The organism is Roseomonas sp. KE0001, assembly GCF_016107285.1.
Classification (GTDB): domain Bacteria; phylum Pseudomonadota; class Alphaproteobacteria; order Acetobacterales; family Acetobacteraceae; genus Pseudoroseomonas.
In genome coordinates this window covers 1-56,809 of record NZ_RCVQ01000009.1, presented here as the reverse complement: position 1 = coordinate 56,809, position 56,809 = coordinate 1, and the positions used below count along the sequence as shown (strand labels likewise).

The following is a 56,809-nucleotide window of genomic DNA, read 5'->3' as shown; positions in this document are numbered from 1 at the left end:
GGCTGGGAGAGGTCAGGTGCTGTCACGTGAGCGCGTCGCCGACCTGGACACGCCGGTCGGGGCCTATCTTAAGCTGGTGCAGGGTCAGGCCCCCGCCTTCCTGTTCGAGAGCGTCGAGGGCGGCGCGGCGCGAGGCCGCTACTCGGCGATCGGCCTGGCACCGGACCTGATCTGGCGCTGCCGCGACGGCAAGGCCGAGATCAACCGGCATGCCCTCTCCGCGCCGCATGCCTTCCAGCCGGACGACAGGACGGTCCTGGACAGTCTGGAGGACGCCATCGGACAGGCGCGGCTGCCGCTGCCGCCGGCGCTGCCGGCCATCGCGGCCGGGCTCTATGGCTATCTGGGCTATGACATGGTCCGGCACATGGAGGCCCTGCCGGCCCTCAAGCCGGATGTCCTCGGCATTCCCGATGCGGTGATGATGCGCCCCACCCTCACCGTGGTGTTCGATCACGTGCGGGACACGATGACGCTGTGCACGCCGGTCTATCCCGGGCAGGACCCGCGCGATGCGTGGAACACGGCCATGGCCCGGCTCGACGAGGCCGAGGCCGCCCTGGACCGCCCCCTGCCGCGCCCCGCCCCCGCCGCCCGCCTGCCGGCGCTGCCGGAACCGGCCAGCAATTTCAGCCGCGAGGATTTCCTGGCCGTCGTGGAGCGGGCCAAGGAGTATATCCGCGCCGGCGACGTCTTTCAGGTCGTTCCCAGCCAGCGCTTCTCGGTGCCCTTCGGCCTGCCGCCCTTTGCGCTCTATCGGGCGCTCCGGCGCATCAACCCGGCGCCCTTCCTTTTCTTCTTCGATTTTGGCGGCTACGCCGCGGTCGGCGCCAGCCCCGAGATCCTGGTCCGGCTGCGGGATGGGGAGGTCACCGTCCGCCCCCTGGCGGGCACCCGGCCGCGCGGCGCCACGCCGGAGCAGGACAGGGCCCTGGAGGCCGAACTGCTGGCGGACGAGAAGGAGCGGGCCGAGCATCTGATGCTGCTCGATCTCGGCCGCAACGATGTGGGCCGGGTGGCGCGCATCGGCTCCGTCCGCGTCACGCAGAGCTTCACCATCGAGCGCTACAGCCAGGTCATGCATATCGCCAGCGAGGTCCGCGGCAACGCGCGTCCTGGCGTCGGCCCCCTGCAGGCGCTGGCGGCGGGCTTCCCCGCCGGCACCCTTTCCGGGGCGCCCAAGGTCCGCGCCATGGAGATCATCGAGGAGCTGGAGCCCTCGCGCCGTGGCCTTTATGCCGGCGGGGTTGGCTATTTCAGCGCCGGCGGCGGCATGGACACCTGCATCGCCCTCCGTACCGCCCTGGTGAAGGACGGGGTCATGCATGTCCAGGCGGGTTGCGGGGTGGTGGCGGATTCCGATCCGGTCGCGGAGTTCGAGGAAACCCACGCCAAGGCACGCGGCCTGTTCCGTGCCGCCGAGGAAGCCGTCCGATTTGCTGCGGATCGGCGCTAGCAATGTTCGGCAGATCCTTGTTCTTCAAGCAAAATCGATGGCCATAGCCGGGGCGAACAGCGCGCCCCGGCCATCTTTTCCGCGCGCGGGGCGCGCATTTGTCGCGGATTGTCTGAGGCGACCACCCCTTCGAGGTGGCGCCCGGACCGGAGAACGGGTCGCGAAGCCATGATCCTCCTGATCGATAACTACGACAGCTTCACCTTCAATCTCTATCACTTCCTGGGCGATCTTGGCGCCGAGGTCGAGGTTCGCCGGAACGATGCCGTGACGGTGCAGGAGGCGATGGCCCTGCGGCCGGAGGCCATCCTCCTCTCGCCCGGCCCCTGTACGCCCAACGAGGCGGGCCTCTGCCTGCCGCTGATCGACGCCGCCGCCGCGGCCCGGCTTCCGCTCCTGGGTGTCTGCCTCGGGCACCAGGCCATCGGCCAGGCCTTCGGCGGCATCGTGGAACGCGCCCCGGCTCCCGTCCACGGCAAGGTCTGGCCGATGCACCACCGGGGCACGGATGTCTTCGCCGGCCTGCCCGATCCCTTCCCCGCGACGCGCTACCACTCCCTGATCGTGCGCCGCGAGGGGCTGCCCGCCGCGCTCGAGGTCACCGCCTGGACCGAGGACGGGCTCATCATGGGCCTCGCTCATCGTGACCTGCCGATCTGGGGCGTGCAGTTCCACCCCGAGAGCATCGCCAGCGCACACGGGCATGACCTATTGCGGAACTTCATCGACATGGCCGGCATCCGCCTGCCGCCCCGGCACCAGGCCGCGTGATGGCGCAGTCCCTCAAGCCCGTCCTGGCCCGGCTGGCGCTGGGTGAGCGTCTCGCCGAGAGCGAGGCGGAGCAGGCCTTCGGCATCATCATGGAGGGCGAGGCCACGCCCGCGCAGATCGCCGCCCTGCTGATGGCGATGAGGGTCCGCGGTGAGACCGTCGCCGAGATGACCGGTGCGGTGCGCGCCATGCGGGCCCGCATGATCGCCGTCGAGGCCCCCGCGAATGCCATCGATCTGGTGGGAACGGGCGGTGACGGCGCGGGCACGCTGAACATCTCAACCGCCGCCGCCATGGTGGTCGCGGCCTGTGGCGTCCCGGTGGCCAAGCACGGCAACCGCGCCCTCTCCTCGCGCTCCGGTGCCTCCGATGCCTTGTCGGCGCTGGGGATCAATCTCGATGCCCCGCTCGCCGCCCTGCCCGCCATCCTGCGCGAGGCCGGCATGGTGTTCCTGATGGCGCCCCGTCATCATGCGGCCCTGCGCCACGCCGCAGGCCCGCGAATGGAGCTCGGCACCCGCACGATCTTCAATCTGCTGGGCCCCCTCACGAGCCCGGCGCGGGTGAAGCGCCAGATGACCGGCGCCTTCGCGCCGCAGTGGTTGCGCCCCATGGCGGAAACCCTGCTGCGGACCGGCAGCGAGCGGGCCTGGCTGGTCCATGGCCAGGGGCTGGACGAGCTGACCCTCTCGGGGCCCAGCCAGGTGGTGGAGCTGGAGGACGGACGCATCCGCGAGTTCACCCTCGCGCCCGCCGATGCGGGACTCCCGGAAGCGCCGGTGGAGGCCCTGAAAGGCGGCGACCCGGCCGAGAACGCCGTGGCGCTGGAAGAGCTGCTGCGGGGTGCCACGGGCGCCTATCGGGACTGCGTGTTGCTGAATGCCGCGGCGGCGCTCATCGTCGCCGGTGTCGAGACCGATCTGCGGGAGGCCGCGGCCCGGGCCGGCCGGGCGGTCGACGACGGATCGGCCCTGCAGGTGCTGGAACGCCTGCGCCGGGCGACGGCCTTGCCTGAAACCCGGCCGGACTGAGGGGCCTTCCCCGTGACGCTGTCCATCCTGCCTCCTGGCCTGCCTCCCGGCCTGCCACATCCGCCTTCGAGGAAAGCCCCATGAACACCGAGGCCCTGCCCGACACCCTGCTGCGCATCCTCTCCGACAAGACGTCGGAGATCCGCGAGCGGGCGGCCAGCACGCCGCTTTCCGAACTGGAGGGGCGCGTGCGTGACGTGGGCAAGCCGCGCGACTTCACGGGCGCGCTGTTCGCGGCGGTCGCGGAGGGGCGCATCGGCCTGATCGCCGAGATCAAGAAGGCCTCGCCCTCCGGCGGCCTGATCCGCGATCCCTTCGATCCGGTCGGCCTGGCCAGGGCCTACGAGTCCGCCGGGGCGGCCTGCCTGTCGGTACTGACCGATGGCCCCCACTTCCAGGGCAGCCCGGCCGATCTGGTCATGGCGCGCGGGGCCTGCGGACTGCCGGTGCTGCGCAAGGACTTCATGATCGACCCCTATCAGGTGTTCGAAGCACGGGCGATGGGCGCGGACTGCATCCTGCTGATCCTGGCCGCCCTGTCCGACGAACAGGCCAGAGAGCTGGAGGACGCCGCGCGCAGCCTGGACATGGCGGTTCTCGCCGAGGTGCACGACCGCTACGAGCTGGAACGGGCGCTCGGCCTCCGCACCCAGCTGATCGGCGTGAACAACCGGAATCTGCGGAGCCTGAAGACCGATCTGGCGACGGCGGAGGAGCTGGTTCCGCTGATCCCGCCCGATCGCATCCCGGTCGCCGAGAGCGGACTGCGCGACGCAGCCGATGTCCGCCGCATGGCGGCGGCGGGCGCCCGCTGCATTCTGGTGGGCGAGCATCTGCTGCGCCAGGCGGATGTCGCCGCGGCCGCCCGCGCCATGGTCCAGGCCTGATGCCGCCCCCGCCCGCCCTGACCCATTTCGACCCGGAGGGCCGGGCCGTCATGGTCGATGTCTCGGCCAAGTCCGACACCGTGCGGATCGCGCTCGCGCGCGGCTGCGTCCGGATGGCCGCCGAGACCCTGGCCGCCATCGGCGCGGGACGGATGAGCAAGGGCGACGTGCTGGGCGTGGCCCGTCTGGCCGGGATCATGGCCGCCAAGCGGACGGCCGACCTGATCCCCCTCTGCCACCCGCTGGCCCTGTCATCGGTGCGGATGGACTTGCGGCCCGAGGGGGAGACGAGCCTGCTGATCGAGGCGGAGGTCAAGACCACCGGCCCGACGGGCGTGGAGATGGAGGCGCTGACGGCGGTGAGCGTCGCGGCCCTTACGGTCTATGACATGTGCAAGGCGATCGACCGGGGCATGACCATCGAGGGCATCGGCCTGATGCGAAAGGAAGGCGGCCGGTCGGGACGCTGGGAGGCCGCGCCGTGATCTCGGTCGAGGAGGCGCGGGGCCGCATCCTGGCCGGCCTGCGGCCGACCGGCGCGGAAACGGTGGCGCTGGCCGAGGGCTGGGGGCGCGTGCTGGCGGCGGCGGTCGTCGCCCGGCTGACCCAGCCGCCGGCCGATGTCTCCGCCATGGACGGCTATGCCCTGCGCTCCGAGGATGCGCGGGAAGGCGGCATGCTGCGGGTGATCGGCGCGGCGCCAGCCGGGCATCCCTATCAGGGCAGGATCGGACCCGGCGAGGCGATCCGCATCTTCACCGGCGGTCTGCTGCCCCCCGGCGCCGATACCATCCTGTTGCAGGAGGATGCGGAGGTCCTGGACGGCCAGGTGCGGATGCGCGAAGCGCCCCGGAAGGGCCGGTGGATTCGCGAGGCGGGGCTGGATTTCCGCACCGGCGATGTCCTCCTGACGCCCGGCCGTCGCCTTTCCGCGCGGGATATCGGACTCGCGGCGGCATCGAATCACGCCTGGCTCACGGTGCATCGGGCACCGCGCATCGCCATCCTGGCGACGGGAGACGAGATCGTGCTGCCGGGCGAGCCGGTGCCGGCGGGTGGGATTGTCTCATCCAATGCCCATGCCCTCGCCGCGCTGGTCCGCGCCGGCGGTGGAGCACCGTTGATCCTGCCCATCGCCGGGGATGATCGCGAGGCCATCGGCCGGGCGGCTGTCGATGCCGCCAGGGTTTGCGACATCCTGGTCACCACCGGGGGCGCCAGCGTCGGCGAGCATGACCTGATCCAGCCCGCCCTGGAGCCCCATGGCTTCCGCCTCGACTTCTGGAAGATCGCCATGCGGCCGGGCAAGCCACTCATCTGGGGCCATCTGGCGGGCACGCCGCTGCTGGGGCTTCCGGGAAATCCGGTCTCGGCCATTGTCTGCGCGCTGCTGTTCCTGTGGCCGGCGACGATGGTCCTGTCCGGCCTGCCGGCGGCCGCCCCTCCCTTCCGGATGGCCATGCTGGCGGACGATCTTCCCGCGAATGACCGGCGCGAGGACTATATGCGCGCGGATCTGTCCCGCGACGGGGAAGGCCGGTTGATCGCGCAGGCGGCATCGCGGCAGGACAGTTCCATGCTGCGAACCCTCTCCGCTTCCGGCGGCCTGCTGCGGCGCCCGCCGCATACGCCGGCCCTGCAAGCCGGCGCGATGGTCGAGGTGCTGGTGCTGGACGAGTTCGGGATCTGAGCCGGGCAACTGCGCGGATCCTTCAGAAATTCAGCCAAGCCTCGGATTTCAGGGCATTTGCCCGTTGACCGCGAATGCGGAACTTTCGTAGAACATCGTGGACGGTCGCGCTTTGTTCGCTGCCGCCCCTCTGGTTCCGGGAGCCGCCCTATGCTGACGCGCAAGCAGCACGAGTTGCTGATGTTCATCGACCGGCATCTCCGGGACACCGGCTTCTCTCCCTCCTTCGAGGAGATGAAGGAGGCCCTCAAGCTGCGCTCCAAGTCGGGGATCCACCGCCTGATCACGGCCCTGGAGGAACGTGGCTTCCTGCGGCGGCGCGCCCACCGCGCGCGTGCCCTTGAGGTCATTCGCCTTCCCGAGAGCGCGATGGCCGGACCGCGCATGGCGGCCGAACCCGCTGCGGCGCGGGCGGAGGCGCCGCGCCCGGCCTTCTCGCCCCCGGCCTTCTCACCCAATGTCATCCGCGGCAATTTCGCCTCCAATCTGCCCGGCGTCCCGCGCGCCTCCGACGCGGCCGCGGTGCACCTGCCGCTCTATGGCCGCATCGCCGCCGGCCAGCCGATCGAGGCCCTGCGCGACCAGGGGACCAGTGTCGAGGTGCCCACCGCCCTGCTCGGGAACGGCGAGCACTATGCTCTGGAGGTCGCCGGTGATTCGATGGAGGGGGCCGGCATCCTGGATGGCGACACGGTCGTCATCCGCCGTGACGAGACGGCCGATAGCGGATCCATCGTGGTGGCCCTGGTCGACGACGCCGAGGTGACGTTGAAGCGCCTCCGGCGCAAGGGCAACTCGATCGCGCTCGAAGCCGCCAATCCGCGCTACGAGACACGTATCTTCGGACCCGACCGGGTCAAGGTCCAGGGGCGCCTGATCGGTCTGCTTCGGCGCTACTGACGCCCAGGGGCTTGTTCTCCTGGCGCCGTTCCCAGGCCGGGCGAGGCGGCCTGGGAACCCAGGGGCGGTCGCCGCGCCATTCACGGTCCGAGAGGATGCGCGCTCCACCAGGCTCCAGCCAGATGGCGTGCGATCCGTCGCGCCAGACGCTGAAGCGGTCGACGACCGGAAGGCCCTCGCAGCGGCCCCGGATGGGCTCGGGGGAGATCAGTACGGCCGCCTCCTGGCCGCAAGCCGGAGCGGCTGTCACCGGCGGCGCCGTCTCGCCACGGCGGGTCCGGGCCGGCTTCAGCAGCAACGCCGCCCTGCTTCCTTCCCGCGGCTGAAACCGGCAGATCAGGCCGGCGCATGGCAGGAGCGCGTCATCACCGGCGGTTTTGTCGGAATAGGGCTCGGCTTCGTCTTCTCCCCAGCCCCGAAGCCAGCTGTCACGGATGAAATTCGACGCCCCGCTGGCACGGTGCAGGACGACGGCTCCATCGGTACGAAAGGCGATGAGGCGGGCATCGGCGGAAACCAGCACGTCCGGCGGCGCGGTCCAGAAGGAAGCGCACAGGCCGGTGGCGATCAGCGGAAGGCCAAGGCAGCGCCAGCGGCTCCGCCACAGGCACAACCAGATCATGCCGAAACTCGTCAGGGCCAGGGCCCAGGCCGGCATGGGGCGGGCCAGGAGAGCCGCGCCCGGCCAGCTGGCGACCGTGCGCGCGACCCACAGCACGACCTCCACGCCCCATCCCATCACCGCCAGCGGCCAGCTTTCGAGATGCAGCGGCATCAGCGCGGCCGCGGCCAGGGCGGCGGGCATGATGAGAAAGGAGGTCACCGGCACGGCGAGCATGTTGGCGACGACGCCATAGAACTGGATGCGGCCGAAATGGAACAGGCCGAAGGGCAGCGTGGCCAGCGTCGCCAGAACCGAGGTCAGCACCGAGCCCATGAGAATCAGAAGGGGTCGTCGCCACCATTCGGCGCTGCGTCGCCAGCGGGTCATCCAGCCGGCCGTCGCTTCCGCACCCGCGACCAGGGCCATGACCGCGGCGAAGCTCATCTGGAAGGAGGGGCCCAGCACGGCCGCCGGCTGGATCAGCATCACCGCCACGGCCCCGAGCGCCAGGGCCCGCATGGAGAAGACGCGGCGGCCCAGCAGGACGGCCAGCGTCATCAGGGCCGCCGAGGCGAAGCTGCGCTGCATCGGAACCTGGAACCCCGTCAGGGCCAGATAGCCCAGGCCCAGCAGGAGGGCGGCCGGCGCCGCCAGCAGCCTGCCGTCATGGCGCAGCGCGAGCCAGGGCCAGAACGCGATGGCACAGCGGGCCACGCCGAATCCCAGCCCCATCACGATGGCGATGTGCAGGCCCGACACCGACAGCAGATGGGCCAGACCGGAGTCCCGCATCGCCGCCATGGCATCCGGTGCGATGGCGCTCTGTCCTCCCGTGATCAGGGCCGCCGCGATGGCGCCCACGGACCCCGGCAAGGCGGTGACCACCCGCTGCTCCATGCTGGCCCGCAGGGTGGCGAAGACCGGTGCCCGATCCGCCTCCTGCAGCCGCTCCGCCGACCCGATGGCGAAGCCCGAGCCGCCAAGGCCCGAGAAGTAGGCGTCGCGCTGGAAGTCCCAGGCCCCCGGATAGGCGGGGGCGGAAGGGGCGCGCAGCAGGGCCCGCACCCGCAGCCGGTCCCCTGGGGAGGGGTGGAGGGGATCGTCCTTCCGCAGCCGCAGGCGGATGTCGCGCGGCAGGGTCCCTGGCCCTTCATCCAGCATCACGCCGGAGAGGGTGACACGAAGTCCTTGCGGCAGGGTCTGCACGGTCTCGACACTGCCCGTGACGATGACCGCCTTGCCGGGGAGCGTGAGGGGCGCCGGAAGCGCGCTGGCGTGCCAGGCCGCGACGGCATAGCCCGTGGTGATCATGAGACCCAGGGCGGCGGGCCATGCCCAGGCCGGATGCCGCCGGAGAGCAAGCAGGAGAAGCGCCACAAGGGGCGGCAGCAGGAGAACGGCCCGCGCGGGCTCCGTGGACCGCGCGAAATAGCCGACGATACCGGCCCCCATGCCCACCGGCAGCCAGAGGGGGAAGGCGCGCCACTCCTGCTGAAGGATGACGGCGAGCATGTTCATCCCGCGCGCGAGCAGGCCTGGCCGGAGCCGATCGGAGTCCGGGCCGGGCAGGATTTCAGGATTAAGATCTAGGGCCATTCTTCAACCATGGCGCGCACTCTACAGCGGAAGGCGGCGGTGCTAGAAGGACGGCCTGAAGGAATTGACCGAGCCATGACCGTACGCACCCGTTTCGCCCCTTCCCCGACCGGGTATCTGCACATCGGGGGAGCCCGCACCGCTCTCTTCAACTTCCTCTTTGCCCGCCATCACGGCGGCCAGTACCTCCTGCGCATCGAGGACACGGATCGTCAGCGCTCCACCCCGGAAGCCGTCCGGCAGATCCTGGAGAGCCTGGACTGGCTGGGCCTGCAGCCCGACGAGCCTCCCGTGATGCAGACCGCGCGGGAAGCCCGGCATGCCGAGGTGGCCCGCATGCTGCTGGCGGCTGGCAAGGCCTATCAGTGCTTCTGCACCCCGGAGGAGCTGGCGCAGATGCGGGAGAAGGCCGCCGCCGAGGGCCGCCCGCCTCGCTATGATGGCCGCTGGCGCGACCGCGACCCGGCCGAGGCGCCGGCCGGCGTCCGGCCCGTCATTCGCGTCAAGGCGCCGCGCGAGGGCGAGACGGTGATCCAGGACCTGGTCCAGGGCGAGGTCCGGGTGCAGAACGGCGAGCTGGATGACATGATCATCCTGCGCTCCGATGGAACGCCGACCTATCTGCACGCCGTCGTCGTCGACGACCATGACATGGACATCACCCATGTCATCCGGGGTGACGACCACCTGACCAATACCTTCCGCCAGGTCATGGTCTATGACGCCATGGGCTGGCGCCGGCCGCACTTCGCCCATATTCCGCTGATCCATGGCGCCGATGGCGCCAAGCTGTCCAAGCGGCATGGCGCCGTAGGGGCGCTGGAGTTCCGGGATCAGGGCTTCCTGCCGGAGGCGGTCTGCAACTACCTGCTGCGCCTGGGATGGGGCCATGGCGACGAGGAGTTCGTGCCCCGGGAACGGGCCATCGCGCTCTTCGACCTGAAGGATGTCGGCCGCGCCCCGAGCCGGATGGACTATGCCAAGCTGACGCATCTGAACGCCCAGTATCTGCGGCAGATGGACGCCGGGGCCGTGGCCGGCAAGGTGCTGGAGATCCTCGCGCACCGGCCCTCGATCAGCTTCGGCACCGAAGGCGCCGAGCGCGTCCGCCTGCTGATGCCCGATATCCTCCCGCGCGCCCGCACCCTGGTCGAGGCGGCCGACATGGCGGCCTTCGCCGTCGCCAGCCAGCCGCTGACGATGGAAGCCAAGGCCGCGGCATTGCTGACCGACGAGGCGAAGGCGCGGCTGAAGGATCTCGCGATCTTCCTCACCGATGCGCCCTGGGAACGCGCCGACCTGGACAAGTGGCTGCGGGACTATGCCGAGGTGAAGGGCCTCAAGCTCGGCGCCGTGGCGCAGCCGCTGCGCGCGGCGCTGACCGGCAGCACGCAGTCTCCGCCCATCGACGCGGTGCTCCTCGCGCTGGGCCGCGCGGAATCCGTCTCCCGCATGCTGGCGGCGGCGGGCGACGAGGGCTGAGACGGCACAGGGATACCGGATCTTAAGCCGGGGCGATCCATCCTGCGGGCATGTCCGTGAACGAGATGCCCCGCAGGCTCATCGCCTACCAGACAGGCCCCGCCCTCCCGGGCCTGCGCCCCGCCTCCGCCCGGCGGGGCTGGATGGACGAGACCCCGAATGGCTTCGCCTACCGCTGCCTGCCCATGACCGTGGCCAATGCCCATGGCTGGGAGGTCATCGGCGACACGGCCTTCGAGGCGTGGTGGAATGGCGGAAGCCGCAAGACCGACATCGTCATTCGCCCGCTGGGCGGTGGCGCCATCCGGCCGATGAGCCATTTCGGTTCGGGCATCCTCACCTTTCCCATCGATGCCCTGCTGCGCACGGAGCCTGGGATCGGCCTCTGGGTGTCGGGGCCTCCGAACAGCCCGAAGGATGGCATCATGCCATTGTCGGGGCTGGTCGAGACCGACTGGGCACCGATGACCTTCACCATGAACTGGCGTTTCACCCGGCCTGACCATGTCATCCGCTTCGAGGCCGGTGAGGCGATCTGCTTCTTCTTCCCGCTCGATCGTGGGCTGATCGGCCGGCACCAGCCGCAAAGCCGCCCCATCACCGAGGACGCCGCGCTGGAGGCGGCTCATCGAGGATGGCGGCAGGGCCGCCGCGCCTTCAACGAGGCGCTTCACGAGGAAGGCAGCCCCGAGCGGGCGAAGGGTTGGCAGAAGGATTATCATCGTGCGCCGGGCATTGCCGACCACATGACCAAGCCTCGGGTACTGCCCTTCCCGCCCCTTCCCTAGAGTGTCAGGCCGGCAATGTCACCAGGGCGGTGATGCCGCCCGTGGCGCGGTTGCTGAGCACCACGTCGCCGCCGTGGGCGCGGAGGATATTGCGCGCGATGGGCAGGCCGAGGCCTGTGCCACCGGTCTCCCGGTTCCGGCTCACCTCCAGCCGGCGGAACGGCTGGAACACCGCCTCCAGCGATTCGGGCGGAATGCCGGGCCCCTCGTCCTCGACGCGGAGATGGAGGGTTCCGGTCTCACTTGGCGCCTCAAGCCGGATGCAAGCCGTCGCTCCGTAGTTCAGCGCATTTCCGACAAGATTGGCGAGAGCGCGCTTGAGGGCGATCGGCCGGCCGCGGATCCGCAGGCGCTCGGGCCCTTCGTAGCGGATGGCCTCGGGCGGCAGTTCCGGCCTGGCATCGGCGGCCTCGTCGAGCACGGTGCGGCAGAGCGCCGCGAGATCGAGCGGCACCGAGGGCTCGGCCGTGGCCTCGTCCCTCGCGAAGGCCAGGGTTTCGTTGACCATGGATTCCATCTCGTCCAGGTCGGCCAGCATCTTCCGGCGCTGCTCGTCATCCTCCAGGAACTCCGCCCGCAGCCGGAGCCGGGTGATCGGGGTCCGCAGATCATGCCCCATGGCGGCCAGCATCTGGGTCCGGTCGCTGACGAAGCGGCGGATCCGCTCGGCCATGGTGTTGAAGGCGCGCGCCGCGGTGGCCACCTCCAGCGGCCCCTCCTCCGGGAGGGGCGGCGCGTTCACGTCGCGGCCGAGGGCCTCGGCGGCCCGCGCCAGCGCCGAGACAGGGCGGGTCAGGCGGCGCGTGGCGATCAGAATCAGGGCCAGAGCGGCGCCAGTCATCAGGAAGAAGGCGACCAGGAAGGTTTGCGAATGCCAGGGCCGGGGCGGCGGAACGGCCATGCGAAGATTGAGCCAGGGCCCGTCCGGCAGTTGCAGGGAGAGCAGAAGGCTGCCGGGCCGGCTGCCCCCCGCCACCTTCACATCCACGGGGCGGGTGACACGGGCGGCGCCGATGATGAACTGCGGCTGGAACAGTTCCAGGGAGGCGGCCGAAGGGCGGGGCATCCCCAGCCGAACGGCCGGCATGGCCGAAAGCTCGACCTGAAGGCCCACGGGCAGGTCCAGATCGCTGAGCACGGCCTCGCGCAGCATCGGCGGCGACAGCATCGCCGCCCTCCAGGCACCCCCGGCCCGCGCGGTGATCTCCCGCGACAGCGCGAAACGCTGAAGATCGACGCGATCGAGGGCATGGATCGTCAGGCCGGCCGCCTGCACCGCCATCAGGGCCAGCGTCAGGAAGAAGGCGGTCCGGCCCGCCAGGCTGCGGGGCAGCAGACGGCGGATCACCCCGGACTCTCGGAGCCGGGACTCGCAGGTCCGGGACGGGGCCGGATCAACGGGCCATGTCCAGATCGCCCGTCGGCGCCGGGCTGTTCTCCATCCCGCGGTCGCCCAGCTTCTCGACGGTCGCCGCCAGGACATATCCGCCACCGCGCACGGTCTTGATCAGGCTCGGATTGCGTCCGTCATCCTCCAGCTTCCGGCGGAGCCGCGAGACGGCGACATCGATGGCGCGGTCGAACGGCCCTGCCTGACGGCCGCGCAGCAGGTCCATCAGCATATCGCGAGTGAGCACCCGGTTCGGCCGCTCCACCAGGACCATCAGCAGCTCGTACTCGCCACCGGTCAACGAGACTTCCACGCCGTCCTGGTTCAGCAGGCGGCGGCGCGCCGGTTCCAGGGTCCAGCCGGCGAAGCGGATGGCCTTGGCCGGCGGCTCCTGCTGCCCCAGCCCCTCGCCGCTGGCGCGGCGCAACACGGCCCGGATGCGCGCCAGCAGTTCGCGCGGATTGAACGGCTTGGCCACATAATCGTCGGCGCCGAGCTCGAGGCCGACAATGCGGTCCGTCTCCTCGCTCATCGCCGTCAGCATGACGATCGGAACATCGCTCTGGCTTCGCAGCCAGCGCGCGAAGTCGAGACCTGATTCGCCCGGCAGCATCAGGTCCAGCACCACCAGATGGTACCGCCCGAGCGGCCAGAGCCGGCGGGCTTCCCGGGCATCGCGGGCGGCGGTCACACGGCAGGACTGCCGCTCGAGGAACTTCGAGAGGAGGTCGCGGATCTCCCGATCGTCATCGACGACCAGGATATGCGGAGGCGGTTCCATGACTTCGACCATAACCGTGATATGGCAACGCTGCCTGGCTGTCATGTTACAGGCTTTTTCCGGCCGGCGCTCTGTTGCGCTTCGTTTCACTTCGTCGGCGGGATGCGTATTCCCAGGCGCCGGCTGTCATCCATCGGAGGGATGCCATGAGTGTGACCCCGATTCCGCCCTGGGCGCGGAGCGGCATCGCCGAGCTGTGCCGCCGGGATCCCGCCTTCCTGCGAGTCGAGGCCGAAGCAGGGCCACTGGTCTGGCGAACGCGCCCGCGGGGCTTCGCCGGCCTCGTGCGCACCCTTTTCGGGCAGCAGATCAGCCACAGGGCCGCCGGCGCCATCTGGTGCCGCTACGCGGCACTCCCGAAGTCCCTGGACCCGGAAGGCTCCCTCCAACTGAATGACGAGCAGCTGCGCGCCGCCGGATTGTCGCGCAACAAGGTGGCGCACCTGCGCAGCCTGGCGGCTGCCTGCCTGTCCGGCAGCCTGCGTCTGGATGCCCTTCCGGCCATGGCGGATGACGTGGCGCTGGCTCATCTCGCGGCGCAACGCGGTCTGGGACCATGGACGGCGCAGGTCTACCTGCTGTTCGCCGAGCAGCGGGCGGACATCTTCCCCTACGGAGATGTCGCCCTGGCGGCCAGCCTTCAGCACCTCAGGGGCCTCCCGGACCGTCCCGCCTCCAGGCAGTTGCTGGTTCTCTCCGGGGAATGGACGCCCTGGCGTTCCCTGGCGGCGCGGCTGCTCTGGCAGCACTGGCGGCATGCGCTGGGGCGCCCTCTCGCCGACGCGGATTGATCGCCGGGAAGCGCTCGGGGCGGGTTTGCGGAAGGCCGGGGCCGTGACACTCTAGACGGACCATGCCAAGCCCAAGCCTGTCGCCGCGCGTCGGCGCCACCGCAGCGCCGCCTATTCCCGCAGCCCGCTCCTGGGCCGCGCGCTATTCCGGCGGCGCCGGCCCCGCCATCGACCTGACTCAGGCGGTGCCGGGCTATCCGCCTCCCGATGCCCTGTTGGAGCGGCTGGCCCACGCCGCTGGCGACGCCACCTTCGCAGGCTACGGCCCGATCGACGGGGAGCCGGCCTTGCGGGAGGCTCTGGCGGAGGATCTGTCCCGCTTCTACGGCGCCCCCCTCGGGGCCGGCTCCGTCGCCATCACCGCGGGCTGCAACCTCGCCTTCACCATGGTCATGACCGTCCTGGCCGGCACCGGCGAGGCGGTGATGCTCCCGACACCCTGGTACTTCAATCACCGGATGGCCCTGGAACTCCTCGGCATCGCCGCGCAGCCTTTCGAGACACGGGCCGAGGATGGCTTCGTGCCCGATCCCGAACGGCTGGAGGCCGCGCTGACGCCGCGGACGCGTGCCGTGGTGCTGGTCTCGCCGAACAATCCCACGGGCGCCGTGTATCCGCCGGAGATCATCGCGCGCATCGCGGAAATGTGTCGGAGGCGGGGCATCTGGCTGGTGATCGACGAGACCTATCGGGACTTTCTGCCCTCCGGCGCCGCGCCGCATGCGCTGTTCCATGACCCCGACTGGCAGGATGGGATGGTGCATCTCTATTCCTTCGCCAAATCCTATTGCATTCCGGGACATCGGGTGGGGGCGATTGTCGGCGGTGGCGCCTTCCGGGAGCAGCTCCTGAAGCTGCTCGACACCTTCCAGATCTGCGCGCCGCGTGCCGCGCAGTCCGCGCTCAGCTGGGCCGTGCCGGCGCTGACCGATTGGCGCGCGGGCAACCGGCGCCTGATGGCCCACCGTGCGGAAGCCTTCCGCCAGGCCATGGCGGGCCTCCCGGACTGGCGCATCGATGCGCAGGGCGCCTACTTCGCCTATCTCCGCCTGCCAAAACACGGCCCGGACGCCATGGCCGTGGCCGAGATGCTGGCTGCCGAACGAGGCCTGCTGACGCTCCCCGGCCCTTTCTTCGGACCTGGCCAGTCACGATACCTGCGGGTCGCCTTCGCCAATGCGGGCGAGCCCAGCCTCGCCGCGGTTCCGGGACGTCTCGGGATGAAAGATCCTCCGGTAGCCTAAGAGAGAGATCGCGATGCCCGCGTGCGGGCATCCATCGCGGACATCGAGAGCAGAAGCGCCAGATACCGGCGACTGTCCAGAGGAATGGAGATCATGCACCGTTTCACCGCCCGCACGCCCCGGTCAGGGGTCGCCGTCCCCCGCCGGCCGCTCCTGGCGGCCATGGCGCTGGGAGGCCTGGCCTCTCCCGGCATCCTTCGCGCGCAGACCGCCGCCATCCGTATCGGCGAGATCAATTCCTATACCGCCCAGCCGGCCTTCCTCGGCCCCTATCGCAATGGCTGGCTGCTGGCGCAGGAACAGGTCAATGCCAATGGCGGCATCCATGGCCGCCCGCTGGAGACCGTGTTCCGCGACGATGCCGGCAAGCCGGAGGACGCCGTGCGCATGGCCGGCGAGTTGGTGAGTTCCGAGCGGGTGGCGCTGCTGGCGGGCGGCTATCTTTCCAATGTCGGGCTGGCCCTCGCGGATTTCGCCCTGCAGAACAAGTCGCTCTATGCCGCGAGCGAGCCCCTGACCGATGCCCTCGTCTGGTCGAAGGGCAACCGCTACACATTCCGGCTGCGGCCCAGCACCTATATGCAGGCCGCCATGCTGGTGGAGGAAGCGGCCAAGCTCCCGATCAGGCGCTGGGCGACCATCGCGCCCAACTACGAGTACGGGCAATCCGCGGTCCGCTGGTTCCGCGAGTTGCTGTCCCGGAAGCGGCCGGATGTGGAGTTCGTGGGCGAGCAGTTCCCGGCGCTCGGCCGCATCGAGGCCGGCTCGACCGTGCAGGCCCTGGAGCGGATGCGGCCGGAGGGCATCTTCAACGTCACCTTCTCCACTGACCTGCTGAACTTCGTTCGCCAGGGCAACACCCGCGGCCTTTTCGAAGGGCGGAGCGTGGCCTCCATGCTCAGCGGCGAGCCCGAGTATCTCGAGCCGCTGGGCGAGGAATGCCCGGACGGCTGGATCGTCACCGGCTATCCGCGGGACGACCTCGACAATCCGGTCCATGTCGCCCTGCGCGAGGCCTATCGCGCCCGGTTCGGCGATCTTCCCCGCTGCGGGTCGATCGTCGGCTACGATACGGTCCAGGCCATCGCCGCCATGCTGCGGAAGGCCGGCGGCACCGAGACGGAGGCCATGGTCGAGGCGTTCCGGGGCATCCGCTACCAGACCGGCTATGGCACGGGCGAGGTGGAGTTCCGCGCGCTGGACCATCAGGCCACGCTGGGCGCCTTCGTCGGCCGCACCAAGCTGGAGGGGCGGCGCGGCAAGATGGTGAACTGGCACTATGCCGACGGCGCCCGCTACCTGCCGGATGACGAGCAGGTGAAGGCCTGGCGCCCACAGGGGTAGCGGCGCGGTGGAAGCCCTGGCCCTCCAGGCGCTGAACGGCCTGGCCAGCGCCTCATCGCTCTTCCTGGTCTCGGCCGGGCTCACGATCATCTTCGGCGTCAGCCGGATCGTGAACTTCGCCCATGGCAGCTTCTACATGCTGGGCGCCTACCTGGCCTGGACGCTGACCAGCCAGGGTCCACTGGCCGAATGGGGCGGCTTCTGGGGCTTCTGGGGCGCGGTGCTGCTGGCCGCCCTGGCGGTCGGGGTGATCGGCGCCGCGGCGGAGGTGCTGGTCCTGCGCCGCGTCTATCAGGCGCCGGAGCTGTTCCAGTTGCTGGCGACCTTCGCCCTTGTCCTGGTGGTGCAGGACCTTGCGCTGCTGCTCTGGGGCGCGGAGGACAAGTTCGGCCCGCGCGCGCCGCTGCTGCGGGGCGCGGTGGAGATCCTCGGTCTGCGCTTTCCTCGCTATGAGCTCTTCATGATCGTCGTCGGGCCGGTGGTGCTCGGCCTGCTCTGGCTGCTCCTGCACCGGACGCGCTTCGGCATCCTGCTGCGCGCGGCGACGCAGGATCGCGAGATGGTGGCGGCGCTGGGTGTCGATCAGCGCCGGCTCTTCACAGGTGTGTTCTTCCTGGGCGCGGCCCTGGCCGGGCTGGCCGGCGCGCTGCAACTGCCGCGCGAGGCCGTGACCCTGCACATGGACATGGCCATCATCGTCGAGGCTTTCGTGGTCGTCGTCGTCGGTGGGCTGGGCAGCCTGCCCGGCGCCTTCCTGGCCGCGCTGCTGATCGGCGAATTGCACGCCTTCGGCATCCTGGCCTTTCCGCGCATCACCCTTGTGCTGGTCTTCCTGGTGATGGCGGCCGTGCTGGTCCTGCGCCCCTATGGCCTGCTGGGCAGGCGGCCCTCCGGCCTCCAGCCCGCCGCGCCAATGGCCGCGCCGCTTCCCCCGCCCTCTGGCAGGCGGCAGCGGGTCCTGGTGACACTCCCCGCCGCCGTGGTCCTGCTGCTGCTGCCTCCCTTTCTCGGCGACTACGCCCGCATCCTGCTCACCGACTTCGCCGTCTTCATCCTCTTCGCCGCCAGCCTGCACTTCATCATGGGCCCGGGGGGCATGGCGAGCTTCGGACATGCGGCCTATTTCGGCGCTGGCGCCTACGCGGCGGCCCTGCTGACGCGGCACATGGGCGCGCCGATGGAGGTTGGCCTCGCCCTGGCGCCCTTCGCCGCCGGGCTGGTCGGGCTGCTCTTCGGCTGGCTCTGCGTGCGGTTCAGCGGGGTCTATGCCGCCATGCTCACCCTGGCCCTGGCGCAGATCGCCTGGAGCATCGCATTCCAATGGGTCGAGGTGACGGGGGGCGACAACGGCATCCTGGGCGTTTGGCCCAGTGACTGGGCCAGGGACCGGCTGAGCTTCTGGTATCTCGCCCTGCTTCTCTGCAGCCTCGGGACCTGGCTCCTGCGCCGCGCGATCCGCGCGCCCTTCGGCCTGGCCCTGCGCGCGCAACGGGACTCGCCCCTGCGCGCGGAGGCCGTCGGCCTCGACGGCTTCCGCCTCCGCTGGCTGGGTTTCGCCCTCGCGGCGGCCATGGCCGGGCTGGCCGGAGCGGTCTTCGCCTATGGCAAGGGGAGCGTCTTCCCCTCGTTCCTGGGCATCCCGCGCAGTGTCGACGCCCTCGTCATGGTGCTGCTCGGCGGTGTGCAGACCCTCAGCGGGCCGATCCTGGGGGCCGTCGCCTATATCGGCCTGCAGGACCAGCTGGCCCGCGTCACCGATCTGTGGCGCCTGCTGCTGGGGCTCGTCATCCTGGCCCTGGTGCTGTTCTTTCCGCGCGGCCTGGCGGGCGCGATCGCGCGGCCGGAGCCAAGGGCATGAGGCCGGTGCTGGAGGCGGCCGGGCTGACCAAGCGCTGGGGCGGTATCCAGGCCGTGGACGGTGTGTCCTTCGCCCTCGCGCCGGGCGAGATCCTGGCGCTGATCGGGCCCAATGGCGCGGGCAAGTCCACCTGCTTCAACATGCTGAACGGCCAGATCCGCCCGGATGGCGGGCGGGTGCTGCTGCGGGGCCAGGATGTCACGGGGCTGCCGCCGCGGCGGATCTGGCGCCTCGGCGTCGGCCGCACCTTCCAGGTCACCGCGACCTTCGCCTCCATGAGCGTGCTGGACAATGTGCGGCTGGTGCTGCTCTCGCACCACCGGCGGCTGTTCCGGTTCTGGCGGCCGGCCTCCGATCTGTTCGGGCAGGAGGCTCTGGCGCTGCTGGAGCGTGTCGGCATGGCCGGGCAGGCCGGGCGGATCAGCGGCATCCTCGCCTATGGCGACCTCAAGCGGCTCGAGCTGGCCATGGCGCTGGCGCATGCGCCGAGCCTTCTGCTGATGGATGAACCCACCGCCGGCATGGCGCCCGCCGACCGGCTGGAGATGATGGCGCAGATGGTCGGGGTCGCGCGCCGATCCGGGATCGCCGTCCTGTTCACAGAGCACGACATGGATGTGGTCTTCGCCCATGCCGATCGCCTGCTGGTCCTGGATCGTGGCCGGCTGATCGCCGAGGGGCCGCCCGAGGCCGTGCGCCGGGACCCGCTGGTGCGGGACGTCTATCTGGGGCAAGGCCTCGGCTGATGCTGGAGGTCGCGCAACTCCACGCCCATTACGGGCGGGCCCATATCCTGCACGGGCTGTCCTTCCACGTCGGCGAGGGCGAGGTGGTCTGCCTGCTCGGCCGCAACGGCGCCGGCAAGAGCACCAGCCTGAAGGCCGTCATGGGCCTGCTCCGCCCCAGCACCGGCCGGGTCCGCTTCCGGGGGCAGGAACTGGCCGGGAAGCCCCCCCATGCCATCGCCCGGTCCGGCCTGGGCTACGTGCCCGAGGAGCGCCGCATCTTCGCGGAACTGACGGTGCTGGAGAATCTGGAGGTCGGGCGCAGGCCCGCTGCGCCGGGCCTGCGGCCCTGGACCGTGGAGCGGCTTTTCGAGCTTTTCCCGAGCCTGGCGGCCCTGCGCCACCGCCCTGGCGGCCGGATGAGCGGCGGGGAACAACAGATGCTCACCATCGCCCGCACCCTGATGGGCAATCCGAGCCTGCTCCTGCTGGACGAGCCCTCGGAAGGGCTGGCTCCCGTGGTGGTGGAGCGCATCGCCGCCACGCTGCAGGCCCTGAAGGCTGAGGGGCTTTCGATCCTGCTCTCGGAGCAGAACCTGGCCTTTGCCGGGGCCGTCGCCGACAGGGCCTATATCCTGGAGACGGGACATATCCGCCACGAAGGCCCGATGCGCGAGATCATGGCCGATACCGGCCTGCGCGCCCGCTACCTTTCCGTCTGAGCCACGGCGCCCTACAGCAGCCAGATGGCCAGGCCGGCGGCGAACCAGCCTGCCGTCATTCCGAGAACGGTGCCCAGCATGATCTCCCGCGCCAGCGCCAAGCCGCGCCAGCGTGGCGCCGGGAAGGACGCGGACAGAGTTCGCCACCCTGTCCGCGCCATGCCGGGCGGCCCGGCTCTTCGCCGCCGGACATGCCAGGACGGGGAGACGCCGGTGGGGGACCACCGGCGGTTCCTGGTGAGCGGAGCGGCGGGAGAGAGGAACGGCATCGGCATGGGCTGATGCGAACATAGAGAGAACATGAAGGCAAGCATGAACTGCCCGGCCTTCGATCACATGTGAACAAACCATAAACCGGGCAAGGATCGCTCGTCGCCCCTTTCCCGGCCTCAGCCCGCTGTCACCTCCCCCAGCGCCGCATCCACCGCCTCCAGGAAGCGCTCCGCATGGTCCTGCCGGAAGACCAAGGGGGGGCGGATCTTGAGCACGTTCGCGGCCGGGCCGGCGGCGCTGATCAGCACGCGCCGCTCCCGCAGGGCGTTCACCAGCCGCGCCGTCTCGGCCGTGGCGGGGGTCTTGCGATCGCGGTCGCTGACCAATTCGACGCCGACGAAGAGGCCCGCCCCGCGGACATCGCCGATCAGCGCGTGGCGCCGGGCCAGTTGCCGCAGGCCATCCTGGAGGAAGGCGCCGGTGCGGCCGGCATTCTCGACCAGCCCCTCCGCCTCGATGACCTCCAGCACGGCCTGGCCGACCGCGCAGGAGACGGGATTACCGCCGAAGGTGTTGAAATAGCGTGTCTGCTCACCGAAGCGGCGCAGCACCTCGGGCCTTGCCACCATGGCGGCGATCGGGTGGCCATTGCCCATGGGCTTGCCCATGGTGACGAGATCGGGAACCAGGCCGTGGCGCTGGAAGCCCCACATGCCGGTGCCGGTGCGGCCGAAGCCGGGCTGGACCTCGTCGGCGATGAACAGCCCCCCGGCCTCACGGATCGCGGCGACGGCCGGCGCCAGGAAACCGGCGGGCTCGGCGAAAACGCCGTCGCTGGAGAAGATCGTATCCACCAGCAGCGCCGCCGGGGTAATGCCATGGGCGCCCATGTCCGCGATGGCGGCCCGGACATGGGCGGCGAGCGCCTCGCCCACATCCTGCCCGGAGGAACGGTAGAGATCCGGCGCCGGAACGGTCCGGACATTGGCGCCGAGGGTGATGCTCTTGCCGAGCGAGGGCGACATCTCGGAGATCGCCACCGTCACACCATGATAGGCCAGCTCGGTGACGATGAAGCCGGTGCCGCCGGTGAAGCTGCGCGCCACGCGATAGGCGAGGTCGTTCGCCTCGCTGCCGGTGCAGGTGAACATGACCTGCGACAGTTCCGGCGGGAAGTGGCCGAGCAGCCTGTCGGCGTATTCCAGGATGCCGTCGTTCAGGTACCGGGTGTGCGTGTTCAGCGTCGCCGCCTGCCGGGTCAGCGCCGCCACGACATGCGGATGGCAATGCCCGACGCTGGCCACGTTGTTGTAGACGTCGAGATAGGCATTGCCGTCGGGATCATAGAGCCAGACCCCCTCGCCGCGGACCAGATGCACCGGATTGGCGTAGAACAGTCTGTAGGCCGGGCCGAGCAGGCGCTCCCGCCGCGCGATCATCTCCTTCTCCCGCGCGGGGATGCTGTTCGAGGCGCGCGCGTCATAGGCATTAATCATGCTCATGGGGTGTCCAGCCTTTCGCGGAGATAGAGCCGTGCCTCGTCCGGCGGCAGGGCGCCCAGGCGACGCAGGCCGGAGAGGCTTCGCGCGTAGTTGCGCAGGATGTAGTCGGCATTGGCGGGCTGCCGCGTGGCGCGCCAGCCGCTGATCGCCACCGAAACCACCAGCCGCGCGGCGATCAGGTCGGGCAGCACGTCGATCTCCTCCGGCACCAGCGGCAGGAGGGCATGATAGGCGGCGGCGAGCTGGGCCGGCGCCTCCAGGGGATGGCCTTCCGACGTGATCTGATAGGCGGCCGCCGTGGCCAGGTCCTGCACCAGCGGCGCCCGGACCATGTCGCCGAAGTCGATGATCCCCGCGATGCGGTCGTCCGCCCGCTCCTCGGTCAGGATGTTGTGCGGGTTGAAGTCGTTGTGGATGACCTGTGCCCGCAGCCGTGGCAGCCGCGGCAGCGCGCGCTGCTCGAAGCGGTCGAGCATGGCCGCGGCCAGGCCGCGATCGCCGATCTGCGGCAGGTGCCGGATCAGCGGACGCAGGCGCGCGGCCCGCTGGATGTCCCACATCAGCGGATGGCTTTCCGACGGATGACGAAAGCCGCCGAGGCCCAGGTCCAGCCGGGCCAGGCATTCGCCGATGGCCTGTCGCTGCGCGGCGCCCGGTGGCGCCAGGTGCAGGGGGCGGCCGAGCAGGTAATCCAGCAACCGCAATCGGCGCGGCGGCGCTCCTTCCTCCTCCCACAGCGCCTCGGCGGCAGCCCCCGAGAGCGGCCTGTGCAGGCGGGGCACCGGCAGGTCCGGCGCCGCTTGCGCGAGATGCAGCAAGGCACGGCTCTGGAAATCGGAGACGCCGGGATCCTCGGCGGGGTGGATGACGCGCAACACGTACTCGGCCCCCGCCCCGTCCCGAAGATGGAAATTGCGGTCCCTTTCGCCACTGAGGGGCCGAGCCTCGGCTTCGAGGCCATAGAAGCGCGCCACCAGGGCTTCGGCCTGCTCTCCGGACACTTCCGGTGCGGTGGAGTCCAGCAAAGCTCCCAGTTCTTCCGCTGCTGTCACAACCACCTCTTCGCTTCTGCGGGCCGCCATGATGCGCCTTGCGAGGGCGGGCGCCAATCCGGGGCGTCCATCGGGGCGCCGGTTCGGAATTCCGAACGGCGGACAGGGCCCATGATCGCCGATCCGAACGCCCCGATGATGTGCTTGAAAAGAGTTTTCGCAATTTCAATTGACTAGGATGACGAACCCAACTGGCAAGCCGCTTGCAGAAGGCCGGGCATGCGCCTGTCGCCTTGTCCCCGCCATCGCCTGCCCGGCCGCTCTTCCCCGAGAGCGGGATGGCTCGCGCCGGCCTGGGTGATGATGGCCATGCGTCCTCCGCAGCCCCCCGCCACCGGACCCGCCCCTTCCCGGGACGACGCCCGCGCCCTTCCCTCACCGCGCCGGCGCTGGACCATCGCTGTCCGCCTGCCCGTGCTGGTGGGGCTGGTCGTCTTCATCTCCTCGGTCAGTACGACCCACCTGGCCATCCATGTCATGGAAGGCGAGCTGGACCGCGAGGTGGAGCGGCTGGCGGATGTCTATATCGACAGCCTGTCCGGCGTCGCCCTGCCGCCGCTCCGGGCCGGTGACTTCGCCGCGCTGGAGGCCACGCTGGAGCGCGGCATGGGCTTCCAGCGTGGCGTCAGCGACCTTGCCATCGTCGTCGCCGACCCGAACGGCCTGACGCTGGCCCGCGCCGGCCAGCCGATCGGCCAGCCGCCCATGGCCTACGGCGTGATCGGCGTTCACTGGTCCCTCAACGAGCGCGGCGACATGGCCTGGGCCCAGAGGGAGTTGCTGGAGGATGGGCAGGTGGTGGCCCTGGTTGCCGCGCAGATCGCCTTTCCGGAGCAGGCCGAGCGGCGCCGGGGGCTGACCCTCGCCCTGATGCTGGTCGATCTCCTGCTGGCCGCCGTCGCCGCTCTGCTGGCCATCTTCTTCTCACGTCACCTGATGCGGCCCTTCCTGGCCGTGACGGCGGCGCTCGACCGCGCGGCCGCCGGACACTTCGATTCCCTTCCGGTCAACACGCGGGACAGCGAGGCCAGCCGGCTGGCCTCGGCCTTCAACCTCATGGTCCGGCGCCTGCGCGAGCGCGAGGAGCTGGCCACCCGCCTGGCCGAGCGGGAACGCGCCGCCGTGCTGGGCCGTCTGGCCGCCAGCGTGGCCCATGAGGTCCGCAATCCCCTGGCCGGCATGCTGACAGCGCTCGACACCATACGCCGGTTCGGCGAGGCGCCGGCCCCGCGCGAACGGGCCGTCGATCTGGTCGAGCGCGGCCTGCGGCAGATCGAGGCGGTGGTGCGCACCACCCTGGCGACGCACCGCCAGGGAGAGGCCGGCCGGCCGCTCTCGGCGGAGGATCTCGAGGATCTCAAGCTCCTGATCATGCCGGAGGCCCGCCGTGGTGGCGTGCAGCTCGGCTGGCGGATCGATCTGCCCGCAGCCTTTCCGACGGATGCCCTCCGCCTCCGCCAGCTTCTGCTGAACCTGTTGTTGAACGCGGTGGCTGCGACACCGCCGGGCCGGCGGGTGCTCCTGGAGGTGCGGCAGGAGGCGGCGGCGCTGGTTCTCTCGATCGAGGATGAAGCCGGGGGCCTGCCCGAGGAGGCCGGACGCCGGCTGTCCGGACGCGCAGGCGAGGCCCGCCAGGATGGCGGCGGCCTCGGCCTGGACATCGCGGCGGAGCTGGCCGCCGCCCTCGGGGCGCGCATCGACATCGTGCCGCTGCAACGCGGCAGCCGCATCACCGTCCGGATCCCGCCGCGGGAGGAGAACGAGCCATGACCGCCACCCCCCGTTCCGTCGTGCTGATCGAGGACGACGCCGTCCTCGGTGAATCGCTCCAGCAACGCCTGACGCTGGAGGGCGTGGAGACACGCTGGGCGCGCAGCGCGCGGGAGGGCGAGGCCATCCTCCGCCGCCACCGCCCCAGCCTGATCGTCTGCGACATCCGCCTTCCCGACGGCAATGGCGAGGAACTGCTGACCCGGCTGATGCCGGAGCTGGGCGGCACGCCGATCATCGTCGTCACCGCCTTCGGAGACGTGGCCCAGGCGGTGCGGCTGTTGCGCGCCGGGGCGGACGACTACGTGGAGAAGCCCTTCCCGGCGCAGCTGCTGATCGACAAGCTCGCCAGCTATGCCAGCTGGGTGCCGCCGCAGGCGCCGCGCAGCGACGGCGCGGGCTGGCGCTCGCCGGCCATGCAGACGCTCCGCCGCCATCTGCTGAAGCTCGCCCGCGTCGATACGACCGTGCTGCTGGGCGGCGAGAGCGGCGCGGGCAAGGAGGTCGCCGCGCGGCACCTGCATGAGGCCGGCCCGCGTGCCGCGGCGCCCTTCATGGCGGTGAACTGCGCGGCGCTGCCGGCGGACCTCTTGGAGAGCCAGGTCTTCGGCCATGAGCGAGGCGCCTTCACCGGCGCCCTGGATCGCCAGCTTGGCATGGCGGAACGGGCCGGCGACGGCACCCTGTTCCTGGACGAGGTGGCGGAGCTGGGGCCGGCCTCGCAGGCCAAGCTGCTGCGCCTCTTGCAGGAGCGCCGCTTCACCCGCCTGGGTGGCCGGGAGGAGCACCGGCTCGGGGCGCGGATCGTCGCCGCCAGCAACGCGGATCTGCGCGCCCGCGTGGCCGAGGGCCGCTTCCGGGAGGATCTCTACTATCGGCTCGCCGTGGTGGAACTCACCGTGCCGCCCCTGCGGCAGCGGCCGGAGGATCTCGGCGAACTCGCGGCGCATTTCCTGCAGCACTTCTCCTCGGCGCTGGGCCGCGAGGAGCCGCAGATGGGCGCCGAGATCTTCGACGCCCTGATGGCGCACGAATGGCCGGGCAATGTGCGCGAGCTGCGCAACCGCATCGAGCGCGCCATGGTCCTGTCCGAGGGGCCGCGCCTGCAGCCGGGGGATCTCTTCCCCGAGCGCCAGCCGCGCGAAGCCCCACCCCTGTCCCTGTCCGAAGCCCGGGACGCCGCCGAGCGTGAGCATATCCGACGGATGCTGACCCGTAGTGGCAATCGCGTCGGCGACGCCGCGCAGTTACTCGGCATCTCCCGCACCACACTCTGGGAGCGGATGAAGCGGCTCGGACTCAAGGGCTGAATGTCACGAGAACACCCTGGGAGGGTTCGTTTGAGAAGCGCACGCGATTACACCGATATCATCGGCGGGCTGTTGCTGATCGCCGGCGGCACCTGGTTCATGCTCTATTCGACCGGCTACAACATCGGCAGCCTGCGCCGCATGGGGCCTGGCTATTTCCCCATGGTCATCGGGGGGCTGGTGCTGCTCTTCGGGGTCCTGGTGCTGTTGCCCGGGCTTTTCCGCGCCGGCCAGCTGCCCCGGCCTGAATGGCGGCCGTTCCTGACGATCAGCGCCTCGATCCTGCTCTTCGCGCTCATCGTCGAGCGGTTCGGCCTGATCCCCGCCACCGTGGCCCTGACGCTGGTCGCGGCGGTGGCGGACAATCAGTCCCGCGTCCTGCGCACCGTCATCCTCGCCGCCGCCCTCTCGGCCGTTGCCGTCGGGGTCTTCACCCAGGGTCTGGGTATCCCCATTCCCGCCATCCGGTGGTCCTACTGATGGATATGTTCGCCAATCTGGCGCTGGGCTTCAGCGAGGCCTTCGCGCTCCAGAACCTGCTCTACTGCTTCCTGGGTGTCTTTCTCGGCACCTTCATCGGCGTGTTGCCGGGCATCGGGCCGCTGGCCACGATCTCCATGCTCCTGCCGCTCACCTTCTACGTGCCGCCCACGGCCGCCCTCATCATGCTGGCCGGCATCTACTATGGCGCGCAGTATGGCGGCTCCACCGCCGCGATCCTGATGAACCTTCCCGGCACGCCCGCCGCGGCGGTGGTCTGCCTGGACGGCTACCCGATGGCCAAGCAGGGCCGCGCCGGCGTCGCGCTCTTCATGACCACGATCGCCTCCTTCGTCGGTAGCACCATCGGCATCGTGGTCCTGACCGCCTTCTCGCCGACCCTGGCGGGCGTCGCCCTCGCCTTCGGCCCGGCCGACTACTTCTCGATGATGCTGCTCGGCCTGGTGGCTGCCGCCGCGCTGGCCCAGGGATCGCCGGCCAAGGGCATCGCCATGGTGCTGGCGGGGCTGGCCCTCGGCATGGTCGGCACGGACGTGCAGACCGGGCAGCAGCGCTTCACCTTCGACATTCCCCAGCTCGCCGACGGCATCAGCCTGGTCGCCCTGGCCATGGGCCTCTTCGGTGTCTCCGAGGTCATCACCAGCATCATGCGCATGCGGGAGGTGAGCAGGCAGAAGCAGGAGAGCATCACCCTCCGCTCCATGGTGCCGACGAAGTCGGATGTGCGGCAATCCTGGCGCGCCATGCTGCGGGGCAGCGGTGTCGGCTCCTTCTTCGGGACCCTGCCCGGCGCCGGCACCACCATCGCCTCCTTCATCGCCTATGCGGTGGAGAAGCGCCTCGCCCGCAAGCCGGAGCGCTTCGGGCAGGGTGCGGTGGAGGGCGTCAGCGCGCCGGAATCCGCCAGCAACGCCTCGGCCCAGACCGCCTTCATCCCGACCCTGACGCTCGGCATCCCGGGTGACGCGGTGATGGCGCTGATGCTGGGAGCGATGATCATCCAGGGCATCCAGCCCGGCCCCCGCCTCGTCACCGAGCACCCGGAGCTGTTCTGGGGCCTGATCGCCAGCTTCTGGATCGGCAATGTCATGCTGGTCATTCTGAACATCCCGATGATCGGGCTCTGGGTGCGCATGCTGCGCATTCCCTACGGCATCCTCTATCCCGCCATCCTGCTGTTCATCTGCATCGGCGTCTTCAGCGTCAACAACAGCGCCTTCGACGTGCTGCTGGTGATGATCTTCGGCATCGTCGGCTATGTCATGGTGCTGCTGAAGTTCGAGCCCGCGCCGCTGGTGCTCGGCTTCATCCTCGGCCCGCTGATGGAGGAGCATCTCCGCCGCGCAATGCTGCTCTCCCGTGGCGATGCCATGGTCTTCCTCGAGCGGCCGATCAGCGCCAGCTTCCTGGCCCTGACCTTCGCCCTGCTGGCCTGGTCGCTGTTCTCCGCAATCCGGTCGATGCAGCAACGACCCCGGACGGCCGCGGCGCGGTAGCCGGCACGAATGCAGGAGCACCTCCTTCCCGCGCTGGCCTGGATCGAGTCCCGCCAGGACTGGGCGGCGGTGGTGGTGTTCCTGCTCGCCTTCCTGGAATCCCTGCCGCTGCTCGGCTTCTTCATTCCCGGCTCGGCCCTTCTGCTGGGCGTCGGGGCCCTCGTCGCCGCCGACGTCCTGCCGGCACTTCCGGTTCTCGTCGCGGCCATGCTGGGCGCGGCGCTCGGCGATACGTCCGGCTACCTGCTGGCACGCTGGCTGGGGCCAGGGCTGGTCCGGCGCCACCTGCCAGGCCGGTGGCGCCGGACCTATGCCCGATCGGTCCTGGGCTTCCGGCGCTGGGGGTGGTGGGCGGTCTTCATCAGCCGCTTCTTCGCCCCGCTGCGGGCCTTCATTCCCGTCGTGGCCGGCCTTTCCGCCATGTCACCCTGGCGGTTCCAGAGCGCCAACATTCCCTCGGCCCTGATCTGGGCGCCGCTGATCCTGCTGCCGGGCCAAGCCGCCAGCTGGTGGAGCGCCGCCTCACCGGCCTGGCGGGAGGCCGCGCCCCTTTCCGCCGGCCTTCTGGCGGCGGGCACCCTGGCCCTTCTGATCCACCGGCGCCGCCGCCGGACGGATGCGGCGTGACGTCGCGATGGCCTCGCTCTCGCGCCAGCCGGAGATGGCCCCGAACCGCCCTCCACGCGCCGATTGGCCCACCGACGAAGCCGATCTCCCGGCTTGCCGGCGCAGTCAGGCAGCTCCTCCGCGGACCGCCTCGACGCGCGGGCGCGGCGGGGCGTGAACCGTCACTCCGGGGGCGGGGCCCTCGAAGGCCTCCACCTCGACCAGGCAACTCTGCGCCGAACAGCCCTGGCCGAGGCGCGAGGTGCCCACATCCCGGGTCAGCACATTCGGGTTTCCGTGCACGTCCAACCCGCCCTGCGGGTCCCACCAGGCCCCCGTTGCCATCGCCACCACGCCGGGCCGGATGCCGGCATCCAGGCGAAGCCCGGCGAGGCTGGCGCCACGGTCGTTGTGGACGCGGACGATGTCGCCATCCGCCAGATCGCGCGCGGCGGCATCCTCGGGGTGCATCAGCAGGGGCTCGCGCCCCTGGATCTTGCTGGCCGCCGCCACCGGGCCGTTGTCGAGCTGGCCGTGCAGCCGCGTCGCCGGCTGGTAGGAGAGAAGGTGCAGCGGATACCGCCCGGCGAGCGGCGCCCCGAGATACTCGCTCGGCTCCTGCCAACGTGGATGGCCGCCGATCTCGCCATAGCCGAAGCCGGCGATGGTCTCGGAGTAGAGTTCGATCTTTCCCGACGGCGTGTTCAGGGGATGCGCCACGGGATCGGCGGCGAAATCCGCGAAGAGGACGAAATCCTCCTCCGGCGACGGGATCTCGACATGACCCTCCTGCCAGAAGCGGTCGAAGTCCGGCACCGTCTCGCCCAGCCGCCCGCAGGCCTGGCGCCAGCGCTCATAGATGTGGCGCAGCCAGGCCGCCTCGTCGCGCTGCTCGGTGAAGCGTTCGCGGAAGCCGAGATGCTCGGCCATGTCGGCCAGCATGTCGTGGTCGCTCCGGGCCTGGCCAAGGGGCGCGATGGCCTGGTGCATGGCGCGCACGAAACGGTCCGAGGAGGAGGAGGCGATGTCGTTGCGTTCCAGCGTCGTCGTCGCCGGCAGGACGATATCGGCGTGGCGCGCGGCGGCGGTCCACCATGGCTCCTGAACGACGATGGTCTCGGCGCGGTTCCAGGCGCGCAACAGGCGGTTCAGATCCTGATGGTGATGGAAAGGGTTGCCGCCTGCCCACCAGATCATGCGGATGTCCGGCAGCGGGATATCCCGCCCGTTGTACTGCAGGATGCTGCCCGGCCGTTCCAGCAACTCGGTCACCCGCGCGACGGGAATGGCGATGCCGCCCGGATTGCGCACGGCGGGCATCGAGACGGAAGGCAGGTGGCGGCGCGGCGTGCCCATGCCGTTCATCGAGCCGTAACCGAAGCTCACGCCCTGCCCCGGCTTGCCGATGCCGCCCAGCATGGCCGCCAGCGCCACCAGCGCCCACCAGGGCTGCTCGCCATGCTCCGCGCGCTGCAGCGACCAGGTGGCGCCGAGCATGCTGGGCGCCGAGGCCAGATCAAGCGCCAGGGAGCGGATGCGCCCGGCGGGGATTCCGGTGATCGGCGCGGCCCATTCCGGCGTCTTGGCGACCCCATCGCTCTCGCCGAGGATATAGGGCCGCAACCTGTCCCAGCCGACGCAATGGCTGGACAGGAAGCCGCGGTCCTCGCGGCCCTCCCGCAACAGCGCATGGGCCATGGCGAGGAGCAGGGCGGTGTCCGTGTTGGGCCGGATCGGCACCCATTCGGCGTTGAGGAAGTCCGGCGCGTCGCTCCGCAGCGGAGAGACGTTGATGAACCGCACCCCGGCCGCCACCAGCCGCCGGAGCCAGGGAATGTATTCATGCGCCCCGGCGCCGCCGGAGGTGACCAGCGTGTTCTTGAGCGGCAGGCCGCCCAGGCAGAACATCACCCGGGTGTGCTTCTCCAAGCTCGACCAGTCGGTCACCGGCCCGTGCACGACCTCGTTGGTGCCCAGGATATGCGGCATCAGCGTCATGCCGGCGCCGTAGGAATAGTTGGTTACCTGGTTGGTGAAGCCACCGCCCAGCCCCAGGAAGCGATGCAACTGGCTCCGGGCATGATGGAACCGGCCGGCGGAGGACCATCCGTAGGACCCGCCGAAGATCGATGCGTCGCCATGCGCCTGGCGGATCCGACGGGTTTCCTCGGCGACCAGGCGGATCGCCTGGTCCCAGGGCACGGGCACGAAGTCGCGGTCGCCCCGCTCGGAGCCCCGGCGCTCGCCGCGCAGCCATCCGGCACGGACATGCGGACGATCGATGCGCGCGGCGGACTGCACCACGTCCGGGACCGCCTGGATCAGCGCTCCCGGCTGCGGATCATGCGCGAAAGGCCTTACCCCGACGAGGCGCCCATCCTCGATGATCGCGTCGAAACTGCCCCAATGGGCCGCATGCGGCCTGTATTCGCGCATCCACCACCTCACGTCAGGGGGCGGAAGATAGCGGCGGCGACGCCCTCAGGGCAACGTGGCCCGGAGGATGTGCACCGGGGGCGAGGACCCCGCCTCAGCGCGCCGCGGCGTCCAGGTTGAGGTCCTGCACAGCACCTTCGAGGTGGCCGGCATGCGCGCTGGCGGGCGCCTCCGCCAGTTCCTCGCGGCCGCTGGCATTGGTCATGATGACCTCGGAGGGTCGGTTGTAGATGAAGCCATTGGTCGGATAGACGCGACCATAGGCCTCGCCTCCACGGCCGACCTGCACGCGGACCGCGGTCCAGTCGTTGCGGTCCGAGACGTCGATCACGGAGACGCCGCGCATGATCGTTCCCTTACGGATGCCCGGCCCTTCCCAGTTGGCGTGATCGATCAGGATCTCGCGCGCGCTGACCACCTGCGACACCGCCGCGACGTGGCCGAGACGCATGCCGCCGGTGGCCTTGAAGCTCAGCACCGCGCCCCGCTCCGGCCGATGGCCACGCGAATAGACGCCGGCCGCGCCGGCCCACCAGGTGTGAGCATTGCCGACGATCTCGACCCCGCTGACCGCCCGCGCATAGGGCACGCAGGAGACGCCGGTCGCATTCGGCGGATAGCCGCTCGGCAGAAGAAAGGCGCCCTGCCGCGACACCTGCATCTTGCTGGCCTGCGGCTTCGCGCTGCGCAGCGAAGCCTGTTGCAGCGCCGGGCGCGGCTGCTTGACGCCGTCCCGTGCATTTCGACTGGACGTGGCTTCGGCCCCCACCGAACCCACCGTCATTACTCCCAGCAGGATGGCGGCGACTGCCGCCGCGCTTCCAGCACGCATCCTGAAATGACCCCCGATCACTCTGTCCCCCACCGCGCTTTCGACGCGGCCCGATGGCGGTAGCAAGAGCGTGAAGGGATCGGCAATGCCGACGTCCGACATGGAGCGAAACACGGGGTGATTTGTCGTTTCGCGTGCCGCAATACAGGAAGTATTAAGAATACTATCCTGCAAATAAATGAATTCAATACCTAAGACACAGTGTGGTGGCAGATTGGCAACAGGTGCAAAACCGAACGATTCCCGGACCTTCGCCTATAAAGCGAAAATGGCGCTGGAAGTTTCCAGCGCCATCTCATCAAGCCGTGATCAGGTGGCTCAGCGGCAGGCGGTGACCATGATCTCCACCAGGTGGCGCGGGTCCGCCATATTGGCCTGCACGCAGGCACGGGCCGGCGCGCCCTCCTTCGGCAGCCACTCGACCCAGAGCTTGTTCATCGCCTCGCGGTCGCGGATGTCCTTCAGCCAGATCTGGGCCTGCAGCAGCCGGGTCTTGTCGGTGCCGTGACCTTCGAGCGCGGCGTCGATCTTGGCCAGCACCTGCTGGGTCTGTCCCAGGACGTCCTGGGACAGGTCGTCGGCCGTCATACCGGCCAGGAACACGAAGCCATGATACTCGACAGCCCCGGAGAGAACCGGATTGCTCTGGTGACGGGTAATCTTGCTCATCGCTTCCACCTGCTCCCGAAATCGGCCCGGGTCGGGCCGGATGGCGCGCGCCGGAGATCGGCGGCGCGCGATAGGATGCCGGCGCTTCTAGGATGCGGGCGCCGCTGCCGCAAGAGAGGGGCCGATCAGGGCACCGACCGGCCGCCGCCCGAGGCCGCCGCGGCGATCATGGTCTCGAAGACCGAAACGCCGTGCACCGCCTGGTCAAGCGGCAGCGGATAGGCGGCATCGCCCCGCACGGCCGCGGCAAAAGCCGCGAGTTCCGCGCGCTCGATATCCACTTTCGGAAAATCGCGGACGAAGCCCTCGCCCTCGCGGGGCCGATAGACGAGGTGCTCATGGTCGCTCAGCTCGGCCCAGCCTTCCGAGCCATAGAGCGCCACGCGCCAGCAGCGGGGGGCATAGGCCAGGGTGGCGAAGGTTCCGGTGGCGCCGCTGGTGAAGCGGCAGAGCATGGCGGTGGTGTCGTCCAGCCCGTTCTCCAGCACCCGCGCCGTGCTGTGCACGGTGACCTCGGTGATAGGGCCGGCCAGGTTGATCATCATGTCGATCATGTGGATGCCCATGCCACCCATGCCGCCGAGCGGGCTCTCGTGCCGGTCGGCGCGCCACATGCCGGGCCTGTAGGCGATCGCGCCCGGCCCGCTGAACTGGCCCTCGACATGCAGCAGGGTGCCGATGCGGCCATCCCCCAGCATCGCCCGCAGCTCCGCCACGCCAGGCAGGAAGCGCCGGTTGTGCCCGAGCGCCAGGACCACGCCGGCTTCGCGGCAGGCCGTCACCGCCGCCTCCGCGCTGGCCTTGCTCAGGGTGAAGGGCTTCTCGACGAAGACATGCTTGCCCGCCCGCGCCGCCGCGATGACCTGCTCGGCATGCTGGCCATGCGGCGTGGCGAGGACCACGGCCTCGACCTCCGGATCGGCCAGCACCGCCGGGTAGTCCGGCAGGAGGCGGATCCCCTTCGAGGCCGCCCAGTCGCTCGCCTTCTCCGGCGTGCCGGTGCTGCCGGCGACGAAGCGGATGCCGGCCCCCGCCTCGTCCTGAACGCTCTCCGCCAGGGTGCGCCCCCAGCGGCCCATACCCACGATCGCGGCCCGCAAGCTCATCGGTTCTCTCCTCCATCCGGCGGGCTCTCCAGCTCCGCCTCGATTCGCCGGTAGCGGGTCATGCCCCAGGCGAAGGCCAGCAGCGCGAGCAGCACGCCGACCAGGGTCGGGATGCGCAGCCCATAGGCCTCACCCGCCGCGCCGAGCATGATGGCGCCGAGCGCCGGGCAGGCCCGGGTGATCAGCCCCCAGAGGGCGAGAACCCGTCCCCGCATTTCCGGCGCCGCAGCTGTCTGCGCCAGTTGCTGCACCGAGATGCCGTGCAGGGAGGCGGTGGCGCCGATCGCGGCGGCGCAGAGCAGGCCGACCCCGAACCAGCCCGTTGCCACGAAGCCCGCCGTGGCCAGGGCCTGCAGCAGCCCGCCCAGGATGGCGATCCGCGTCGCGCCGGCGATCCGGCCCCGAGAGGCGAGCCAGAGCCCGGCCACCAGCGCGCCGATGCCGAAGCAGGCGGTGAGCATGGCGAGCGATTCCGCGCCCCGTCCGAACAGCCGCTCCACATAGGGCGGCAGCAGTTCCTGCACGCCGCGCAGCAGGATGCCGAGGCTCGCGGCATAGAGCAGCAGCGGCCCCAGCCCCGGGTGCCGCGCCACGTAGCGGATGCCCTCCGTCACCTCGCTGAGCAGGCTGCCGGTCGCCGGATGGCCGCGGCGATGCGCCGGATCCACCGACAACATCGGCATGGTGACGACGGCGCTGAGATAGGCCACCGCGTTGCAGGCCACCGCCGGCGCCACGCCGAAGCCGGCGATGACCGGTCCTGCCAGCGCCGGGCCGATGAAGCGGGCGATGTTGAAGACGAGGGAGTTGCAGGCGACGGCCGCCGGCAGGTCGCCAGGTCCGACGACCCCCGGCATCAGCGTCTGCCGCGCCGGCTGGGCGAAGCTGGCGGCGGTGCCGCTGATCAGTTCCAGCACCAGCAGATACTCGATCCGCATGGCCCCGGTCGCCACCAGCGTCGCCACCGTGGCGGCCTCGAGCCCGATCACGGCCTGGGAGATCGTCGCCAGGCGCAGCCGGTCCACCCGGTCCGCGATGGCGCCGGCGATCGGGCTGATGACGGTGGCCGGCGCCAGGTCGCAGAAGGCGACGAGGCCGACCCAGAGGGCGCTGTGCGTCATCTCCCAGGCCAGCCAGGCCACCGCGATCCGGTGCATCCAGAGGCCGGTCCAGGAGATGAAGCTGGCGCCGAAGAAGATCCTGGCGTTGCGGCTGGCGAGGGCGCGCGTGAGGGCCCCGAAGGGCGAGCGGAACAGAGGCAGGGTCAGGAACCCCGGCCGGCTCCCGGGCTGCCGCCGGACGGACCCGAATCCCGCGCGTTGCGCAGGCATTCATCGATCATCCGGTCCTGCTCGAAGCGCGCGCCCAACTGGCTGCGCTCGAGCGGATTGCCGATGAAGGCGCCCGTGCCGATGCGCGATTCGGCCTCATCCACGCGCATGGTCTGCCCCCGCTCGCGGAAGCGCATCTGGCGTTCGACATCGGCGCGGCAGGCGCGGGCCGCCGCCGAATCCGCCTGGCGCTCCTCGCCATCGCGCGCGGGCATCGCGCAGGCGGTGGACAGCAGCAGCAGGGGAAGGACTAGACGTTTCATGGCGCTCTCTCCGGCAGGACCCCGCATGGCGGTGGAGAGCGGCGCGACGAACCCCGGCCGGCCTTCAGGCCTGCCCGCCATTCCTCACCCGCCACCGCCCGCGATGCGATGGGACAACACTCGCTTCATGCCGGTTTCGTCGAAACGGGCCGCCGCGTCCAGCCGCTGCGTCGCCGCTGCCGACAGCAGGGCCGGGTGCAGCTCGATTCCGTCGGTGGCGATGGCATAGAGACCACTCATCCAGCGGGCGCGACCCAGCAGTTCCACGAGGGCCAGAAGCCGCAGGCACAGCGCCACGCCCGCCACGGTGGACAGGCTGAAGGCCCGGTCCACCGCTTCCGCCCAGCATGCGGCGTCGGCATCGGCCAGGGAGAGCACAGGGCCGCCCTGGAAGACCAGGGTGCGGTGCGGGCCCCAGGCTTCGGCCGCCGCCGCGGCGCGCGCCACCTCCCAGGCCTGCGTGAGCGCCTGGGGAGAGACCGCGGGCAGGGATTCGGGCGTGCCTGGGACGGCATAATGCAGGACGCCGTCCTCGGAGAGGGCGACGCGGATGGGCTGGCCCGCCTGCGACGTGCCGCTGTGACGAAAGCCTGAGGGCATCCCTGGAGAATGGGGCGGCGGCCGCCGGGATGCCAGCCCCGGCACCCCAGCCCCGGCGCCCCGGCCCCGAAACCGCCGGGGCCGCGCCTACTCCGCGGGCGCGCCCGGCGTGGCGATGTGCGGCCGGTCCGCGGAGGCGGGCTCGCTGCCGAGGATGCGGGCCATGACGCCGCCGAGCACGCCGCCCAGCAGTGGCGCCAGCCAGAACATCCAGAGCTGGCCGAGATAGGCGCCGCCGGCCATCAGGGCCGGGCCGGTGCTGCGCGCCGGATTGACCGAGGTATTGGTCACCGGGATGGCGATCAGATGGATCAGGGTCAGGCCAAGCCCGATGGCGATCGGCGCGAAGCCTCCCGGTGCGCGCGGCGCGGTGGCGCCCATGATGATCACCAGGAAGAAGAACGTCGCGACGACCTCCATCAGGAAGCAGGCCATGGCGCTGTACCCGCCCGGGCTGAGCGTGCCATAGCCGTTGGAGGCGAAGCCGGCCACCTCGAAGCCTGGCTTGCCACTGGCGATCAGATAGAGCACCGCCGCCGCGACCACGGCGCCGACGACCTGCGCGGCGACATAAGGGAGGATGTAGCTGGCGGGGATCCGGCCGCCGGCCCAGAGACCCAAGGTCACCGCCGGATTGAAATGCCCGCCCGAGATATGCCCGACGGCATAGGCCATGGTCAGCACCGTCAGGCCGAAGGCCAGAGCGACGCCGAGGAAGCCGATCCCCAGTTCCGGGAAGGCCGCCGCCAGCACCGCGCTGCCACAGCCGCCGAACGTCAGCCAGGCCGTACCGAGAAATTCCGCCGCCATGCGCCTGTTCATGTCCATGGCCCGCGCGCCTCCGGTTTGTTGCGAATACATTCTTATTACGTATCTTCACGAACCTCCAGCTTCTCGCGGCGTCGGCCGATCTTTTGCGCGAAAGGGGCTGGGCGCGGCCATGGCTTTGGCTAGCATCGTCCCATGAGCCATCCCGCCGACCTTCCCGCCACCGAAGCCGCCCGGCGCATCGCCGCCGGCCGGCTTTCCCCGGACGAACTCGTCGAGGCCTGCCTCGATCGCATCGCCAGCCGCGAGGACACCGTCCGGGCCTTCGCGACCCTCGACCCCGCCCTGTCCCGTGCCGCCGCGGCGCAAGCCGGAGCCGGAGCCGGCGCGCTGCGCGGCCTGCCGGTCGGCGTGAAGGATGTGCTGGACACGGCGGACCAGGTGACCGGCTACGGCTCGCCCATCTGGGACGGCCATCGCCCCCGTGCCGATGCCGCGGCGGTCGCCCTGACCCGCGCCGCCGGCGGCATCGTCATGGGCAAGACAGTGACCACGGAGTTCGCGACGCGCCGGCCGGGCCCGACCACCAATCCCCACAATCCGGCCCATACGCCGGGCGGTTCCTCCCAGGGTTCCGCGGCGGGGGTGGCGGCCGGCTTCTTCCCCCTGGCCTTCGGCACGCAGACGGCCGGCTCCGTCCTGCGTCCGGCCGCCTATTGCGGCATTGCCGGCTTCAAGCCGAGCCATGGTCTGATCCACCGCGGCGGCATGAAGGTGATGAGCGAGAGCCTCGACACCATCGGCCTCTTCGGGCGCGGCGCCGCCGACTGCGCCCTGTTCCTGGAGGCACTGACCGGCATCGCGGCCATGCCGGGCCCGGAGGCGCCGCCACGCATCGCCTTCTGCGCCGGGCCGGCGGCGGAGCGGCTCAGCCCCGAGACCCATGCCCTGCTGGAGGAGGTCGCCGGGCGCTGCGCCCGGGCCGGCGCGCGCGTGACGCGCATCGCCTTGCCGGAGGCCATCAGGACGGCCGACGAGGCGCATCCGGTGGTGATGCAGGGCGAGAGCCTGCAGGCTCTGGCCTGGGAGCGCGCGCACCACCGGGAGGCCATCTCCGCGGGGCTGAACGAGAAGCTCGACTGGGCCGCCGGCATTCCGGCCTCCGGGCTGGCCGCCGCGCGCCGTGCCTTCGCGGAAGGTCGCGCGGCCTTCCGCGCGCTCATGACGGACCACGACATCCTGCTGACGGCGGCCGCGCCCGGCGAGGCACCGGAAGGGCTGGGCGCCACCGGCGAGCCGGTCTGCAACGCGGTGTGGACGGCGCTGCACGGCCCCTGCATCAGCCTGCCGGCCGGGACGGGGCCGAAGGGCCTGCCGCTCGGCATCCAGCTCGTGGCCCCCGCCGGCGCGGATGCGGCGCTGCTCGCCTGGGCCTGCTGGATCGAGGCGCGGCTCGGCTGAGCCGCCTCAGCAATCCGGGCGAAAGGGATAGAGCATGAACCACTGCTCGAGATTCGCCCGGATCACCGGTTCGATGACGGCCTCCAGCGCCGCCTGATCGCGGGCCGCGTCACCGCTCATCGGCACCGGCGGCAGGAAATGCGCCTCGAACCGGGGGCCGGGCCGGCGCAGCGCGAAGCCCGGGACCACGGGGACCCCGGCCTTGCGCGCCAGGCGCGGCACCAGGGCGATATTGCCCCCCGGTGCCGGTGGCCGGCCGAAGGCCGGGGCGTTCACACGGCCATGCAGGTACTCATCCACGAAGATGCCCACGAGGCCGCCCTCCCCGAGAACCCGCAGGGCCTGGCGGGGCGCCATGGTGGAGGCCGGGATGGCATCGTTCCTCACGCGCCGCCGCGCCCGCACGGCGATGGCGTGCTGCGCCGCGCTGCTCGGCGGCTGATAGATGCTGCAGCCCCACAGGCCCATCCCCGTCACCGCCGCATTCAGCGCCTCCCAGTTGCCGAGATGAAGCAGGGCCAGGATGACGTTGTTGCCGGGGAGGTTCTCCCGCCCGACGATCTCCACCCGGCCTTCCTCCCAGAACCGGTCCATGCAGGAGAACTCCGCCATGGTCCGGCCGATCTGCAGGAAGTTCCGCAGCGCCAGGTCGTGCCGGCCCGCCGCGTCGAGATCGGGGCGAAGATGATCGAGCGCCGCCACGGCGCGCCCGATCTTGCTCCTGTGCCGGCCATGCGCGCCGAGCCGGGCCAGCCCCGCCCCGAGATCCGAGACCAATGGCGTCGGCAGCCTGCGCATGCCCTCGTGCAGGGCCAGGTCCTTGCCGTTGTCGAGCCATCGCAGCAGCCGCCGCGCCCGCCCCTCAGCCATGGCGCGGCTCCAGCAGCATGGGCAGCCGGTCCCCCGGCCGCAGGGTCAGGCGACAGATCGGATAGACCGTCGTGCCCGGCACCAGCCGGGGCGTGACGGCGCGGCAGAGCGTGGCCAGGCAGAGCACCGCCTCGGTCAGGCCGAAGGCCGCGCCGGTGCAGACGCGGGGCCCGATGGCGAAGGGAATCCAGGTGTAGCGCGGCTTGGTGGCGGCCTCCCCACCGGCCAGGAAGCGTTCGGGGATGAAGGCGTCGGGCTGGCTCCAGAGCTTGCGGTGGCGATGCAGCAGCCAGGGCACGGCCAGCACCAGCGAGCCCTTGGGCACGCGCCGTCCCGCGATGGTGGTCTCCGCCACCGCCTCGCGTGCCAGCAGCGCGACGGGCGGATAGAGGCGCAGCGTTTCCTCCACCACGGCCCGGGTGAAGGCGAGGCCCGCCATGTCGGAGAACCGCGCCGCCGGCCCGGGCAGGGCATCGGCCTCCGCCTGGACGCGTGCCAGGGCGGAAGGCGACTGGCTCAACAGGTACCAGGCCCAGGCCAGGGTATTGGCGGTGGTCTCATGCCCCGCCATGAAGAGCACGGCGGCCTCGTTGCGGAAGGCTTCCCGGTCCATGCGCCGGCCGGTGGCCGGATTGACGCCCTCGGCCATGGCACGGATCAGGCTGGCCTCGCCCTCGCCCGCGCCGGACAGGATGCCGGCGATCAGCCCGTCCAGCACCGATTGGATACGCCGGCTGGCCTGCCGTACCCGACGCGGTTGCCAGCGCGGCATCCAGTCCGGCAGGCCGAGCAGCGACAGCAGGTCGGTCTGCCCGACGGCGCGCTGGTACTCGGCGAAGGCGCCGACCACCGTGGCGGCCGCATTGCCGCCGAGCTGGCGGCCGAAGATGGTGCGGCAGATGATCTCCGCCGTCAGGTGACCCATCTCGGCCAGCATGTCGATCGGCTGCGCCGGATCCCGCGCCCGCCAGGCCGCGGCACGCTCGCCGGCCGCCTCGGTGATCGGCGGCGTCAGGGAGGCGAGGCGCGAGACATGGGTGACGGGCGCCACGACCCGCCGCCTTTCCTTCCACAGCGCGCCATCGCTGATGAACAGCCCGTCGCCCAGCAACGGGCGCAGGGCATGGCGCATCTGCGGCGACTTGCGCTCGATATCGAGGGCATGGTCGACGAAGGCTTCCTGCACGGTAGCGGGGCTGTTGCAGAGGAAGATGTCGCGCAGCAGGATCCGGCGATGTGCGAAGTCCTGCTCGAAACTCGGCTGTGGCCAGATGTCGAGGAAGGACCGGCGCAGCGCCCGCAGGAACTCCGGCAGCGGCGCCAGTCGTCGGGGGCGTGGCGGATGGGGCGGAACGAAGGGCTCCGCCAGGCCGTCAGGGCCAGGAATGATTGAGGATATGGAGTCCACCGGCACCGCCTGGTTGCAGTGCCGGCAGGTTAACAACTTATTCCAGAGGCGTCACGTCGAAGCGAGGATGACCCGTCCGCGCACCTTCCCATCCCGCAGGCGGTTCAGCACGTTGTTGACCTCGGAAGGCGGGACGGTCGACACCGGCAGCGGCTGCAGCTTGCCCTCCTGCGCCAGCCCGACCACCTCGCGCAGATCCTGCGGATTGCCGACATAGCTGCCGCGGATGCTGAGCGCCCGCGTCGCCATCAGAGGCAGCGGCACCACCATCTCGCCGCCGAACAGCCCGACCTGGATCAACTGCCCGCCCTTCGCTAGGGCATCGACGGCGAATCGCGCCGTGGAGGTACCGTTGACGAGATCGATGATCGCGTCCACCGGCCCGCCGCAGGCGGCGATGACGCGGGCGGCGGTGTCCTCACCGGCGGCCTGCACCGTATCGGTAGCCCCCGCCTCACGCGCCCCCGCCAGCTTCTCCTCCGAGATGTCGACGACGCAGATGCGCTTGTGGCCGAGGGCCTTCAGGATCTCGATGGCGTTCAGGCCGAGGCCGCCGGCGCCGATGACGACGATCGGCTGGTCGGGCGCCATCGGCATCACCTTGCGGATGGCGGAATAGACGGTGATGCCGGAACAGGCATAGGTCGCCGCGACCGCCGGATCGAGCCCGTCGAAGGCCACCAGATGCTCGGGCTTGCGGGCCAGCACATGGGTCGCATAGCCGCCGTTCTGGAAGACGCCGAGGCTCAGCGGCTTGACCTGGCACATGTTGTCCTGCCCCGCCTCGCAGCGCGGGCAGGTGCCGCAGCCGAGCCAGGGAAAGACGATGCGGTGGTCGCCGACGGCGACGCCCTTGGCCTCGGGGCCGAGCTTGACGACCTTGCCGATGATCTCATGACCCATGGCCAGCGGCAGCTTCACGCCGCGTTCCGTGAGCGACATCGCGCCGCGGCTGCCCATGTCGTAGCTGCCTTCCCAGATATGCAGGTCGGAATGGCAGACGCCGCAATGGGTGACCTCGAGGAGCACCTCCTCGCCCTTCGGCTCCGGCGTCGGCATCTCGATGTCCTGCAGGGGCTTCCCACATTCGACCACGGCCCAAGCGCGCATATGACGTTTCTCCTGTTCGGCTTTCCGGACAGGCCGATGGGACGCCGCGCGGCGTCCGCGGTCAAGATCCCGTCCCGCTCATTCCGGAAGGCGGTCGAGGATGGAGACGTAATTCGCCACCGCCGTGCCGCCCATGTTGTAGACGCCGGCGATATCGGTGCGGGGCAGTTGCATGGCGCCCGCCTCGCCGGCCAGTTGCATCGCCGCCATCACGTGCATCGACACGCCGGTGGCGCCCACCGGATGGCCCTTGGCCTTCAGTCCGCCGGAGCGGTTGACGGGCAGGCGTCCGTCGGCCGCGACCCAGCCCTCGGCGATGGCGCGCGCGCCCTGCCCGATCGGCACCAGCCCCATCGCCTCGTATTCGATCAGTTCGGCGATGGTGAAGCAGTCATGCGTCTCGACGAAGGAAAGATCGCCCAGGCGCAGGCCGGCCTGCTCCAGCGCCCGCCCCCAGGCGATCTCCCCGGCCTCGAAACGCGTCGGATCGCGCCGGGACATGGGCAGCAGATCGTTCACCTGCACGGCGGCACGGAAGCGGATCGCCCGGCCGAGGCCGCGCGCCGTCTCCGCATCGGCCAGCACCAGGGCGGCCGCGCCATCCGAGACCGGAGAGCAGTCGGTGCGCTTCAGCGGGCCGGCGACCGGCGGGTTGCGTTCGCTGGGATGGCGGCAGAAGTCGAAGCCGAGGTCACGCCGCAGCTGCGCCAGGGGATTATCCAGCCCGTTGCGGTGGTTCTTGGCGGCGATCATCGCCAGGGCGTCCGACTGGTCGCCGTGGCGCTGGAAGTAGGCTTCGGCGATGCGGCCGAAGACACCGGCGAAGCCGGCCGGGATGCCGCCTTCCTCGCGGCGGTAGCTGGCGCCGAGCAGATTGTCGCCCACCGCCTCGGCGCTGGCGGCCGTCATCTTCTCGACGCCGATCACCAGGGCGATGCGGCCCCGCCCGGCGCCGATGAAATCCCGTGCCGCGTGGATGGCGGCCGAACCGGAGGCGCAGGCGTTCTCGCAGCGCATCGCCGGCTTGAAGCGCAGCTCCGGCATCGCCTGCATGGGCAGGGAGGACGGGAAGTCCTGCTTCGAGAAGCCGCTGTTGAACTGGCCGAGGAAGACCCCGTCCACCTCCGCGGGCGACACCCCGGCATGCGCCAGCGCGGGGCCCGCGACCCGCGCGATCAGGCTTTCGGCGTCCGGGTCGTCCAGCCTGCCGAAGGGCGAATGCGCCCAGCCGGCGATGCAGATCCCGTCCATGTTGTCCCTCCCCTGCAGAAGGCGGCGCGGGAGGCGGCCGGCCGCCTACTTGGTGCCGTAGAGCCGGTCCCCGGCATCGCCAAGGCCGGGACGGATATAGGCATGCGCGTCCAGTTCGCGATCCACCGAGCAGGTGAAGACCGGCACCTCCGGATGCGCCTCGGCCAGCACGCCGATGCCCTCGGGCGCGGCCAGCAGGCAGGCGAAGCGGAGCTGCTCGGCGCCCGCCTCCTTCAGCCGCGCCAGCGCCGCGGCGGCGGAGTGGCCGGTCGCCAGCATCGGGTCCACCACGATGACCAGCCGTTCCGACACGTCCTCCGGCAGCTTCAGGTAGTACTCCACCGGCACCAGCGTGTGCGGGTCGCGGTAGAGGCCGATATGGCCGACACGGGCCGAGGGCACCAGGTCCAGCATGCCTTCCAGGATGCCGTCCCCGGCCCGCAGGATGGAGACGATGCAGAGCTTCTTGCCGGCCAGGATGGGCGCCTGCATCGGCTCCAGCGGCGTCTCGATGCCGGTCGTCTCGATCGGCAGGTCGCGGGTCAGCTCATAGGCCATCAGCAGGCTGATCTCGCGCGCCAGGCGGCGGAACTCGCCGGTCGAGGTCTGCTTCTGGCGCATCAGGGTGAGCTTGTGCTGCACCAGCGGGTGGCGGATCACCGTGACTTGGCCGGGGACCTGGCCAGGGACCTGGCCGGAGACCTCCTGGTCGGGGATGGCGGCGGGCTCGGACATGGCAGGACGATCCTTCCTCAGAACACGGTTCCGTCGCTGGCCACTCGCAGCGGCGGTCCGCCACCGGGGCGCAGCGCGCGGGCGATACGCCGGCCGGCCGCCCAGCTCCCCCCCTCCAGCACGCGGGCCAGGGGCAGCGCGGCGGCATCCAGGCCGACCCTGTCCCGCACCAGCCCGGCCAGGCGATCGAGCAGCGCCACGGTCAGCGCCCGCCATTCGACGACGGCCGGATGATCCACCGGCAGGACGGCGGACGCCAGGGCGGGATCGCGCAACGCCAGCACGCCGAGATCGAGGAACAGCCCGCCATTGCGATATTCCGGCAGGCCGGTCAGCGCATCCAGTGCCAGCACCGGCAGGCCGGCATCCTCCAGCACCTCGGCCAGCGAGTAGCTGAGCCATTGCGAGAGCTTGTGGAACGGCACCAGGCCGGGTGCGGGCCCCTCCGGCGCGGCCTGCGGATGGCGCCAGACATCGCCCAGATTCTCTCCGTCCAGCGTCAGCCGCGCCGGCCAGACCGGCGCCAGCCCCTCCAGCAGCGCGGCGAGGATCTCCGCCGCCGGCACGCCGTCCGGCGCGGCCCGGGCCCGCAGGGCATCATAGAGCCCGCCGGGGCGCGCTCCGGGGAAGAGGTGCGGCGCCCGGCGCAAGGCGGCGCCGATGCCGCGCAGCAGCGCCGCTCGTCCCTCCAGCCCCGTCAGCGGATTTTCCGGCGACACCTGGAACAGGCGGGCCAGATCGCCCGCCTCCAGCCGCTCCAGCGCCGCGGCATCGACACGCAGCGGGTCGCCGGCCACGTCCGAGAAGAGCCCCGCCGCGAAGGCTTCCAGACTGGCCACGGCCAGGCCCTCGGAGCGCGCCAGGACGGTCCCGTCTCCCGCCTTGAAGTGCCAGTCCGGCCCCGCCCCGGCATCGAGCAGGACCGAGACCAGGCAGAGGTCGAAGCGCCGCCGCGCGATCCGGGCGGCGTCCTCGTCCCGCAGGCGGGAGGCCAGCGCACCCCAGCGGTCCAGGCCGCCGGCGGCGAAATGGCGCCAGCGCGCATGGTAGGGGATGCGCAGATCGGGATAGGTCGCGCGGATCGTCTCCGTCACGTAATCGGCCGCGGCGGGCAGGCGCGCCGTCTGGAGGCGGAAGTGCGCCAGGGCGTCCGCCTCGGCGAGGCGCAGCAGGGCGTGGCAGCGCGCCCGGATGGTGGCGGGCTGGCGCAGCAGCGCCACGGCCTCCGAGATCAAAGCGGGCGGCCCTTGGCCCTGGCGAGTTCCTCCGCGCCCGGCACCGCCTCGGTGAAGTAGCCGGCCGCCTTCTTGGCATCCATCTCCACCTGGGCATCCGGCGGGATGAGCGCCTCCGGGATCGGCACGCGCTCGACCACCTGGATGCCGCTCTCCGTGATCGGCGCGAACTTCATGTTGCTCATCGACACCAGCCGGTCGATGCGGGTGATGCCGAGCCAGTGCAGCACATCCGGCATCAGCTCCTGGAAGCGCATGTCCTGCACCCCGGCGACGCATTCGGTGCGCTGGAAATACCGCTCGGCGCGGTCGCCGCCCTCCTGCCGCTTGCGGGCGTTGTAGACGAGGAACTTCGTCACCTCGCCCAGCGCCCGCCCCTCCTTGCGATTGTAGACGATGGCGCCGACCCCGCCCTCCTGCGCCATGCCGATGCAGGCCTCGATGCCATGCGCCAGATAGGGGCGACAGGTGCAGATGTCGGAGCCGAACACGTCCGAGCCGTTGCATTCGTCGTGGATGCGGCAGGCGATCCGGGTCTCGGGCCGGCCGAGCTTGCCGGTGTCGCCGAAGAGATAGACCGTCATGCCGCCGATCGGCGGCAGGAAGACCCGCAGGTCCGGCCGCGTCACCAGTTCGGGGAACATGCCGCCGGTCTGCTCGAAGAGGTCGCGCCGCAGCGCCGTCTCGCCCAGCCCGAAGCGCGCCGCGATGCCGGGCAGGTACCAGACCGGCTCGATGGCGACCTTGGTCACCCGCGCATCGCCGTTGGCCAGCAGCACCTCGCCGTCCGGCGCCAGCCGCCCGGCCGCCACGGCGGCGGCCAGCTCCGGCATGTTGATATGCGCCCGGGTGACGGCGATGCTCGGACGGACATCGAGCCCGGCCTCGATCTGCGCCGCGAAGACCTCGGGCACCAGGTGCCCCCAGGGGTCGAAGGAGACGATCTTCGCGGGATCGTTCCAGGCGGGAAAGGGCCCGATCGGACTGGCCGGGCGGGTGTCGCGGTAGTCCGGCCGGTGATCGGCCCGGAGTTGGCCGGAGGCCACCGCCAGGGCGCGATAGAGGCCATAGGAGCCGGCATGGGTCCCGATGGCGTTGCGCACCGCCGGGTTCTGCAGCGTCGCCACGACCGGGCCGCGCCGGGTCGGATCGGCCTCGCCCCAGAGCAGCGGCGAGGCCAGGGCGGCGCCACGCTGCGGATGCGAGGTCAGGACGATCGGACGCGGCGCCGCGCCGTGCCCTCGGAGACCCTCGCGAAGTCGATTGAGGTCGGTCATCGTCGCGCCACTTCCCCTGCGGCGGGCCCCGCCCGTGGGAAGGCCTGGAGGGGCCGCCCGGCGAGGCTAGGAAAATCCTGACCGAACGGTCAAGAATGTTCGGTGCCACGGCATCCCGCCGCGGGTGCAGGCAGGAAGGGTGCCCGATGTCCGGACGGCAGGCCGTCTCTCCCCGCTCCCGGCGGCAGGCCCGCCTCGACCTGATCCTGGAGGCGGCGGAAGGCGTCTTCGCCGATGCCGGCTTCGAGGGCGCCAGCATGTCCTCCATCGCCGCCGCGGCGGGGCTGCCCAAGGCCAATCTGCATTACTATTTCGGAACCAAGGAGGCGCTCTACCGCGCCGTGCTGGAAGGCATCCTGACCCTCTGGCTCTCCGCCACCGATCCGATCCGGCCGGAGGCGGACCCCGCCGAGGCGCTGTCGGCCTATGTCCGCGCCAAGATGCGCTGGTCGCGGCAGCGGCCGCAGGCCTCGCGGGTCTTCGCCAACGAGGTGCTGCACGGGGCGCTCTATCTGCAGAGCTACCTGGCCGGGCCCCTGCGCGCCCTGGTGCGGGAGAAATCCGCCGTCATCGAGGGCTGGATCGCCGAAGGCCGCATGCGCCCGGTCAGCCCGCCGCACCTCTTCTTCGCCATCTGGGCGATGACCCAGACCTACGCCGATTTTGACCCGCAGATCCGCGCGGTGCTGGACTGCCCTCCCCTCGATGAGCAGGCCCAGGCCCAGGGCGGCGCCACGGTGCTGCAACTGGTGCTGGGGGGCTGCGGCCTGGCCTGAGGTGCAACCCGTGGGGCCGTGACCCTTTTCCAGAGGAGCATGAGGAGCGCGGCATGGCGGGATTCCTGGGGCGCTGGCTGGGCGACAGCATCCGGCTCGGCCTGGCCCTCTTCCTAACGCTGTCGGCCATGCAGCTGCCCGGCCTGGCCGATGCCTATCAGGCGGGGCTGCGGCAGGCGGCGGAGGCCACGGCGCGCGACCTGGCGGAGCGGGAGAGGATCGCCCAGGACTACTACCGCCTGCCCGAGCAGACCACCGGCCCGGCCCTCGTCGAGGCGCTGAGGGGCCTAGAGCCGGCCAATGCCGAGGGGCTTCGCCGGTCGGCCGCCCGTCTGGCCGGCCTGCGGGCGGCGCATGCCGAGATGGCGGCGGCGCCGGGCCTGCTGCGGCCGCTCGTGGCCTTCCGCGTGGCGGTGGCAGGGGCGGAGGATGCGGAGGCCGCCGTGCTGGCGACCGCCTACGAGACCTATATCCCCCGCCTGCTGCTCAACACCGCCGGCGCCATCTACGGCCTGGGCGGGCTGATGCTGGGGCTGCTCCTGGCCCAGCTCCTCACGGCACCCTTCCGGCGGCGCCAGCCGGCGCCCGCGTGGCGATGATGCCGCGCCCCTTGCCGCAATGCAGCAAAAGGCAAATGTGACGGGCATGGTCGCTCCGCTCAAAATCGCCGCGCTGTTGTTCGTCCTCCTCTATCTCCTGCCCCTCGGTATCTCGGCCGCGCTGTATCAGCTCCGCGGCAGCGGTGCCGGATGGCGCACCGCGGATCGCTCCAGCATCGGCGTCCTGCCCGCCGCCGCCACGCATGCCCCCGCCGTGGTCCGGGTCTTCGCCGCGCAGACGGTGCGCTGGCGTGGCATCTTCGCCACGCATTGCTGGATCGTCTTCAAGCCCGAGGGCGCGGTCGGCTACACCCGGTACGACTACACCGCCTGGGGTCAGCCCATCCGCATGAACGGCTTCGAGCCGGACGGCCGCTGGTTCGGCGCCATGCCGGAGACGGTCTTCGCCGCCGACGGTGCCGCGGCGGCGGCGCTCATCCCGAGCATGCAGGCGGCGATCGAGGGCTATGCTTGGCGCAACCAGGGGGACTACCGCGCCTGGCCGGGGCCGAACTCCAACACCTTCGTCGCCGCCGTGCTGGACGCCGTGCCGGGACTGGGCGCCGCGCTGCCGCCGACGGCCATCGGCAAGGACTTCCCCTATGACGGGCGCTGGCTGCGCCCCACCTCGTCCGGCACCGGGTTCAGGCTGACCCTCGGCGGCTATCTCGGCCTGACCCTGGCCTGGGTGGAGGGGCTGGAAGTGAGCATCCTGGGTGCCATCGCCGGGATCGATCTGCGCCGCCCGGCCGTCAAGCTGCCGGGCCTCGGGCGGATCGGCATGCGCGGACAGGACGGGCCGGCGACGCCGGTGCGCGACCTGGTCGAGAGCCTGTGAGCCTCGCGCGGGGCCCGTCGCATCGCCGCCATTGACTTCTCCGGTCCGGCCATGCGCTGCTCCGGGCAGGGGAAAGGTCCATGGTCCAGGACACCGCGGTCAGGACGAGTCCGGGCACGGGTCCGAAGGTCGTCGCGGAGCCGGGTCGGCGACCACTCCCGCCTGAACGCCGGAGGACCGCATGCCGCCCTATCATCCGCCGACCGAGGAGATGCTGGCCCTCCTGGATGAGGTGCTGTCGGCGGAACGTCACCTCGCCGCCCTTCCCGGGCTGGACGGCCCCCTGCTGCCGCTGCTGCGGGACATCCTGCCGGAGGCGGGCCGCCTCGCCGCCGGCGTGCTGGCGCCCCTGAACCGCATCGGCGACGAGGAGGGCTGCCGGCTGCAGAACGGGACCGTGCACATGCCCCGGGGGTTCGACGCCGCCTACCAGGCCTTCACCGAGGGCGGCTGGGGCGGCCTCTCGCAACCCGTGGAATGGGGCGGCCAGGGGCTGCCGCGCATCGCGCAGATCCTGCTGGACGAGATGGTCTCCTCGGCCAACTTCGCCTTCGGGCTGTTGCCCGGCCTGACGCGCGGCGTGGCCGAGGCGCTGGAGCGGCACGGATCGCCGGCGCTGAAAGCGCTGTACCTGCCGAAGCTGATCACCGGGGAATGGGCCGGCGCCATGGTGCTGACCGAGCCGCAGGCCGGCACCGATCTCGGCCTGCTGCGCTGCCGCGCCGAGCCGGGGCCCGAGGGCAGCTGGCGCCTCACCGGCAGCAAGATCTTCATCACCGGCGGCGACCATGAGCTGGCGCCCAACATCATCCACATGGTGCTGGCCCGGCTGCCGGACGCCCCGGCGGGGGTGCGCGGCATCAGCCTCTTCCTGGTGCCGAAGTACCTGCCCGGGCCGGACGGCGAGCCCGCCGCGCGCAACGCCATGGCACCCTCCGCGCTGGAGCGGAAGATGGGCATCCACGGCTCGCCCACCTGCGCGATGTCCTATGACGGCGCCACGGCCTGGCTGGTCGGCGCGCCGCATCGCGGGCTGCAGGCCATGTTCACCATGATGAACGCCGAGCGGCTCTTCGTCGGCATCCAGGGACTGGGCGTCGCCGAGGCCGCCTATCAGGGCGCCGTGGCCTATGCGCGGGAGCGCCTGCAGGGACGCGCGCCGGGCCAGGAGAGCGGCCCGGCGCAGCCGATCCTGGTGCATCCCGACGTGCGCCGCATGCTGCTCACCATCCGCGCCTTCACCGGCGCGGCGCGTGGTCTCGCCCTCTGGACCGCCCTGCAGATGGAGACGGCGGCCCGGCACCCGGAAGCCGCCGCGCGCGCGCGGGCCGATCGCCTGGTCGCGCTCATGACGCCGGTGATCAAGGCCGGCTTCACCGATCTCGGCTTCGAGGCCACGGTGCTGGCGCAGCAGGTCTTCGGCGGGCATGGCTACATCCGCGACCACGGCATGGAGCAGCTGGTGCGCGACGCCCGCATCGCGCAGATCTACGAGGGCACCAACGGGGTGCAGGCCATGGACCTCGCCGGCCGCAAGCTGGCGCTGGAGGACGGCGCCGCAGCGCGGGAGTTCTTCGCGCTGGTGCGGGAGAGCCTGGAGGAGGCGACCGCCGTGGCCGGGGCGGCCGACCTCGCCACGCCGCTGGCGGCGGCGCTGGCACGGCTGGAGGGCGCGACCGAGCGCCTGCGCCGCCGTGCCGCCACGGACCCCGCCGAGACCGGGGCGGCCGCGGCGGACTATCTCCGCCTGTTCCTGCTCGTGGCGCTGGGCTGGATGTGGCTCCGCATGGCCCTGGCCGCGCTGCGGACCGGCGCGCGGGAGGAGCGGCACCGCCGCTGGCTCGATGTCGCCGGCTTCTTCCATCGCCGCATCCTGCCGCAGAGCGTGGCCCTCGACCTCGCCCTGGCGGAAGGGGCCGCGCCGGTCATGGCGCTGCCGGAGGCCCTGTTCTGAACCGGACCGCCGTGCTGCGCTGAGCCTTGGTTATCAGGCGGACGGCCGGAAACAGGCCGCCGTCCCTGGGGAGGAGAGAAGCCTTGCGCGCCTTGATGATGGACGTGCCTCTGCTGGTCAGCCGCATCCTGCTTCACGCCGCCGAGTATCATGGCGACACCGCGATCGTCTCCCGCAGCGTCGAGGGACCGGTCCACCGCACCGACTACGCCACCCTGCACGAGCGCGCCCGGCGCCTGGCCCGCGCCCTGCTGCGGCTGGGCCTGGAGGCCGGGGACCGGGTCGGCACGCTGGCCTGGAACAGCCACCGTCATCTCGAGCTCTATTATGCCGCCGGCGGCGCCGGCCTGGTCTGCCACACCATCAACCCCCGCCTCTTCCCCGAGCAGATCGCCGGCATCATCGGCCATGCAGAGGATGGCGTGCTCTGCGCCGACCTCACCTTCCTGCCCCTGCTGGAGGGACTGGCCGGCAGGCTCGGCGCCGTGCGCGCCGTGATCGTCCTGACCGACGAGGCGCATATGCCCCCCCAGCCGGCGGGCCTGCCGCCCCTGCTCTGCTACGAGGACCTGCTCGCCGCGGAGGCGCCGGACTATGACTGGCCGGAACTCGACGAGCGCTCCGCCTGCGGTCTCTGCTACACCTCCGGCACCACCGGCGCCCCCAAGGGCGTCCTCTACAGCCACCGCTCCAGCGTGCTGCACGCCATGGCCTGCTGCCAGCCGGATGTCTTCGACCTCGGCGCGGCATCGGTCGCCATGCCGGTGGTGCCGATGTTTCACGTCAATGCCTGGGGCCTGCCTTTCGCCGCGCCGATGGTCGGCGCCAAGCTGGTCATGCCCGGCCCGAGGCTTGACGGCGCCAGCCTGCACGAGCTGATGGCCGCGGAGGGCGTCACCTTCTCGGCCGGCGTGCCCACGGTCTGGATGGGCTTCCTGGACTGGATGCGCGAGACGGACGCCACGCCGGGCGCGCTGCGCCGGGTGGCCATCGGCGGCTCCGCCTGCCCGCGCGTGATGATCGAGCGCTTCGAGGCCATGGGCGTGTCCGTGCTGCACGCCTGGGGCATGACGGAGACCAGCCCCCTGGGCCTGGCCAACGCGCCCAAGGCGAAGCATGCGGGGCTCGATCCCGCGGCGCGGCTCGATCTGGCCGCCCGGCAGGGCCGCCCTCTCTTCGGTGCCAGCTTCCGCATCCTCGACGATGCCGGGCGCGACGTGCCGCGCGATGGCCGCAGCTTCGGCCGGTTGATGACCCGCGGCCCCTGGGTGGCCTCGGCCTATCACGGGCTGGAGGAGAGCCCCGCCCATGCCGAGGCAGGCTGGTTCGAGACCGGCGACGTCGCGACCATGGATGCCGATGGCTATGTCAGTATCGTCGACCGCACCAAGGATGTCATCAAGTCGGGCGGCGAGTGGATCAGCTCCATCGCGCTGGAGAACATCGCCGTCGCGCATCCCGCCGTGCAGGAGGCCGCGGTGGTCGCCCGGCCGGATGCGCGCTGGGGCGAGCGGCCGCTCCTGGTGGTCGTGCTGCGCCCGGGCGCCAGCCTCGATGCGGAGGCGGTCAGGGCGCATTTCGAGGGCCGCGTGGCGCGCTGGTGGATCCCGGAGACGATCCGCATCGTTGAGGAGCTGCCGCACACCGCCACGGGCAAGCTGCTGAAGGCGCGCATCCGCGAGCTCTATGCGCGCGAGGCGGACAATCCCTCTCCCTGAAGCATCGCACCGACCGGGGAAGCCACTCCGGACGGCAAACCGAGGAGGACGACAAGAATGGCCCTGATCGATCGCCGCAGCCTGCTCGCCGCCGGCACCGCCCTGCTGCCGCTGGGCGGCCCCTCCATGCTGCGCCCCGCACGGGCGCAAGGGCGGGCGGGGACCATCCGCATCGGCGTGCTCAACGACATGTCCGGCCCCTATCGCGACACCGGCGGCCCGGGCAGCCTGGCCGCCACGAAACTGGCGGCCGAGGAGTTCATGGCCGCCCATCCCGGCATCACGGTGGAGGTGCTCAGCGCCGATCACCAGAACCGCGCCGATGTCGGCTCCAACATCGCCCGCACCTGGTACGACCAAGACGGGGTCGATATGATCATGGACGTGCCGACGTCCTCCGTCGCGCTGGCCGTGTCCAATGTCACGCGGGAGAAGAACAAGGCCTTCGTCAATTCCGGCGCCGCCTCCACCGAGCTGACCGGCGCGCAGTGCAGCCCGAACACCGTCCACTGGACCTACGACACCTACATGCTGGCGCGCACGACGGGCGGGGCGCTGACCAAGGCCGGAGGCGACAGCTGGTTCTTCATCACCGCCGACTATACCTTCGGCCACCAGTTGCAGAAGGATGCCTCGCGCTTCGTCGAGGAGGCCGGCGGCAAGGTGCTGGGCGGCGTGCGCTACCCCTTCCCGGCCACCACCGACTTCTCCTCCTTCCTCGTGCAGGCGCAGACCAGCCGGGCCAAGGTGATCGGCCTGGCCAATGCCGGGGCCGACACGGTGAACTGCATCAAGCAGGCGCGGGAATTCGGCGTGACCCGGCGCGCCAAGCTGGCCACGCTGCTGATGGAGATCCCTGACGTGCACGGCCTCGGGCTGGAGGCGGCCCAGGGCCTGCTGCTGACCGAGAGCTTCTACTGGGACCTCAACGACCGGACCCGCGCCCTGGCCCGGCGGCTGCAGCCCCGGATGGGCGGCGTGCCGATCGATATGATCCATGCCGGCTGCTATGCCGGTACCTTGCATTATCTCAAGGCCGTGGCCGACCTCGGCGTGGGGCCGGCCAAGGCCTCCGGCCGCGCCGCCGTCGCCCGCATGAAGGCTATGCCGACGGATGACGACGCCTTCGGCCAGGGCAGCATCCGCTCCGACGGGCGCAAGCTTCACCCCGCCTATCTCTTCGAGGTGAAGTCGCCACAGGAGAGCAAGGGCCAGTTCGACTACTACAAGCTGGTGGAGACCAGCCCCGCCGACGAGGCCGCCCGCCCGCTGTCGGAGGGCCAGTGCAAGATGCCGGGCTGAGGCGGGGCCGGCGGGCCTTCGCCGCGGCGGGGCGCGTCACCAGATAAGGCGGGCCTGCCGGCCGCTCGTGGCCCGGCATGAAGGGACCGCCCGATGCTGCCTCACCTCCCCAGGCTCCGCCGATGAAGGCCGTGCTGGCCAGTCTGATCCTGCCGCTGCGGCAGATCGCCGATCCGGGCTTCCGTGGTCCCCTGCTGAAGGGGCTGGGCGCCGCCATGCTGGCCTTCGCGGGCCTGGCCTTCCTGGCCGACTGGGGCGTCGGCGCCCTGGCCGGCGGCACGGGATGGCTGGCGACGGTGGCCGGCCTACTCGGCGGCGCGCTGGTCCTGCTGGCGGCGGTGTGGCTCTTCGTGCCGGTGATGCTGGGCATCACCAGCCTCTTCCTCGACGAGACGGCGGAGGCGGTCGAGCGGCGCTACTATCCGGGGCTGCCACCACCGGCGGGAGCGTCGCTTCCGGCACAGGTGCGCGCCGGGCTGGTGATGTCGGCGCAGTTCCTGCTCCTCAGCCTGGTGATCCTGCCCGTGGCCCTGGCCGTCCCGCCGCTGGGCGTCGTGCTGTTCTGGGCCGCAGCCGCCGTCTCCCTCGGCTACGGGCTGTTCGATGGGGTGGCACAGCGGCGGCTCGGGATCGACGAGGCCCGTGCCGCGCGGCGGCGGCTGCGGCCACGCATCCTGGCGCTCGGCGGCGCGCTGGCGGGACTGGCCCTGGTGCCGGTGGCCAACCTGCTGGTGCCGGTGCTGGGGACCGCGGCGATGACGCATCTGTTCCACCGGGCGAAGCCGGCGGCCTGAGCTTCGGTACCCAGGCCCTCAGACGCGTTGCGGGGCCGCCGAAGCCCGTTGCCAGAGGGAGGGGAACCATGCTCCGCTCCCGCTCGCGCCGAAAGTGGCGCCACGACCCGCAGATCGAGACGGGGGAGGAAATCATGATCCCATTGAGCCGACGCGGCCTGCTCGGCGCCGCCGCCAGCCTGGCCACGCTGCCCTTCCTGCCCGAAGGCGCGATGGCCGCCGCGCCATTCCGCAAGGAATTGCCGCCGGCCTGGCACCGCTTCACCTTCGGCGACTACGAGGCGACGGTGGTCTCCGATGGCTATCTGCCGCTCGGCAAGCCGGAGCCGGCTTTCCCGGCCTCGCCGCCGGCGGAGATCGTGGGGCTTCTGGAAAGCAACTTCCTGCCGCCGGATGCCGCCACGCTGGAGCAGAATGTCCTGGTGCTGAACACCGGCAAGCAGCTCATCCTGTTCGACACCGGCATGGGCGACAGCATGGGCGAGGCCGGCAAGATGTTCGGCCCGACCACCGGCCGGATGCTGGCCAACCTGAAGGCCGCCGGCATCCAGCCGGAGCAGATCGACCTCGTCGTGCTGACTCATGCCCATTGCGACCATTGCTGGGGCCTGGTCGATGCCGCGGGCAACCGGGTCTTCCCCAATGCCCAGGTCGCGCTGAGCGAGATCGACCTGAAGTACTGGACCGATGACGGGAACAAGCGCGGCCCGGCCTTCATGACGCCCTTCATCGATGGCGCCAAGAAGAACCTCGGCGCCTATCGCGACCGCATGATCATGGTGCAGGACGGCAAGGAGGTCGCGCCCGGCGTCATCGCCCTGTTCACCCCGGGCCACACGCTCGGGCACCACTGCTACGCCATCACCTCGGGCGACAAGACCCTGGTGAACACGGGCGACCTGGCGCACCACCACATCCTGCTGCTGCGCCGGCCGCTCTGGGAGTTCTCCTTCGATACCGACCCCAAGCTCTCGGCGCAGAGTCGCAGCCGCATGCTCGATCGCCTGGCGAAGGACAGGCATGAGGTCCTCTCCTACCACTTCCCCTGGCCCGGCCTCGGCCATGTGGTGCGCGAGAATGAAGGCTACGCCTGGATCCAGGCGCCGATCAACGTCACCACGCTGGGCTGACCGCACAGTCCCCGCCCGGTGGCCGGCGCGGGTAGTTGACCGGGCCGCCGGGCGCACGGATAGGAGGAGAGGCGCCGGGCCCTGCCCGGCCTTCCCTGTCCCGGATGGTTCCGCATGCTCCGGCGCTTCTTCTCCTACTACCGCCCCCACCGCCGCCTGTTCCTGCTCGACTTCTCCTGCGCCGTGCTGGCAGGCCTGCTGGAACTGGGCTTTCCGATCGCGGTCAAGGCTTTCGTCGACAACCTCCTCCCCAGCCAGGACTGGGGGCTGATCCTGCTCGCAGCAGCGGGGCTGCTCCTGATCTATCTGCTGAACACGGGGTTGATGGCGGTCGTGACCTACTGGGGTCATGCCCTTGGCATCAACATCGAGACGGAGATGCGGCGGAAGGCGTTCGAGCATCTGCAGAAGCTCTCCTTCAGCTTCTACGACAACCAGAAGACCGGCCATCTCGTCGCGCGGGTGACGAAGGATCTCGAGGAGGTCGGCGAGGTCGCCCATCACGGGCCCGAGGATCTGTTCATCGCCGTGATGACCTTCATCGGCGCCTTTGCCCTGATGTTCGTCGTGAACGTTCCGCTGGCCCTGCTGACCGCCATCGTGGTCCCCGTCGTGGCCTGGGGCTCGACGCATTACGGCGCCCGGATGACACGGAACTGGCGCGAGTTGTTCGGCCGTGTCGGTGCCTTCAATGCGCGCATCGAGGAAGCGGTGGGCGGCGTCCGCGTGGTGCAGGCCTTCGCCAATGAGAAGCATGAGAGCGCTCTCTTCGCGCAGGACAATGACCGCTACCGCCGGACCAAGCTGGACGCCTATCGCATCATGGCCGCCAGCCAGTCGGTGAATTACCTCGGCATGCGGCTGACGCAGATGGTGGTCATGCTGGCAGGCAGCTACTTCGTCATCGAGGGGGGCATCTCCAACGGCGAGTTCGTCGGGTTCCTGCTGCTGGTCGGCGTCTTCTTTCGGCCGGTGGAGAAGATCAGCGCTGTCATCGAGACCTATCCCAAGGGTATCGCCGGCTTCCGTCGCTACACCGAATTGCTGGACACCATGCCCGATATCGCGGACGTGCCGGGCGCCCAGGACGCACCGCCTCTGCGCGGCGACATCCGCTACGAGCAGGTCGGCTTCGGCTATGGCGCGGGCAAGCGCGTGCTGGATCGGGTGGATCTCGCCATCCATGCGGGTGAGACCGTCGCCTTCGTGGGACCCTCCGGTGCCGGCAAGACCACGCTCTGTTCTCTCCTGCCCCGCTTCTACGACGTGGATGCCGGCCGGATCACCATCGACGGGATCGATATCCGGCGGATGACGCTGCGCTCATTGCGCCGTCAAATCGGCATCGTGCAGCAGGATGTCTTTCTCTTCGCCGGGACGCTTCGGGAGAACATCGCCTATGGCCGCCTCGACGCGGCGGAAGAGGACATCCTGAAGGCCGCGCAAAGGGCCAGGCTGGACAGGTTGATCGCCGGCTTGCCGCTGGGGCTTGAAACCGTGGTGGGGGAACGGGGGGTGAAGCTGTCGGGAGGGCAGAAGCAGCGCCTGGCGATCGCGCGGATCTTCCTGAAGAACCCGCCTATCCTGATCCTGGATGAGGCCACCTCTGCTCTGGACACCGAGACCGAGCGGGCCATCCAGCAGTCCCTGGCTGAACTGTCGATGGGGCGCACGACGCTGGTGATCGCCCACCGCCTTGCCACCATTCGCCAAGCCGACCGCATTGTGGTCGTGGACAATCACGGCATCGCGGCACAGGGAAGGCATGCTGAGCTGATGACGCAGGATGGGCTTTATCGACGATTGCACGACGCCCAATTCGCCGAGGAGTAAGCA

51 protein-coding genes (1 of these 51 cut by a window edge) are annotated in these 56,809 nt (G+C 70.7%); 30 read left to right on the top strand and 21 right to left on the bottom strand.

Going from position 1 to position 56,809, the window contains the following annotated elements; genetic code table 11:
* The 7 genes from trpE to lexA form a co-directional block, all read left to right on the top strand.
* Nucleotides 1-1,456, top strand: the 3' portion of a protein-coding gene (gene trpE, locus D9598_RS17130; RefSeq protein WP_198367766.1) for an anthranilate synthase component I. 50 nt of this gene lie to the left of the window's left edge; only the last 1,456 of its 1,506 coding nucleotides appear in the window; its start codon lies beyond the left edge, outside the window; it ends in the stop codon at nt 1,454-1,456.
* A gap of 168 nt (nt 1,457-1,624) precedes the next feature.
* Nucleotides 1,625-2,227: an aminodeoxychorismate/anthranilate synthase component II gene (locus D9598_RS17125; protein ID WP_198367765.1), complete on the top strand. Its 603-nt coding sequence runs from the start codon at nt 1,625-1,627 to the stop codon at nt 2,225-2,227.
* Nucleotides 2,227-3,258, top strand: coding sequence for an anthranilate phosphoribosyltransferase (trpD, locus tag D9598_RS17120; protein ID WP_198367764.1), 1,032 nt, complete (start codon nt 2,227-2,229; stop codon nt 3,256-3,258). Before D9598_RS17125 ends, trpD begins: the two co-directional genes overlap by 1 nt.
* Nucleotides 3,259-3,338: 80 nt before the next feature.
* Nucleotides 3,339-4,145: an indole-3-glycerol phosphate synthase TrpC gene (gene trpC / locus D9598_RS17115; protein ID WP_198367763.1), complete on the top strand. Its 807-nt coding sequence runs from the start codon at nt 3,339-3,341 to the stop codon at nt 4,143-4,145.
* Nucleotides 4,145-4,630 (top strand): cyclic pyranopterin monophosphate synthase MoaC, encoded by a 486-nt coding sequence (moaC, locus tag D9598_RS17110; RefSeq protein WP_198367762.1) that lies wholly within the window; start codon nt 4,145-4,147, stop codon nt 4,628-4,630. The genes trpC and moaC overlap by 1 nt, the downstream gene beginning before the upstream one ends.
* Nucleotides 4,627-5,835, top strand: coding sequence for a gephyrin-like molybdotransferase Glp (gene glp, locus D9598_RS17105; protein ID WP_198367761.1), 1,209 nt, complete (start codon nt 4,627-4,629; stop codon nt 5,833-5,835). Before moaC ends, glp begins: the two co-directional genes overlap by 4 nt.
* A gap of 150 nt (nt 5,836-5,985) precedes the next feature.
* Nucleotides 5,986-6,735, top strand: a complete 750-nt coding sequence (lexA, locus tag D9598_RS17100) for a transcriptional repressor LexA (protein WP_198367760.1) — start codon at nt 5,986-5,988, stop codon at nt 6,733-6,735.
* On the opposite strand, the gene D9598_RS17095 is transcribed toward lexA, so the two are convergent.
* Complete coding sequence (locus D9598_RS17095; protein WP_232477376.1) at nt 6,692-8,851, bottom strand: ComEC/Rec2 family competence protein; 2,160 nt, start codon at nt 8,849-8,851, stop codon at nt 6,692-6,694. The two genes, lexA and D9598_RS17095, sit on opposite strands and share 44 nt — an antisense overlap.
* Before the next feature lie 159 nt (nt 8,852-9,010).
* On the opposite strand from D9598_RS17095, the gene gltX reads away from it, so the two are divergent.
* Complete coding sequence (gltX, locus tag D9598_RS17090; RefSeq protein WP_198367758.1) at nt 9,011-10,417, top strand: glutamate--tRNA ligase; 1,407 nt, start codon at nt 9,011-9,013, stop codon at nt 10,415-10,417.
* 50 nt (nt 10,418-10,467) lie between these two features.
* Nucleotides 10,468-11,205 carry a DUF6065 family protein gene (locus tag D9598_RS17085; RefSeq protein WP_370592066.1) on the top strand — a complete coding sequence of 246 codons (738 nt, stop codon included), beginning with the start codon at nt 10,468-10,470 and terminating at the stop codon, nt 11,203-11,205.
* A 4-nt stretch (nt 11,206-11,209) separates the two neighbouring features.
* Here the strand turns inward: D9598_RS17085 and D9598_RS17080 are convergent, their stop codons facing one another.
* Both D9598_RS17080 and D9598_RS17075 read right to left on the bottom strand, forming a co-directional pair.
* Nucleotides 11,210-12,553: an ATP-binding protein gene (locus tag D9598_RS17080; protein ID WP_370592065.1), complete on the bottom strand. Its 1,344-nt coding sequence runs from the start codon at nt 12,551-12,553 to the stop codon at nt 11,210-11,212.
* A 46-nt stretch (nt 12,554-12,599) separates the two neighbouring features.
* Entirely contained in the window at nt 12,600-13,376 is a 777-nt protein-coding gene (locus D9598_RS17075) for a response regulator (RefSeq protein WP_198367756.1), read from the bottom strand.
* A 146-nt stretch (nt 13,377-13,522) separates the two neighbouring features.
* Between D9598_RS17075 and D9598_RS17070 the strand changes: the two genes are divergently transcribed.
* From D9598_RS17070 to D9598_RS17045, 6 genes are all read left to right on the top strand, one after another.
* Entirely contained in the window at nt 13,523-14,167 is a 645-nt protein-coding gene (locus tag D9598_RS17070) for a DNA-3-methyladenine glycosylase (RefSeq protein ID WP_198367755.1), read from the top strand.
* Nucleotides 14,168-14,229: 62 nt separating this feature from the next.
* Complete coding sequence (locus tag D9598_RS17065; RefSeq protein WP_198367754.1) at nt 14,230-15,411, top strand: aminotransferase; 1,182 nt, start codon at nt 14,230-14,232, stop codon at nt 15,409-15,411.
* Nucleotides 15,412-15,504: 93 nt separating this feature from the next.
* Nucleotides 15,505-16,755, top strand: coding sequence for an ABC transporter substrate-binding protein (locus D9598_RS17060; protein ID WP_198367753.1), 1,251 nt, complete (start codon nt 15,505-15,507; stop codon nt 16,753-16,755).
* A 7-nt stretch (nt 16,756-16,762) separates the two neighbouring features.
* Nucleotides 16,763-18,613 (top strand): ABC transporter permease, encoded by a 1,851-nt coding sequence (locus D9598_RS17055; RefSeq protein ID WP_198367752.1) that lies wholly within the window; start codon nt 16,763-16,765, stop codon nt 18,611-18,613.
* Entirely contained in the window at nt 18,610-19,359 is a 750-nt protein-coding gene (locus tag D9598_RS17050; RefSeq protein WP_198367751.1) for an ABC transporter ATP-binding protein, read from the top strand. The genes D9598_RS17055 and D9598_RS17050 overlap by 4 nt, the downstream gene beginning before the upstream one ends.
* Entirely contained in the window at nt 19,359-20,060 is a 702-nt protein-coding gene (locus D9598_RS17045; protein ID WP_198367750.1) for an ABC transporter ATP-binding protein, read from the top strand. The genes D9598_RS17050 and D9598_RS17045 overlap by 1 nt, the downstream gene beginning before the upstream one ends.
* 11 nt (nt 20,061-20,071) lie before the next feature.
* On the opposite strand, the gene D9598_RS17040 is transcribed toward D9598_RS17045, so the two are convergent.
* The 3 genes from D9598_RS17040 to D9598_RS17030 all read right to left on the bottom strand — a co-directional run bounded on the left by D9598_RS17040 (nt 20,072) and on the right by D9598_RS17030 (nt 22,800).
* Nucleotides 20,072-20,221, bottom strand: a complete 150-nt coding sequence (locus tag D9598_RS17040; protein WP_198367749.1) for a hypothetical protein — start codon at nt 20,219-20,221, stop codon at nt 20,072-20,074.
* 228 nt (nt 20,222-20,449) lie between these two features.
* Nucleotides 20,450-21,775 carry an aspartate aminotransferase family protein gene (locus D9598_RS17035; RefSeq protein WP_198367748.1) on the bottom strand — a complete coding sequence of 442 codons (1,326 nt, stop codon included), beginning with the start codon at nt 21,773-21,775 and terminating at the stop codon, nt 20,450-20,452.
* A complete protein-coding gene (locus D9598_RS17030) occupies nt 21,772-22,800 on the bottom strand; it encodes a phosphotransferase (protein ID WP_198367747.1) in 1,029 nt (342 codons plus the stop codon). The genes D9598_RS17035 and D9598_RS17030 overlap by 4 nt, the downstream gene beginning before the upstream one ends.
* 336 nt (nt 22,801-23,136) lie before the next feature.
* Between D9598_RS17030 and D9598_RS17025 the strand changes: the two genes are divergently transcribed.
* Genes D9598_RS17025 through D9598_RS17005 form a run of 5 tightly spaced genes read left to right on the top strand, consistent with a single transcriptional unit; the run spans nt 23,137 to nt 28,531 of the window.
* Complete coding sequence (locus D9598_RS17025; RefSeq protein WP_198367746.1) at nt 23,137-24,597, top strand: HAMP domain-containing sensor histidine kinase; 1,461 nt, start codon at nt 23,137-23,139, stop codon at nt 24,595-24,597.
* On the top strand, nt 24,594-25,907 hold the full coding sequence (locus D9598_RS17020; protein WP_198367745.1) for a sigma-54 dependent transcriptional regulator: 1,314 nt from the start codon (nt 24,594-24,596) through the stop codon (nt 25,905-25,907). The genes D9598_RS17025 and D9598_RS17020 overlap by 4 nt, the downstream gene beginning before the upstream one ends.
* A gap of 30 nt (nt 25,908-25,937) precedes the next feature.
* Nucleotides 25,938-26,387, top strand: a complete 450-nt coding sequence (locus tag D9598_RS17015) for a tripartite tricarboxylate transporter TctB family protein (RefSeq protein ID WP_232477375.1) — start codon at nt 25,938-25,940, stop codon at nt 26,385-26,387.
* The gene (locus D9598_RS17010) at nt 26,387-27,904 is read left to right on the top strand and encodes a tripartite tricarboxylate transporter permease (protein WP_198367743.1); all 1,518 of its coding nucleotides are present in this window, start codon (nt 26,387-26,389) and stop codon (nt 27,902-27,904) included. The genes D9598_RS17015 and D9598_RS17010 overlap by 1 nt, the downstream gene beginning before the upstream one ends.
* A gap of 9 nt (nt 27,905-27,913) precedes the next feature.
* Complete coding sequence (locus D9598_RS17005) at nt 27,914-28,531, top strand: DedA family protein (protein WP_198367742.1); 618 nt, start codon at nt 27,914-27,916, stop codon at nt 28,529-28,531.
* A 105-nt stretch (nt 28,532-28,636) separates the two neighbouring features.
* Here the strand turns inward: D9598_RS17005 and D9598_RS17000 are convergent, their stop codons facing one another.
* The 8 genes from D9598_RS17000 to aqpZ all read right to left on the bottom strand — a co-directional run bounded on the left by D9598_RS17000 (nt 28,637) and on the right by aqpZ (nt 36,575).
* On the bottom strand, nt 28,637-30,946 hold the full coding sequence (locus D9598_RS17000) for a molybdopterin-dependent oxidoreductase (RefSeq protein ID WP_198367741.1): 2,310 nt from the start codon (nt 30,944-30,946) through the stop codon (nt 28,637-28,639).
* Nucleotides 30,947-31,040: 94 nt separating this feature from the next.
* Nucleotides 31,041-31,880 (bottom strand): CHAP domain-containing protein, encoded by an 840-nt coding sequence (locus D9598_RS16995; RefSeq protein ID WP_232477374.1) that lies wholly within the window; start codon nt 31,878-31,880, stop codon nt 31,041-31,043.
* A gap of 216 nt (nt 31,881-32,096) precedes the next feature.
* Nucleotides 32,097-32,447 (bottom strand): RidA family protein, encoded by a 351-nt coding sequence (locus D9598_RS16990; protein WP_198367740.1) that lies wholly within the window; start codon nt 32,445-32,447, stop codon nt 32,097-32,099.
* 125 nt (nt 32,448-32,572) lie between these two features.
* Nucleotides 32,573-33,553, bottom strand: coding sequence for a Gfo/Idh/MocA family protein (locus D9598_RS16985; RefSeq protein ID WP_198367739.1), 981 nt, complete (start codon nt 33,551-33,553; stop codon nt 32,573-32,575).
* On the bottom strand, nt 33,550-34,884 hold the full coding sequence (locus tag D9598_RS16980; RefSeq protein ID WP_198367738.1) for an MFS transporter: 1,335 nt from the start codon (nt 34,882-34,884) through the stop codon (nt 33,550-33,552). Before D9598_RS16980 ends, D9598_RS16985 begins: the two co-directional genes overlap by 4 nt.
* Nucleotides 34,818-35,147 (bottom strand): hypothetical protein, encoded by a 330-nt coding sequence (locus D9598_RS16975; RefSeq protein WP_198367737.1) that lies wholly within the window; start codon nt 35,145-35,147, stop codon nt 34,818-34,820. Before D9598_RS16975 ends, D9598_RS16980 begins: the two co-directional genes overlap by 67 nt.
* An 84-nt stretch (nt 35,148-35,231) precedes the next feature.
* The gene (locus D9598_RS16970) at nt 35,232-35,747 is read right to left on the bottom strand and encodes a hypothetical protein (protein ID WP_232477373.1); all 516 of its coding nucleotides are present in this window, start codon (nt 35,745-35,747) and stop codon (nt 35,232-35,234) included.
* A gap of 87 nt (nt 35,748-35,834) precedes the next feature.
* Nucleotides 35,835-36,575 (bottom strand): aquaporin Z, encoded by a 741-nt coding sequence (gene aqpZ / locus D9598_RS16965; RefSeq protein ID WP_232477372.1) that lies wholly within the window; start codon nt 36,573-36,575, stop codon nt 35,835-35,837.
* A gap of 135 nt (nt 36,576-36,710) precedes the next feature.
* Between aqpZ and D9598_RS16960 the strand changes: the two genes are divergently transcribed.
* Nucleotides 36,711-37,976 carry an amidase gene (locus tag D9598_RS16960; protein ID WP_198367736.1) on the top strand — a complete coding sequence of 422 codons (1,266 nt, stop codon included), beginning with the start codon at nt 36,711-36,713 and terminating at the stop codon, nt 37,974-37,976.
* Nucleotides 37,977-37,982: 6 nt separating this feature from the next.
* Here the strand turns inward: D9598_RS16960 and D9598_RS16955 are convergent, their stop codons facing one another.
* The 7 genes from D9598_RS16955 to D9598_RS16925 form a co-directional block, all read right to left on the bottom strand.
* Nucleotides 37,983-38,846, bottom strand: a complete 864-nt coding sequence (locus D9598_RS16955; RefSeq protein WP_198367735.1) for a lysophospholipid acyltransferase family protein — start codon at nt 38,844-38,846, stop codon at nt 37,983-37,985.
* Complete coding sequence (locus D9598_RS16950; RefSeq protein WP_370592064.1) at nt 38,839-40,254, bottom strand: cytochrome P450; 1,416 nt, start codon at nt 40,252-40,254, stop codon at nt 38,839-38,841. Before D9598_RS16950 ends, D9598_RS16955 begins: the two co-directional genes overlap by 8 nt.
* Before the next feature lie 51 nt (nt 40,255-40,305).
* The gene (locus D9598_RS16945) at nt 40,306-41,364 is read right to left on the bottom strand and encodes an alcohol dehydrogenase (RefSeq protein WP_198367734.1); all 1,059 of its coding nucleotides are present in this window, start codon (nt 41,362-41,364) and stop codon (nt 40,306-40,308) included.
* A gap of 78 nt (nt 41,365-41,442) precedes the next feature.
* Nucleotides 41,443-42,615, bottom strand: coding sequence for an acetyl-CoA acetyltransferase (locus tag D9598_RS16940; protein ID WP_198367733.1), 1,173 nt, complete (start codon nt 42,613-42,615; stop codon nt 41,443-41,445).
* 45 nt (nt 42,616-42,660) lie between these two features.
* Nucleotides 42,661-43,350 (bottom strand): uracil phosphoribosyltransferase, encoded by a 690-nt coding sequence (gene upp, locus D9598_RS16935; RefSeq protein WP_198367732.1) that lies wholly within the window; start codon nt 43,348-43,350, stop codon nt 42,661-42,663.
* Nucleotides 43,351-43,367: 17 nt separating this feature from the next.
* On the bottom strand, nt 43,368-44,585 hold the full coding sequence (locus D9598_RS16930; RefSeq protein ID WP_232477370.1) for a URC4/urg3 family protein: 1,218 nt from the start codon (nt 44,583-44,585) through the stop codon (nt 43,368-43,370).
* Nucleotides 44,582-45,862: a GTP cyclohydrolase II gene (locus tag D9598_RS16925; protein WP_198367731.1), complete on the bottom strand. Its 1,281-nt coding sequence runs from the start codon at nt 45,860-45,862 to the stop codon at nt 44,582-44,584. The genes D9598_RS16930 and D9598_RS16925 overlap by 4 nt, the downstream gene beginning before the upstream one ends.
* A gap of 146 nt (nt 45,863-46,008) precedes the next feature.
* Here D9598_RS16925 and D9598_RS16920 point away from each other — a divergent pair, with 146 nt between their 5' ends.
* From D9598_RS16920 to D9598_RS16880, 9 genes are all read left to right on the top strand, one after another.
* A complete protein-coding gene (locus tag D9598_RS16920) occupies nt 46,009-46,638 on the top strand; it encodes a TetR/AcrR family transcriptional regulator (protein WP_198367730.1) in 630 nt (209 codons plus the stop codon).
* Between the two features lie 53 nt (nt 46,639-46,691).
* Entirely contained in the window at nt 46,692-47,237 is a 546-nt protein-coding gene (locus D9598_RS16915) for a DUF2937 family protein (protein ID WP_198367729.1), read from the top strand.
* A 46-nt stretch (nt 47,238-47,283) separates the two neighbouring features.
* Nucleotides 47,284-48,075, top strand: a complete 792-nt coding sequence (locus tag D9598_RS16910; RefSeq protein ID WP_198367728.1) for a DUF3750 domain-containing protein — start codon at nt 47,284-47,286, stop codon at nt 48,073-48,075.
* A gap of 181 nt (nt 48,076-48,256) precedes the next feature.
* Nucleotides 48,257-50,029: an acyl-CoA dehydrogenase C-terminal domain-containing protein gene (locus D9598_RS16905; RefSeq protein WP_198367727.1), complete on the top strand. Its 1,773-nt coding sequence runs from the start codon at nt 48,257-48,259 to the stop codon at nt 50,027-50,029.
* A 95-nt stretch (nt 50,030-50,124) separates the two neighbouring features.
* Nucleotides 50,125-51,747 (top strand): long-chain fatty acid--CoA ligase, encoded by a 1,623-nt coding sequence (locus D9598_RS16900; protein WP_304621612.1) that lies wholly within the window; start codon nt 50,125-50,127, stop codon nt 51,745-51,747.
* 57 nt (nt 51,748-51,804) lie between these two features.
* Nucleotides 51,805-53,049, top strand: a complete 1,245-nt coding sequence (locus tag D9598_RS16895) for an ABC transporter substrate-binding protein (RefSeq protein WP_198367725.1) — start codon at nt 51,805-51,807, stop codon at nt 53,047-53,049.
* A 122-nt stretch (nt 53,050-53,171) separates the two neighbouring features.
* On the top strand, nt 53,172-53,843 hold the full coding sequence (locus D9598_RS16890) for an EI24 domain-containing protein (RefSeq protein ID WP_198367724.1): 672 nt from the start codon (nt 53,172-53,174) through the stop codon (nt 53,841-53,843).
* A gap of 68 nt (nt 53,844-53,911) precedes the next feature.
* Nucleotides 53,912-54,973 (top strand): MBL fold metallo-hydrolase, encoded by a 1,062-nt coding sequence (locus D9598_RS16885; protein WP_232477368.1) that lies wholly within the window; start codon nt 53,912-53,914, stop codon nt 54,971-54,973.
* 114 nt (nt 54,974-55,087) lie between these two features.
* Nucleotides 55,088-56,806, top strand: a complete 1,719-nt coding sequence (locus D9598_RS16880; RefSeq protein ID WP_198367723.1) for an ABC transporter ATP-binding protein — start codon at nt 55,088-55,090, stop codon at nt 56,804-56,806.
* Nucleotides 56,807-56,809 lie beyond the last annotated feature (3 nt).

Coding starts and splice junctions, on each gene's coding strand:
- D9598_RS17125 (WP_198367765.1), top strand. CDS start 1,625: ATGATCCTCCTGATCGATAACTACGACAGCTTCACCTTCAATCTCTAT.
- trpD (WP_198367764.1), top strand. CDS start 2,227: ATGGCGCAGTCCCTCAAGCCCGTCCTGGCCCGGCTGGCGCTGGGTGAG.
- trpC (WP_198367763.1), top strand. CDS start 3,339: ATGAACACCGAGGCCCTGCCCGACACCCTGCTGCGCATCCTCTCCGAC.
- moaC (WP_198367762.1), top strand. CDS start 4,145: ATGCCGCCCCCGCCCGCCCTGACCCATTTCGACCCGGAGGGCCGGGCC.
- lexA (WP_198367760.1), top strand. CDS start 5,986: ATGCTGACGCGCAAGCAGCACGAGTTGCTGATGTTCATCGACCGGCAT.
- D9598_RS17095 (WP_232477376.1), bottom strand. CDS start 8,851: ATGCTCGCCGTCATCCTTCAGCAGGAGTGGCGCGCCTTCCCCCTCTGG.
- gltX (WP_198367758.1), top strand. CDS start 9,011: ATGACCGTACGCACCCGTTTCGCCCCTTCCCCGACCGGGTATCTGCAC.
- D9598_RS17085 (WP_370592066.1), top strand. CDS start 10,468: ATGTCCGTGAACGAGATGCCCCGCAGGCTCATCGCCTACCAGACAGGC.
- D9598_RS17075 (WP_198367756.1), bottom strand. CDS start 13,376: ATGGAACCGCCTCCGCATATCCTGGTCGTCGATGACGATCGGGAGATC.
- D9598_RS17070 (WP_198367755.1), top strand. CDS start 13,523: ATGAGTGTGACCCCGATTCCGCCCTGGGCGCGGAGCGGCATCGCCGAG.
- D9598_RS17065 (WP_198367754.1), top strand. CDS start 14,230: ATGCCAAGCCCAAGCCTGTCGCCGCGCGTCGGCGCCACCGCAGCGCCG.
- D9598_RS17060 (WP_198367753.1), top strand. CDS start 15,505: ATGCACCGTTTCACCGCCCGCACGCCCCGGTCAGGGGTCGCCGTCCCC.
- D9598_RS17050 (WP_198367751.1), top strand. CDS start 18,610: ATGAGGCCGGTGCTGGAGGCGGCCGGGCTGACCAAGCGCTGGGGCGGT.
- D9598_RS17045 (WP_198367750.1), top strand. CDS start 19,359: ATGCTGGAGGTCGCGCAACTCCACGCCCATTACGGGCGGGCCCATATC.
- D9598_RS17040 (WP_198367749.1), bottom strand. CDS start 20,221: ATGGCGCGGACAGGGTGGCGAACTCTGTCCGCGTCCTTCCCGGCGCCA.
- D9598_RS17035 (WP_198367748.1), bottom strand. CDS start 21,775: ATGAGCATGATTAATGCCTATGACGCGCGCGCCTCGAACAGCATCCCC.
- D9598_RS17025 (WP_198367746.1), top strand. CDS start 23,137: ATGCGTCCTCCGCAGCCCCCCGCCACCGGACCCGCCCCTTCCCGGGAC.
- D9598_RS17020 (WP_198367745.1), top strand. CDS start 24,594: ATGACCGCCACCCCCCGTTCCGTCGTGCTGATCGAGGACGACGCCGTC.
- D9598_RS17010 (WP_198367743.1), top strand. CDS start 26,387: ATGGATATGTTCGCCAATCTGGCGCTGGGCTTCAGCGAGGCCTTCGCG.
- D9598_RS17005 (WP_198367742.1), top strand. CDS start 27,914: ATGCAGGAGCACCTCCTTCCCGCGCTGGCCTGGATCGAGTCCCGCCAG.
- D9598_RS17000 (WP_198367741.1), bottom strand. CDS start 30,946: ATGCGCGAATACAGGCCGCATGCGGCCCATTGGGGCAGTTTCGACGCG.
- D9598_RS16995 (WP_232477374.1), bottom strand. CDS start 31,880: ATGTCGGACGTCGGCATTGCCGATCCCTTCACGCTCTTGCTACCGCCA.
- D9598_RS16990 (WP_198367740.1), bottom strand. CDS start 32,447: ATGAGCAAGATTACCCGTCACCAGAGCAATCCGGTTCTCTCCGGGGCT.
- D9598_RS16985 (WP_198367739.1), bottom strand. CDS start 33,553: ATGAGCTTGCGGGCCGCGATCGTGGGTATGGGCCGCTGGGGGCGCACC.
- D9598_RS16980 (WP_198367738.1), bottom strand. CDS start 34,884: ATGCCTGCGCAACGCGCGGGATTCGGGTCCGTCCGGCGGCAGCCCGGG.
- D9598_RS16975 (WP_198367737.1), bottom strand. CDS start 35,147: ATGAAACGTCTAGTCCTTCCCCTGCTGCTGCTGTCCACCGCCTGCGCG.
- D9598_RS16970 (WP_232477373.1), bottom strand. CDS start 35,747: ATGCCCTCAGGCTTTCGTCACAGCGGCACGTCGCAGGCGGGCCAGCCC.
- aqpZ (WP_232477372.1), bottom strand. CDS start 36,575: ATGGACATGAACAGGCGCATGGCGGCGGAATTTCTCGGTACGGCCTGG.
- D9598_RS16960 (WP_198367736.1), top strand. CDS start 36,711: ATGAGCCATCCCGCCGACCTTCCCGCCACCGAAGCCGCCCGGCGCATC.
- D9598_RS16955 (WP_198367735.1), bottom strand. CDS start 38,846: ATGGCTGAGGGGCGGGCGCGGCGGCTGCTGCGATGGCTCGACAACGGC.
- D9598_RS16945 (WP_198367734.1), bottom strand. CDS start 41,364: ATGCGCGCTTGGGCCGTGGTCGAATGTGGGAAGCCCCTGCAGGACATC.
- D9598_RS16940 (WP_198367733.1), bottom strand. CDS start 42,615: ATGGACGGGATCTGCATCGCCGGCTGGGCGCATTCGCCCTTCGGCAGG.
- upp (WP_198367732.1), bottom strand. CDS start 43,350: ATGTCCGAGCCCGCCGCCATCCCCGACCAGGAGGTCTCCGGCCAGGTC.
- D9598_RS16925 (WP_198367731.1), bottom strand. CDS start 45,862: ATGACCGACCTCAATCGACTTCGCGAGGGTCTCCGAGGGCACGGCGCG.
- D9598_RS16920 (WP_198367730.1), top strand. CDS start 46,009: ATGTCCGGACGGCAGGCCGTCTCTCCCCGCTCCCGGCGGCAGGCCCGC.
- D9598_RS16915 (WP_198367729.1), top strand. CDS start 46,692: ATGGCGGGATTCCTGGGGCGCTGGCTGGGCGACAGCATCCGGCTCGGC.
- D9598_RS16910 (WP_198367728.1), top strand. CDS start 47,284: ATGGTCGCTCCGCTCAAAATCGCCGCGCTGTTGTTCGTCCTCCTCTAT.
- D9598_RS16905 (WP_198367727.1), top strand. CDS start 48,257: ATGCCGCCCTATCATCCGCCGACCGAGGAGATGCTGGCCCTCCTGGAT.
- D9598_RS16900 (WP_304621612.1), top strand. CDS start 50,125: ATGATGGACGTGCCTCTGCTGGTCAGCCGCATCCTGCTTCACGCCGCC.
- D9598_RS16895 (WP_198367725.1), top strand. CDS start 51,805: ATGGCCCTGATCGATCGCCGCAGCCTGCTCGCCGCCGGCACCGCCCTG.
- D9598_RS16890 (WP_198367724.1), top strand. CDS start 53,172: ATGAAGGCCGTGCTGGCCAGTCTGATCCTGCCGCTGCGGCAGATCGCC.
- D9598_RS16885 (WP_232477368.1), top strand. CDS start 53,912: ATGCTCCGCTCCCGCTCGCGCCGAAAGTGGCGCCACGACCCGCAGATC.
- D9598_RS16880 (WP_198367723.1), top strand. CDS start 55,088: ATGCTCCGGCGCTTCTTCTCCTACTACCGCCCCCACCGCCGCCTGTTC.